Annotated in this window: 55 protein-coding genes and 3 pseudogenes (2 of these 58 only partly in view); 28 read left to right on the forward strand and 30 right to left on the reverse strand. The window is 69.4% G+C overall.

Translation table 11 applies throughout. The features are described from left to right. Together OG972_RS42930 and OG972_RS42935 are read right to left on the reverse strand one after the other, a co-directional pair. Positions 1-1,289, reverse strand: partial view of a cytosine permease gene (locus OG972_RS42930; protein WP_266991779.1) — the 5' portion only. 136 nt of this gene lie to the left of the window's left edge; 1,289 of the gene's 1,425 nt are visible here — the first part of the coding sequence; the start codon lies at positions 1,287-1,289; its stop codon lies beyond the left edge, outside the window. Between the two features lies 1 nt (position 1,290). Continuing rightward, complete coding sequence (locus OG972_RS42935) at positions 1,291-2,451, reverse strand: serine hydrolase (RefSeq protein ID WP_266991781.1); 1,161 nt, start codon at positions 2,449-2,451, stop codon at positions 1,291-1,293. Positions 2,452-2,534: 83 nt separating this feature from the next. On the opposite strand from OG972_RS42935, the gene OG972_RS42940 reads away from it, so the two are divergent. Next, positions 2,535-3,431, forward strand: coding sequence for a LysR family transcriptional regulator (locus tag OG972_RS42940; RefSeq protein WP_266991782.1), 897 nt, complete (start codon positions 2,535-2,537; stop codon positions 3,429-3,431). 163 nt (positions 3,432-3,594) lie between these two features. On the opposite strand, the pseudogene OG972_RS42945 reads toward OG972_RS42940, so the two are convergent. Beyond that, a pseudogene (locus OG972_RS42945) lies at positions 3,595-3,983 on the reverse strand (integrase); the annotation flags it as partial. Positions 3,984-4,380: 397 nt separating this feature from the next. Between OG972_RS42945 and OG972_RS42950 the strand changes: the two are divergent. Next, entirely contained in the window at positions 4,381-5,004 is a 624-nt protein-coding gene (locus OG972_RS42950) for a hypothetical protein (RefSeq protein WP_266991783.1), read from the forward strand. Between the two features lie 614 nt (positions 5,005-5,618). Here OG972_RS42950 and OG972_RS42955 read toward each other — a convergent pair. The 6 genes from OG972_RS42955 to OG972_RS42980 form a co-directional block, all read right to left on the reverse strand. Continuing rightward, positions 5,619-6,374, reverse strand: a complete 756-nt coding sequence (locus OG972_RS42955; RefSeq protein WP_266991784.1) for a nicotinamide mononucleotide transporter family protein — start codon at positions 6,372-6,374, stop codon at positions 5,619-5,621. Positions 6,375-6,490: 116 nt separating this feature from the next. Beyond that, positions 6,491-6,949, reverse strand: coding sequence for a riboflavin kinase (locus tag OG972_RS42960; protein ID WP_266991786.1), 459 nt, complete (start codon positions 6,947-6,949; stop codon positions 6,491-6,493). After that, a complete protein-coding gene (locus OG972_RS42965; protein ID WP_266991788.1) occupies positions 6,942-7,466 on the reverse strand; it encodes a flavin reductase family protein in 525 nt (174 codons plus the stop codon). Before OG972_RS42965 ends, OG972_RS42960 begins: the two co-directional genes overlap by 8 nt. A gap of 34 nt (positions 7,467-7,500) precedes the next feature. Next, complete coding sequence (locus tag OG972_RS42970) at positions 7,501-8,847, reverse strand: NtaA/DmoA family FMN-dependent monooxygenase (protein ID WP_266991790.1); 1,347 nt, start codon at positions 8,845-8,847, stop codon at positions 7,501-7,503. A 40-nt stretch (positions 8,848-8,887) separates the two neighbouring features. Then, positions 8,888-9,247: a PfkB family carbohydrate kinase gene (locus tag OG972_RS42975; RefSeq protein WP_266992970.1), complete on the reverse strand. Its 360-nt coding sequence runs from the start codon at positions 9,245-9,247 to the stop codon at positions 8,888-8,890. Next, positions 9,160-9,798 carry a PfkB family carbohydrate kinase gene (locus OG972_RS42980; protein WP_266991792.1) on the reverse strand — a complete coding sequence of 213 codons (639 nt, stop codon included), beginning with the start codon at positions 9,796-9,798 and terminating at the stop codon, positions 9,160-9,162. The genes OG972_RS42975 and OG972_RS42980 overlap by 88 nt, the downstream gene beginning before the upstream one ends. Before the next feature lie 129 nt (positions 9,799-9,927). On the opposite strand from OG972_RS42980, the gene OG972_RS42985 reads away from it, so the two are divergent. Together OG972_RS42985 and OG972_RS42990 are read left to right on the forward strand one after the other, a co-directional pair. Then, positions 9,928-10,914: a LacI family DNA-binding transcriptional regulator gene (locus OG972_RS42985; RefSeq protein ID WP_266991793.1), complete on the forward strand. Its 987-nt coding sequence runs from the start codon at positions 9,928-9,930 to the stop codon at positions 10,912-10,914. Positions 10,915-11,675: 761 nt separating this feature from the next. Continuing rightward, complete coding sequence (locus OG972_RS42990) at positions 11,676-12,749, forward strand: TauD/TfdA family dioxygenase (protein WP_266991795.1); 1,074 nt, start codon at positions 11,676-11,678, stop codon at positions 12,747-12,749. Positions 12,750-12,977: 228 nt separating this feature from the next. Here the strand turns inward: OG972_RS42990 and OG972_RS42995 are convergent, their stop codons facing one another. The 5 genes from OG972_RS42995 to OG972_RS43015 form a co-directional block, all read right to left on the reverse strand. Further along, positions 12,978-13,259, reverse strand: a complete 282-nt coding sequence (locus OG972_RS42995) for a hypothetical protein (RefSeq protein WP_266991797.1) — start codon at positions 13,257-13,259, stop codon at positions 12,978-12,980. Positions 13,260-13,429: 170 nt separating this feature from the next. Continuing rightward, a complete protein-coding gene (locus OG972_RS43000; RefSeq protein ID WP_266991799.1) occupies positions 13,430-14,593 on the reverse strand; it encodes a hypothetical protein in 1,164 nt (387 codons plus the stop codon). Beyond that, positions 14,590-15,801, reverse strand: coding sequence for a Dabb family protein (locus OG972_RS43005; RefSeq protein WP_266991801.1), 1,212 nt, complete (start codon positions 15,799-15,801; stop codon positions 14,590-14,592). The genes OG972_RS43000 and OG972_RS43005 overlap by 4 nt, the downstream gene beginning before the upstream one ends. Positions 15,802-15,822: 21 nt before the next feature. Next, a complete protein-coding gene (locus OG972_RS43010; protein WP_266991803.1) occupies positions 15,823-16,347 on the reverse strand; it encodes an aromatic-ring-hydroxylating dioxygenase subunit beta in 525 nt (174 codons plus the stop codon). Then, complete coding sequence (locus tag OG972_RS43015; RefSeq protein WP_266991805.1) at positions 16,344-17,696, reverse strand: aromatic ring-hydroxylating dioxygenase subunit alpha; 1,353 nt, start codon at positions 17,694-17,696, stop codon at positions 16,344-16,346. The genes OG972_RS43010 and OG972_RS43015 overlap by 4 nt, the downstream gene beginning before the upstream one ends. Before the next feature lie 206 nt (positions 17,697-17,902). On the opposite strand from OG972_RS43015, the gene fdxA (OG972_RS43020) reads away from it, so the two are divergent. The 3 genes from fdxA (OG972_RS43020) (at position 17,903) to OG972_RS43030 (ending at position 20,148) form a co-directional block, all read left to right on the forward strand. Further along, positions 17,903-18,217, forward strand: a complete 315-nt coding sequence (gene fdxA, locus OG972_RS43020; RefSeq protein ID WP_266992972.1) for a ferredoxin — start codon at positions 17,903-17,905, stop codon at positions 18,215-18,217. After that, on the forward strand, positions 18,214-19,212 hold the full coding sequence (locus tag OG972_RS43025; RefSeq protein ID WP_266991807.1) for an NAD(P)/FAD-dependent oxidoreductase: 999 nt from the start codon (positions 18,214-18,216) through the stop codon (positions 19,210-19,212). Before fdxA (OG972_RS43020) ends, OG972_RS43025 begins: the two co-directional genes overlap by 4 nt. Positions 19,213-19,362: 150 nt before the next feature. Beyond that, positions 19,363-20,148, forward strand: a complete 786-nt coding sequence (locus tag OG972_RS43030) for an IclR family transcriptional regulator (protein WP_266991808.1) — start codon at positions 19,363-19,365, stop codon at positions 20,146-20,148. A 77-nt stretch (positions 20,149-20,225) separates the two neighbouring features. On the opposite strand, the gene OG972_RS43035 is transcribed toward OG972_RS43030, so the two are convergent. From OG972_RS43035 to OG972_RS43050, 4 genes are read right to left on the reverse strand one after another with little or no spacing between them, the layout of a single operon-like run. Then, positions 20,226-20,582: a cupin domain-containing protein gene (locus OG972_RS43035; protein ID WP_266991810.1), complete on the reverse strand. Its 357-nt coding sequence runs from the start codon at positions 20,580-20,582 to the stop codon at positions 20,226-20,228. After that, a complete protein-coding gene (locus tag OG972_RS43040; RefSeq protein ID WP_266991812.1) occupies positions 20,579-21,352 on the reverse strand; it encodes an HpcH/HpaI aldolase/citrate lyase family protein in 774 nt (257 codons plus the stop codon). The genes OG972_RS43035 and OG972_RS43040 overlap by 4 nt, the downstream gene beginning before the upstream one ends. Positions 21,353-21,380: 28 nt before the next feature. After that, the gene (locus OG972_RS43045; RefSeq protein WP_266991813.1) at positions 21,381-22,544 is read right to left on the reverse strand and encodes an amidohydrolase family protein; all 1,164 of its coding nucleotides are present in this window, start codon (positions 22,542-22,544) and stop codon (positions 21,381-21,383) included. A gap of 27 nt (positions 22,545-22,571) precedes the next feature. After that, a complete protein-coding gene (locus OG972_RS43050; protein ID WP_266991815.1) occupies positions 22,572-23,432 on the reverse strand; it encodes a fumarylacetoacetate hydrolase family protein in 861 nt (286 codons plus the stop codon). A 339-nt stretch (positions 23,433-23,771) separates the two neighbouring features. On the opposite strand from OG972_RS43050, the gene OG972_RS43055 reads away from it, so the two are divergent. The 5 genes from OG972_RS43055 to fdxA (OG972_RS43075) all read left to right on the forward strand — a co-directional run bounded on the left by OG972_RS43055 (position 23,772) and on the right by fdxA (OG972_RS43075) (position 28,363). After that, a complete protein-coding gene (locus tag OG972_RS43055; RefSeq protein ID WP_266991817.1) occupies positions 23,772-24,824 on the forward strand; it encodes a zinc-binding dehydrogenase in 1,053 nt (350 codons plus the stop codon). After that, positions 24,821-25,942 carry a methyltransferase gene (locus OG972_RS43060; RefSeq protein ID WP_266991819.1) on the forward strand — a complete coding sequence of 374 codons (1,122 nt, stop codon included), beginning with the start codon at positions 24,821-24,823 and terminating at the stop codon, positions 25,940-25,942. Before OG972_RS43055 ends, OG972_RS43060 begins: the two co-directional genes overlap by 4 nt. Beyond that, the gene (locus OG972_RS43065; protein ID WP_266991821.1) at positions 25,939-27,342 is read left to right on the forward strand and encodes an amidohydrolase family protein; all 1,404 of its coding nucleotides are present in this window, start codon (positions 25,939-25,941) and stop codon (positions 27,340-27,342) included. The genes OG972_RS43060 and OG972_RS43065 overlap by 4 nt, the downstream gene beginning before the upstream one ends. Positions 27,343-27,420: 78 nt before the next feature. Further along, positions 27,421-27,888: a VOC family protein gene (locus OG972_RS43070; protein WP_266991823.1), complete on the forward strand. Its 468-nt coding sequence runs from the start codon at positions 27,421-27,423 to the stop codon at positions 27,886-27,888. 160 nt (positions 27,889-28,048) lie between these two features. Beyond that, positions 28,049-28,363 (forward strand): ferredoxin, encoded by a 315-nt coding sequence (gene fdxA / locus OG972_RS43075; protein WP_266992974.1) that lies wholly within the window; start codon positions 28,049-28,051, stop codon positions 28,361-28,363. Positions 28,364-28,463: 100 nt separating this feature from the next. On the opposite strand, the gene OG972_RS43080 is transcribed toward fdxA (OG972_RS43075), so the two are convergent. The 8 genes from OG972_RS43080 to OG972_RS43115 form a co-directional block, all read right to left on the reverse strand. Continuing rightward, entirely contained in the window at positions 28,464-28,847 is a 384-nt protein-coding gene (locus OG972_RS43080) for a nuclear transport factor 2 family protein (protein WP_266991825.1), read from the reverse strand. Between the two features lie 41 nt (positions 28,848-28,888). Beyond that, positions 28,889-29,803 carry an ABC transporter permease gene (locus OG972_RS43085; RefSeq protein WP_266991827.1) on the reverse strand — a complete coding sequence of 305 codons (915 nt, stop codon included), beginning with the start codon at positions 29,801-29,803 and terminating at the stop codon, positions 28,889-28,891. Next, the gene (locus tag OG972_RS43090) at positions 29,800-30,978 is read right to left on the reverse strand and encodes an ABC transporter permease (RefSeq protein WP_266991829.1); all 1,179 of its coding nucleotides are present in this window, start codon (positions 30,976-30,978) and stop codon (positions 29,800-29,802) included. The genes OG972_RS43085 and OG972_RS43090 overlap by 4 nt, the downstream gene beginning before the upstream one ends. Continuing rightward, positions 30,975-32,531: an ABC transporter ATP-binding protein gene (locus OG972_RS43095; RefSeq protein WP_266991831.1), complete on the reverse strand. Its 1,557-nt coding sequence runs from the start codon at positions 32,529-32,531 to the stop codon at positions 30,975-30,977. Before OG972_RS43095 ends, OG972_RS43090 begins: the two co-directional genes overlap by 4 nt. Positions 32,532-32,560: 29 nt before the next feature. After that, entirely contained in the window at positions 32,561-33,661 is a 1,101-nt protein-coding gene (locus tag OG972_RS43100; RefSeq protein ID WP_266991833.1) for a BMP family ABC transporter substrate-binding protein, read from the reverse strand. Between the two features lie 251 nt (positions 33,662-33,912). Next, positions 33,913-35,292 carry an amidohydrolase family protein gene (locus tag OG972_RS43105; RefSeq protein ID WP_266991835.1) on the reverse strand — a complete coding sequence of 460 codons (1,380 nt, stop codon included), beginning with the start codon at positions 35,290-35,292 and terminating at the stop codon, positions 33,913-33,915. Continuing rightward, positions 35,289-35,600 carry a hypothetical protein gene (locus OG972_RS43110; protein WP_266991836.1) on the reverse strand — a complete coding sequence of 104 codons (312 nt, stop codon included), beginning with the start codon at positions 35,598-35,600 and terminating at the stop codon, positions 35,289-35,291. Before OG972_RS43110 ends, OG972_RS43105 begins: the two co-directional genes overlap by 4 nt. 501 nt (positions 35,601-36,101) lie before the next feature. Next, the gene (locus OG972_RS43115) at positions 36,102-37,550 is read right to left on the reverse strand and encodes an aldehyde dehydrogenase (RefSeq protein ID WP_266991838.1); all 1,449 of its coding nucleotides are present in this window, start codon (positions 37,548-37,550) and stop codon (positions 36,102-36,104) included. 73 nt (positions 37,551-37,623) lie between these two features. Between OG972_RS43115 and OG972_RS43120 the strand changes: the two genes are divergently transcribed. The 3 genes and pseudogenes from OG972_RS43120 to OG972_RS43130 form a co-directional block, all read left to right on the forward strand. Continuing rightward, positions 37,624-38,706 (forward strand): NAD(P)-dependent alcohol dehydrogenase, encoded by a 1,083-nt coding sequence (locus OG972_RS43120; RefSeq protein WP_266991840.1) that lies wholly within the window; start codon positions 37,624-37,626, stop codon positions 38,704-38,706. A 155-nt stretch (positions 38,707-38,861) separates the two neighbouring features. Further along, positions 38,862-41,081: a cytochrome P450 gene (locus tag OG972_RS43125; RefSeq protein ID WP_266991842.1), complete on the forward strand. Its 2,220-nt coding sequence runs from the start codon at positions 38,862-38,864 to the stop codon at positions 41,079-41,081. A 252-nt stretch (positions 41,082-41,333) separates the two neighbouring features. After that, positions 41,334-41,438 (forward strand): annotated as a pseudogene (locus tag OG972_RS43130) (IS5/IS1182 family transposase); the annotation flags it as partial. On the opposite strand, the gene OG972_RS43135 reads toward OG972_RS43130, so the two are convergent. After that, entirely contained in the window at positions 41,429-42,421 is a 993-nt protein-coding gene (locus tag OG972_RS43135; protein WP_266991844.1) for an alpha/beta fold hydrolase, read from the reverse strand. The pseudogene OG972_RS43130 and the gene OG972_RS43135 sit on opposite strands and share 10 nt — an antisense overlap. A 142-nt stretch (positions 42,422-42,563) precedes the next feature. Here OG972_RS43135 and OG972_RS43140 point away from each other — a divergent pair, with 142 nt between their 5' ends. The 6 genes from OG972_RS43140 to OG972_RS43165 all read left to right on the forward strand — a co-directional run bounded on the left by OG972_RS43140 (position 42,564) and on the right by OG972_RS43165 (position 48,446). Beyond that, complete coding sequence (locus OG972_RS43140) at positions 42,564-43,163, forward strand: helix-turn-helix transcriptional regulator (RefSeq protein WP_266991846.1); 600 nt, start codon at positions 42,564-42,566, stop codon at positions 43,161-43,163. Between the two features lie 74 nt (positions 43,164-43,237). Further along, complete coding sequence (locus tag OG972_RS43145; RefSeq protein WP_266991848.1) at positions 43,238-43,903, forward strand: IS6 family transposase; 666 nt, start codon at positions 43,238-43,240, stop codon at positions 43,901-43,903. A 668-nt stretch (positions 43,904-44,571) separates the two neighbouring features. Further along, the gene (locus OG972_RS43150) at positions 44,572-45,060 is read left to right on the forward strand and encodes a hypothetical protein (protein ID WP_266991850.1); all 489 of its coding nucleotides are present in this window, start codon (positions 44,572-44,574) and stop codon (positions 45,058-45,060) included. Positions 45,061-45,937: 877 nt separating this feature from the next. Next, positions 45,938-46,300, forward strand: coding sequence for a YciI family protein (locus OG972_RS43155; RefSeq protein ID WP_266991852.1), 363 nt, complete (start codon positions 45,938-45,940; stop codon positions 46,298-46,300). Continuing rightward, a complete protein-coding gene (locus tag OG972_RS43160; RefSeq protein ID WP_266991853.1) occupies positions 46,297-47,550 on the forward strand; it encodes an RNA polymerase sigma factor in 1,254 nt (417 codons plus the stop codon). Before OG972_RS43155 ends, OG972_RS43160 begins: the two co-directional genes overlap by 4 nt. Beyond that, complete coding sequence (locus tag OG972_RS43165) at positions 47,547-48,446, forward strand: alpha/beta fold hydrolase (RefSeq protein ID WP_266991855.1); 900 nt, start codon at positions 47,547-47,549, stop codon at positions 48,444-48,446. Before OG972_RS43160 ends, OG972_RS43165 begins: the two co-directional genes overlap by 4 nt. A gap of 71 nt (positions 48,447-48,517) precedes the next feature. Here OG972_RS43165 and OG972_RS43170 read toward each other — a convergent pair whose 3' ends face one another. Further along, positions 48,518-49,717 (reverse strand): transposase, encoded by a 1,200-nt coding sequence (locus tag OG972_RS43170; RefSeq protein WP_266991857.1) that lies wholly within the window; start codon positions 49,715-49,717, stop codon positions 48,518-48,520. Positions 49,718-49,766: 49 nt separating this feature from the next. Here OG972_RS43170 and tnpA point away from each other — a divergent pair, with 49 nt between their 5' ends. From tnpA to OG972_RS43180, 3 genes are all read left to right on the forward strand, one after another. Further along, on the forward strand, positions 49,767-50,195 hold the full coding sequence (tnpA, locus tag OG972_RS43175; protein WP_266991859.1) for an IS200/IS605 family transposase: 429 nt from the start codon (positions 49,767-49,769) through the stop codon (positions 50,193-50,195). A 524-nt stretch (positions 50,196-50,719) separates the two neighbouring features. Beyond that, entirely contained in the window at positions 50,720-50,920 is a 201-nt protein-coding gene (locus OG972_RS49720; protein WP_353961667.1) for a Tn3 family transposase, read from the forward strand. 153 nt (positions 50,921-51,073) lie between these two features. Beyond that, on the forward strand, positions 51,074-51,856 hold the full coding sequence (locus OG972_RS43180; RefSeq protein ID WP_266991861.1) for a tyrosine-type recombinase/integrase: 783 nt from the start codon (positions 51,074-51,076) through the stop codon (positions 51,854-51,856). On the opposite strand, the gene OG972_RS49725 is transcribed toward OG972_RS43180, so the two are convergent. Continuing rightward, positions 51,760-52,119 carry a transposase gene (locus OG972_RS49725; RefSeq protein WP_353961661.1) on the reverse strand — a complete coding sequence of 120 codons (360 nt, stop codon included), beginning with the start codon at positions 52,117-52,119 and terminating at the stop codon, positions 51,760-51,762. The two genes, OG972_RS43180 and OG972_RS49725, sit on opposite strands and share 97 nt — an antisense overlap. A gap of 32 nt (positions 52,120-52,151) precedes the next feature. Here OG972_RS49725 and OG972_RS43185 point away from each other — a divergent pair, with 32 nt between their 5' ends. From OG972_RS43185 to OG972_RS43195, 3 genes are read left to right on the forward strand one after another with little or no spacing between them, the layout of a single operon-like run. After that, positions 52,152-53,237, forward strand: a complete 1,086-nt coding sequence (locus OG972_RS43185; RefSeq protein WP_266991863.1) for a tyrosine-type recombinase/integrase — start codon at positions 52,152-52,154, stop codon at positions 53,235-53,237. A gap of 55 nt (positions 53,238-53,292) precedes the next feature. Next, on the forward strand, positions 53,293-53,721 hold the full coding sequence (locus OG972_RS43190; protein ID WP_266991865.1) for a protein-tyrosine phosphatase family protein: 429 nt from the start codon (positions 53,293-53,295) through the stop codon (positions 53,719-53,721). Between the two features lie 30 nt (positions 53,722-53,751). After that, positions 53,752-53,961, forward strand: coding sequence for a hypothetical protein (locus OG972_RS43195; RefSeq protein WP_266991867.1), 210 nt, complete (start codon positions 53,752-53,754; stop codon positions 53,959-53,961). 608 nt (positions 53,962-54,569) lie between these two features. Here the strand turns inward: OG972_RS43195 and OG972_RS43200 are convergent. Then, entirely contained in the window at positions 54,570-55,595 is a 1,026-nt protein-coding gene (locus OG972_RS43200) for a cytochrome P450 (RefSeq protein WP_266991869.1), read from the reverse strand. Between the two features lie 605 nt (positions 55,596-56,200). Between OG972_RS43200 and OG972_RS43205 the strand changes: the two are divergent. Next, positions 56,201-56,243: pseudogene (locus OG972_RS43205) on the forward strand (zinc ribbon domain-containing protein); its annotated part runs 185 nt beyond the window's last position; the annotation flags it as partial.

The following is a 56,243-nucleotide window of genomic DNA, read 5'->3' on the forward strand; positions in this document are numbered from 1 at the left end:
TCGGCGCCGCCCAGGTGGTCGACCAGCGGCCCGGTGTAGAGGCTGCTGCTGATGAAGGGGATCTGCGCCGCAATGGCAACCAGGTAGACAAGGACGGCCGGCCAGTTCACCAAGCCGTACTCGCCCCGAGGCCGGAAGAGCTCGCCGACGTCGTAGTGGCCGCGCCGTACGACGTAGTAGTCGGTGAGGTTGATGGCGGTCCACGGCACCAGCAGGTACAGCAGGAACAACGTGATGCTCTCGACAGTGCTCAGGATGTGGCCGCTTGCCATCAGAGTGGCTGCGATCGTGAGCGTGGCGCTCACCACGATGAAGACGGCGCGCACCAGCGGCGTCGCCGAGCCGTGGCCCTTGGCCGAGAAGGCGCTGATCGCAGTGAGGTACATGCCGTAGTAGCCGTACACGCCGGCAGGGACGATGCCGATGACGATGGCGAGCAGGATGGCCGAGCTCAGCGCCGGGATCTGCCGGCTGAGCATGCCGATGGCATCGTCGCCCACCGCCTCGGCGCTGATCGTGGCGGCGAACGCGCCGAGGATCATCACCCACGAGGAGCCGAGTGCCGAGCCGGCGTAGGTCCACAGGAACGTGGTCCGCGACGGGGTGTCCTCGGGGAGGTAGCGAGAGTAGTCCGAGACGTACGGCGCCCAGGTCAGCTGCCACGAGACGAAGATCGACATGACGAGCAGGACGGTGCCGAACGACGGAGCCGGGCCGCTCGGCAGGTGCTCCGGCAAGTGACAGGCCAACGCGATCGTGAGGGCGAGGAACAGCAGCCCCGAGACCACGCTGACCACCCGGGTCGACAGATGGATGACCTTGTACCCGACGATCGCGATGACCGCCGGGACCGCGCCCTGGATGATCACCGACCAGGTGAACGAGATGTGGGCCCAGTTCGCGAAGGCCTGCCCGGTGATGACGCCACCCTCGACGCCGAATCCGACGTACATGCACAGGACGATCACGACCGGCAGCAGCGTGCCGAGGAATCCGAACTGCGCACGGCTCTGGATCATCTGTGGCACGCCCAGACGGGGACCCTGGATCGAGTGGTAGGCCATGAACACGGCACCGACGAGGTTGCCGATCAGGATGGTGGCGACGGCCCAGGGAAGGTCGAGTCCGAGGGTGACCGCCAGGACGCCGGTGACGAACCCGGTGATCTGCACGTTGCTGGAGAACCAGACCGTGAACAGGTGCCACGGCTTGCCGTACCGCTCCTCGGGCGGGACGTAGTCGATCGAGTGCTGCTCGATCGACTCGCCGCGTGATCGGTTGCGGCCCATCTCATGCCTCCTGCGGGGTCAGGGCGGCCGCACGGGCGATGGCGCCCAGCGCGTCCAGGTGAGCAGGGGTGTCGGCGACCGGCTGGTCGGTGGCGGAGAACTTCGCGATGACGACGTCGGTCTGCGGGTCGAGCCAGAGGTACTGGCCGAAGATGCCGACACCGTAGAAGGACCCGTGGTCGTCGCCCGGGATCCACCACTGGTTCTTGTAGGTGCCACCCGCCGCCGAGTCGGACTCGGCCGTGGTCGCGAAGTGCCCTCCGCGGCGCGTCCGCGCGATCCAGTCAGCCGGCACCACCGGTGTGCCCTCACGCCAGCCATCGTCGAGAACCAGGCGCCCGAATCGCGCGAGATCGCGCAGTCGCATCCCCATCCCGGCACACGCATAGGGCGTTCCGTGGTCGTCGACCGTGACGAAGGCGTCGTCCTCGGCGCCGATCCACGACCAGAGATGTCGCCGCATCAGCTCGCCGTAGCCCGCGCCGCCGGCGCGTTCGAGCACCCACGCGAGGACGTCGGTAGTCCCCGAGCAGTACTGGAAGTCGGCGCCGTGCCGGCCGGCGCCGCGCAACTGGGCCAGGAACGGCCGGGTGCCGACCACGTCCTCGGGCTGCCGCGGCCGCCATCCGGCAGCGCGGTCGCCCGCGTGAACCTCGGCGGTGGGCTCCAGATACGACATGTCGTAGTACGGCGCCGCGGTCATGTCGAGCAGCTGCCCCACGGTGGCGCCGGCGTAGGAACCCGCCGCCAGCTCCGGGACGTACGTCGGGACGGTCGCCTCGAGGTCGAGGAGGTCGGTGGCGGCCAGCACCCCGGCCAGCATGCCGGCGAACGACTTCGAGATGGACATCACGATGTGGCGAGACGCGGAGGTGAACCCACCGAAGTAGCGCTCTCCGAGGATCGTGTCGCCGCGCAGCACGAGGATGCCGTCGGTGTGCGTGCGAGCGAGGAACTCCTCTGCGCTGATCGGCCGCCCATCGGGGCCCGGCACGGTCAGAAGGTCCCAGTCCAAGGGCTCACTCGCGGGCACCAGCATGCGTACCGGCGCCTCACCGCGAGCAATGGTCGTGCAGGGGACCACGTCCTCGACCCGGTGCAGACCGAGTCGGTGGTGAGGTGGGGTGAGCCAGTTGCCGGACGAGACGTCGGAGGAGGTCATGGAGGAGATGGTGATCCCGGCCGCCTACTCCTGTCCAAGACCTAATTACTACCCATCATGATGCCGTTTCGGCATGATGAGGCATGGAACTACGCCACCTCCGGTGCTTTCTGACTGTCGCGCAACTCGGTACTGTCACGGCCGCCGCCGAACAGCTGCACATCGCTCAGCCCGCGGTGTCCCGCCAGATCCAGCGCCTTGAGCGCGACCTCGGCGTCACGCTCTTCCGCCGCAACGGCCATCGGCTGTCCCTCACCGACGCGGGCCGCCACACGCTCGACGTGGCGCACGACCTGCTCACCCGGGCCGACCGGCTGACGACGGTCGCGGGACAGCTGGCCGACGGACAGCTGACCCGGATCTCCTGCGTGGCCGCCCCCACCACGCTGGACTACGTCCTCGCTCCGTTCGTCGCCACCCTCGACGACGACGACCCGTTCATCGCCGTCGTCTCGGTCCTCGGCGACGAGGTGCACGAGGCGGTCGCCGCCGGGCACGACTTCGGCATCGCCGCGAACGTGCCCCCCGCGGGCGGCCTTGCCTGGCAACGCCTCACCCGCGTGCCGCTCCACGCCTACGTCAACCCGGGCCACCCCTGGGCCCGCGACACCAGCGTCACGCTGGACGAGCTGATGGAGCAGCCTCTCCTCCTTCCGGGCCGAACGGACCCGACGCGCACCGTTCTCGACGCAGCTGTCATCGCGGCCCGACTCCGGTATCAACGCCACACCGAGGTCCCGTGGGAGCAGATGCGCCACGCCCTGGCGGCAGGGCGGCGTGGCGTCGCGATCGGGACCGAGTTGCCGCGGTTCGGCACCCGTCCCCTGCTCGTCCTCGACACCGATGGCGCTCCCGTCCAGCTCCCCATCCACGCATGCTGGAGCGCCGACCACTACGCGGCCACCGCGCTCGAGCAGTTGGCCACGCGACTCGGCAACTTCGCCGAGCAGGTCGTCCGCCCCGAGGCCGAAGCGATCTGAGGCGCAGGGAGCTGCCGGAAAATAACTTCGGGTTTCAGTCGGTCTTGCCGATGAGGTGCGGGCCGTGGGGAAGGCCACGGCGAGGCCGGCGAGTACCAGGCGGACTGCTGGGCATTCGGCTGCCCATCGGGCCAGCAGGTCCGGAGTGCAGGACTGGACGACCCCGGCGGTACCCCCACGAGCTGTTCTCCCGGGCCAGGCGCAGCACCAGGGCGCGAATCGAGCGGACGGTCGGCGGGCGCCGGCGACGCTTCGGCGCGCAGGTCGCGGCGTGGCTCCGCGTGAGCAGGTCGCGGTGCCAGCGCAAGATCGTCTCCGGGCGGACCAGCAGCAGGAGATGCCGCAGCTTCTCCCTCGGCAGGCGGCGGAGCAGACCGGCCAGGGTCACCCGGTCGGTGTCGGTCAACGTCGGCTTGCCGACCTGGCTTGCAGGACCAGTAACTGGTGCCGCAGGGCGAGGATCTCGATGTCCATGTCCCGGTCGCTCATCGGCAGAAGACGTAGCAAGGCGAAGGCGTTGGTGGCGGCGAGGTAGGCCAGGCGCAGCAGCACGAGAGATCGTGATGCCGTCCGCATTGGTCCGCGGGAAGACGATCAAAGGTCGGCGTGCGCGGCTCGCCGCTAGGCAATCAAGGCCGGGACCTGGGCGGATGATTTATCGGCACCTGCAGGGCCGCACGGCGGTTCAGCAGTGACGGCGCCCATCAGCCTCGTCGTTGCATGCCCCGCATCTGTTGTTCCTCACCCTGAAGGGAAGAGTGAGACTTCACTCGACTGGCACATCAGGGCTCTACTCGTGCGTACTATCTCTAGACACTGCTGCGCATTGCGGCAGTTGTGTCCTCTGGGTGGCCCAGTCAACACAGACGGGGCGCCTGCCTCCACCCGCTCGCGGACCGGGTTCGTGCTTTTCACAGCCGTACCCGCGAGCTGCAGAAAGGCCCATGACATGTCGGAAATTCAGGTCCACACCACAGGACTGGCGTCGCAGTACATCACCCAGGTGACGGGTGACCTTGAGCGCAACGTCAAGGAGCAGGAACGTATCAGTGGGGAAATCGAGCTCTTGCAGGAGCAGTTGGGTGCCCTGCAGCACGACCACTCCGTGCTGATGAGCATCCGGGAGGCGCTCGGCGGCGCGAGCCCTGCCGGCGAGGCAGATACCACGGCCGCGCCGACCGTGCCGCGCCAGGCCACGGCCGAACCCCAGCAGAGCAAGCCGAAGAAGGCGGCCGCCACGAGTGCAAAGGCGACGGCATCCAAGAAGAGCGCCTCCAAGGCCTCGTCCGCGAAGGCACCCAAGACAGACTCTAAGCCGACCCTCGTCAATCTGATCCGCGGTCACCTGGAGCAGCAGAGCGAGCCGCGTTCCGCCTCCGAAATCTCTGCCTCGCTCGCGCAGGCCTACCCTGACCGCGGCGTCAAGACCACCGTTGTGCGTACCACTCTCGAAGGGCTGGTCGCCAAGAGCCAGGCTCAGCGCACCAAGCAGGGCTCGTCCGTCTTCTACATCGCGACGGGCGACACGGAGCCTGCTGCCGTCGAGCCTCAGCAGGAGGCAGTGGCCGGCTGAGCGTTCTCGGGTGCGCCCATCTCACCGCCACCAGGGGGCGGTTCGATGGCGCCCCAGCCGGAACCTCGGCATGAAGGACCCAGCCGGGGTACGACGGTCCGGGAGTGGGACTCCCACGCCGTCGCCCGCATCCTCCCAACCGGCACCCGGGTCAAAGGGGGGCGAACCGGCAGAACACCAGGACGAGACACCGTGGCAGAGCTGCACGCCCGCCTGGTGGAGGTGTTGCAGGAGGTGAGGGTCTGGGCCGCCTGCGCCGCGGGTTCACCAGCAAGCTCCACCGGAACGCAGACGGCTGTTACCGCCCGCTGTCGCTAGTCGTCACCTCCTGGCCGCCTACGAGCGGCACTACAACGAACACCCCCCCGGGCCCGCAACCAACCACCTCCCGGAGCCGACCAGCAACCCACGACTGTGCACGAGCCCGAAATCCGCCGACTCCTGCGCACCCGCATCCTCGGCGGCGTTATCAACGAGTACCGCTACGCGGCTTGACCTGCAGCGACGGCTTTCCGAGCCCCACAGGGTGCAGCACAGCTCGGCGTGCGACGAGTCAGGCGCGATGCCCAGCCCAGGTGTGCCCGGGCTGGGCTCTCCACGACGGTGACCATCGGTCAATCGGCAGCTCCAGAGCCGCTCGCCGCTTCCGTGCCCGATCTGGGAGCGTACGTCCCCGTGGCCGATGGCGAGTCGTTCCGACCCTCCAGGACAACGGCCGGCTCAAGGGGCGAGGCGATCTCCTGGCCCTTGCTGCGGGAGGCCCAGTCGCGGATGCCGATGATGACCATGACGAAGAAGATCGCGTAGACGATCCCGGAGAAGTACAGCCCGGAGTGGATGGCGAGGGGCACCCCGACGAGGTCGACGGCCAGCCAGACGAACCAGAACTCCACGTACCGCCGGGCCTGGGTGTACATCGCCAGGATCGAGCCGACGAAGATCCAGGCGTCCGCGAGGACCATCCACCAGGGAGCGCCGGGGTAGAACGACGCGTCGGTCGTCTTGAGCAGGGCGCCGAACGCGAAGGTCCCGGCGGCCATGGCGGCGAGCAGTACGCTGCGCTCCCGCCAGGACGCCCATCGGACGTTGATCGTGCCCTCCATCTCCTTGCTGCGGCGCCACGTCGCCCAGCCCCACGACGCCGACGCTATGATCACAACCTGCCGAGCGGCGTTACCTCCGAGATCGACGTTCAGGCTCGCGATCAGCAGCAGAATCGAACCCAGGATCTGCACCGGCCAGGCAACCAGGAACCGTCGCAGCGCCAGCCAGACGGTTGCGAGCGCCAGGAGGTTGCCGAGGAAGTCGGACCAGTAGACGGGGAAGCCGAAGAAGCTGAACTGCTCGTTCAGCCACTGGAATGCACTCATTACTCACACCTTTGTTCATTCGGAGCAAGGCTGGGAGTGGGCTGTCGGCCCGAACCGGGGCCGGTGGTGACGCAGGGAGGTCGGCGCCGCGCGCCGAGTCCGTGCGCAGGGGTGCCTCAGGAGGAGGCGGTCCTTCGGTATGTGGCGAGCGCATCGTCGAGGACGCGCAGCGCGTGGTCCGAGGCGAGGAGTTCCTCGGACCGCAGGACATCCTGCCGGGCGGCGCGCACCAAGTCCTCGGGGGATGCGAACTTCACCGTGTCTCGGATCCGTGCCACGAACCACAGTCCGACGCGCTCACCGTAGAACTGGTCCGAGGTGTCATGGCAGTACACCTCGACGTGCACATCCGTGGTGTCGCAGAAGGTCGGGTTCGATCCGATGCTGATCGTGCCGTGGTGGACGACGCCGGTCGAGTGGCGTACCACCCAGCCGCTGTAGATCGCGGGTGGTGGCACCAGCGAGCCCGGGTCGGCCGCGACGTTCGCGGTGGGGAACCCGAGCCCGCGGCCCCGACCGGCACCGTGCACCACCGCGCCCGCGAGGTGCGCGGAGACCGTCAGGGGGTCACCCATGGGGGATGAGCTCGCGGAACTGGCTGGTGTGGAAGACGAGCGGCTCCACGCCGGTGAAGAGCTCGACCGTCAGCAACTCCATGAGCACGATCTCGTGATCGCCGCCGTCGTAGGTCGCGCTCACCCGGGCCGTCAGCCAGAGCGCGGCGTCCTCGATCACGACGGCGCCATCAGGCGTCGCCTGCCACGCGACGCCGTCGAAACGGTTGACCTCCCTGGACGCCAGACGTCGGCACAGCGCGCCCTGACCATGGCTGAGCACGCTCAGCCCCAGGACGGGTGCCCCCGTGAGGCGCGGCCAGGTGGTCGAGGTGCGGGCCACGCTGACCGCGGCCATGGGCGGTTGGAGCGAGATCGAGACGAACGAGCTCGCCGCGAACCCAACCGGCTCGTTCCCGAGCAGCGCGCCGATCGCGACGACTCCGGTCGGGTAGGCACCGAAGGCGCGTCGCAGCGTTGCCGCGTGCAGCTCCGCCGGTGCGGACGCCCCGGACGGGTTGTGGGCAGACGTGGCCATGGTCTTCGACATCCTCTCGTCGCGGGTTCTGTGCTCAGTGCCGGTGGCGGGCCGCGGGGTGGCTGGCCGGCAGCGCGCGGTCGGACGCTCCGGTGAGTCGTTCGCGCAGGCTCTCGCCCTGCGCGTACTCTCCGCGGAAGACCCCACGTGCCCGCAGGATCGGCAGGACCGACTCGATGAAGTCCGTCGTCGAGCTCGGCTGGATCATGGGGGACAGCAAGAAACCGTCGAGGTCGGCGCCTTCCGCGAGGGCGCAGATTTCGTCGGCGATCTCCTCGGCCGTGCCGACGACCGGCCGCGCTCCGACGCCGTGCTTGTGCCAGTCGGTGAGGACGTCGCCGACCGTCTTGCCGGCGAAGCGGGCCACCTGGGTCTGGGACAGCTCGGTGGACAGATCCGTCATGGGCGTCTCGGGCGCGTAGGACGAGAGATCGAGCCCGGTAAACATGGCGTAGCTGGCGACGGACGCCTCGGGCCGCTGGGCGTCAAGGATCCGCTGGTAGCGCCGCTCCGCATCGGACGTCGTGGCACCGACGACACAGGAGAACGCCGACATCACCTTCACCTCGTCGGCTCGACGGCCCGCCTTGACCGCCTCCTCGCGGATGGAGGCGGTGTGCCCGGCGAGCTGCTCGACCGAGCCGCTGCCCACGAACATGCACTCGCCGTGCCGGCCCCCGACCCGGCGGCCGGCGGGCGACGCCCCCGCCTGGAACAGAACGGGCGTGCCCTGCGGGGAACGCGCGGTGTTGCCATACCCCTCCGAGCGGAAGAACGGGCCCTTGTGGGTGACGAGGTGCACCTTGGCGGGGTCGGCGAACCTTCCGTCCTTGTCCTTCTCCAGCGCGTCCGGCTCCCAGGCACCCTCCCAGTACTTGTAGACGAGGTCGAGGAAGTCCTCGGCCATCCGGTAGCGGTCGTCATGGGCCACCATCTCCATGCCGAACGCCTTGACCGCGGTGTCGGCCGTGCCGGTCGTCACGATGTTCCAGCCGATCCGGCCGCCGGAGAGCTGGTCGAGCGTGGCGATGCGGCGCGCGAAAGCGTACGGGGGCTCCACGAGGACGGAGCCCGTCACGACGAGGCCCAGGTCGGTGGTGGTGGACAGCAGCGCGGACGCCACGACCATCGGGTCGAGCCTCGGGAGGTCGAGGGTCTCCTCCGTGGCGATGGGCGGGCGCGTGCCGTTGATCTCGGACCAGCCCCAGGCGTCGGCGAGGAACAGGAAGTCCAGCTTGGCGTCCTCGCAGATCGCGGCAAGTTCGCGCCAGTACTCCAGGGTGTCGAAGAGGTGCCGCCGGCTGTCGGGGTGACGCCAGGTGGCCGTGCCGCTCGCATTGGTCTGCGCGTTCTCGAACACGCCGATCTTGAGGTTCCTCATGTGTGGTTCTCCGTAGTGCTGGTGGGTAACCCTCAGGGGTTCAGGAAGCGGAAATGACCGCGGGTGGGTCGAGTTGGGCCGCGTACGGCATGGTGGTCTGGGCACCGAGGCCGGTGGCAGCGTGCGAGGCCGCGAGCACGGCGCGCTCGACCGCGGCAGGGAGGGCGGTGCCGCGTCCGAGCGCATCCGCCAGGGCACCGCAGAAGGTGTCGCCGGCACCCACGGTGTCGACGGCGTCCGCCGACGGCGCGGGGACGTGGACGGTGTGCGTGGCGTGCTCCTCCTTGCAGGAAGCGCCGTCCGCCCCGAGCGTCACCACGACGGCCCGGCACGGGAGCGCGGCGCGCTCCAACAGGGCTCGGGCCTCGTCGACGGTGGCGGGCCGGTCGGCGCCGTGAATCGAGGCGAGTTCGCCGAAGTTGGGGACGAGGACGTCGACGGCGACCAGTACCTGCGCGTCGATCGGGCGGGGGCGGGGGTCAGGACAACGACCCCTCCCTGCTCATGGGCGCGCAGGACCGCCCGCTCGACCACGTCGGCTGGGATCTCGTGCTGGACCAGGACGTCCTCTCCCGGTGACCGGACGAGTCGGGCCGGCAGGTCCTGGACGCTGAGGTCGGCGCCGGCGCCGGGGTTGACGACGATGGTGTTCTCGCCGGCGTCGTCGACGACCACCGTGGCGATTCCGGTCGCGGCCAGCCCGTTTGACCGCACGGCACCGACGTCCACGCCTTCGGACGCGAGCGCGTCGACGGACGCGTCCGCGCCGCCCCGGGCGACGAGACGCACCCGTGATCCGAGGCGGGCGGCGGCGACGTCCTGGTTCGCGCCCTTGCCGCCGACCCCCTCCACGAAGTGCCACGCGAGCACGGTCTCGCCGGGGTGCGGCAGGTTCTTGACGGTCAGGACGAAGTCGCGATTCACCGAACCAACGACGGTGATGAGCGACATGCGGACTCCTTGGGAGATCGATTTCCGATATGCTGGACCAGCTCACCCGCGCCGTCAAGTAGCCTCGTCCTGCCGGATTTTCCCGCTGCTCCGGCGCACCCGCTCCCCCCGACCGAGAGGGACACCCACGTGACAGCGCCCCGACTCATCGACGTGGCCGAGGCCGCCGGGGTCTCCCGCGCGACGGCATCACGGGTCCTCGCCGGCACGCCGCGCAACGTCGATCCCGAGCTCGCGCGCCGCGTCGAAGAGGCCGCGCACAGGCTCGGCTACCAGCCCAACCACTCCGCCCGGGCGCTGCGGACCGGCGCCACCGGGACCATCGGCGTGGTGGTCCCCACGCTCGCCAACCCCTACTTCGTCCAACTCGCCGATGCCATCGCGCAACAGGTGCGTGCCGCCGGCGGAACGCTCGTCATCTCCGACGCGGCGAACGACACCGCGGTCGAGGCCGAGCAGATCGACACCCTGCTCGCCGGCCGGGTGGACGGTCTGCTCGTCATCCCGGTGTCCGTCAACGCGTCCGGACCCGCTATCCGCGATGCCTCCAGACGGGGTCCGGTGGTCCTCTTCGACCGGTGGGCCAAGGGATCCGGCACGGTCGCCGTCACGCTCGACAACGCGTCCGCGGTGCGGCTCCTCCTCGATCACCTGGAGGGCATAGGGAGGCGACGGATCGCGCTCGTCGCCGATCAGGCGTCCTCCTCGGGTGCCGAACGGCTGGCGGCCTTCGTCGAGGCTCAAGGGCCTGAAGCCACCACCATCCTCCTGCCCAGTTTCACCACGGACGCCGGACGGACGGCGGGGCGTCGCATCATCGAGCAGCGCGACCGGGTCGACGCGGTCGTCTGCGGAGCCGACGTCCTTGCCGTGGGGCTCGTGAGCACGCTGCACCGCTCGTCGGTCGCCGTACCCCGGCAGATTGCCGTCACCGGGTTCGATGACACCGAGATGATCAAGCTCCTCGACCCGCCCATCACGTCCATCCGCCACCCGCTGTCAGCCATGGCGCAGCGCGCACTGACGCTCCTTCAGGCGCCCAGCCGGGAACGGACCGAGCGGGTCGAGCGGTTCCCTCCTGAGCTCATCGTCCGCGCCTCGACCGAAGAGACCTGACGGGCCGACATATCGCTGGAACGGGAAGTGAGTTGACCACTCGGACGCTACCGGCAGTTCGTTGACCCGGCTGCGGGCCGGCGCTCCCCTTGCGGCTCGCCCACCTCGCTGGTCAGAAGCCCGTCCTTTTCTGAGGGTCGCAAGCTGATGGGTCGTCACATGGTGTAAGTGCGTGACTGGCCGGTGGTCCGTTCACTTGGAATGGCCGCGGCTTGGTGCCGTCGACGCCGCCCGGGCTCTTTCGCCTCGGCAGATCGCCCCCTCCACCCGACCCCGGCCGTCTCGTCGCACTCGGCCACCTGCCGCGCGGGCACCTGCGGTCGGCCCGGCCCCATGTGCGCGCCGACGTTCTGCCGCAGCGCCCGGCCGCCGAGCCGCGTACGGCGGGGATGTCACCGTCCACTCAGCATGCCGCTTTGCAAGATGGCGTCTCGTATATTGACGAGCGCTCGGGCCTCCCCCTACCGTGGGGACACTTCTCGAAAGGACGGGACCAGCATGAGGCCAGTCGCTCTCATGGGCGCCTTGCTCGTGTCGTGCGTTGGCCGCCGGACCTTCGACCAACAGCTCAGCTACTCCCGGCCCCGGGAGGGACTGCGCCCCGGAACGGCTGCCGGCCAGCCACAGACTCCGTTCTGAGTCTTCTGAGTTCTCTGAGTGCCGTTCGTCGCCGCGCGATGAGCAGCCACCGCACACCGAAACGTCGTCCGTCGTGTCTTCGCCGACGGGCCTGTCATCACATCTTCGAGGAGTGCATCAGCATGACCTCCATTGTCGGCCGTGAGCCGATCTCCGGGCCGTCCGCCTGGCGCGGCGACGAGCTGTCCAAGTCCACGGAGTGGATCTACGTCCTCAGCGACGCCGAGCGCGCCGAGCTGGAAGACCTGGGCCGACGCTTCGTCGCCGACGACCCAGACCTGCGCACCGTCACCGCCGCCGACTACCCGTTCGACGCCTGTCGTGCCCTGAACGACGAGTGCGCCCGCCAGATGGACACCGGCCGGGGCTTCGTCCTGGTGCGCGGCCTGCGCACCAAGGAATACGGCGACGTCATGGCCGCGGCCATCTTCTTCGTCATGGGCCTGCACCTCGGTCGGCCGATCGGGCAGAACCAGCGCGGCGACCTGCTCGACCACGTGATCGCCACGTCGGACAAGACGTTGTCCGACGAGGGCGCCCTGCCCTCCCGTGTGCGGGACCGACTGCCGTTCCACTCGGACAGCTCCGACGTCGTCGCCCTCATGTGTCTGCGAGGTGCCAAGGAGGGCGGAGCCTCCAGCCTGGTCAGCGGCACCACGATCTACAACGAGTTGCTGCTCCGCCGACCGGACCTCGCCCCGCGGCTCTTCGACTCCTATCACTGGGATTGGCGGCGCCAGGACCCCGACTCCCCGGAGTTGACATACACCTCGCCGATCATCAGCTACGTCGACGGCGTTTTCAGCACCTACGCGGGCAGCTCGATGGTCTTCAGCGCCCAGCAGTACCCCGACGTACCGAAGCTGACGCCCGACCAGGTCGAGGCCATCAACCTCTTCGACGAGATCTCCCAGCACCACGGCCTGCCGATCGACATGGACTTCCAGCCCGGGGATGTGCAGTGGCTGCTCAACTACGCCGCGTTGCACTCGCGTACCGGCTACGTCGACCACCCGCACCCGGAACGCCGCCGGCACCTGCTGCGTCTGTGGCTCAAGCGTGATGTCGGCCGCCCGCTGACGCCCAGGTTCGGCAAGCACGTCGTGGAAATGGGTGAGCACACCGGACCACCGCTGGCCGGTGGCCGATTCCGCATCGCCGACGCCGTCACCGTGAACGACGACTGGGGAGTGTGACGTCGTGCCCTCTCGGTGACGGTCGGTCATGCTCGTCGCCGGTAAGACGGACTGCCAGTCGGTCAGGCACTGAGGCAAAGTCCTCGAACCATATGAACTCGGCCGTGACACCCACGCGCCGGAGCCGGCTCCGGCGCCGCCCTTCGGGCACTCTCTCCGCGACGAGCGCCGAGGGTGGGGGCGTAGTGTCGCCCGGCAGCGGAGAGCACGTCAGTCCGTGCCGTCGGCTCACGGTCGGTCTGGCCCGGGCGGGCTCAGCGTGCAGTGCCTCCCGAGCACGGGCATCGTGGAGACAACCAGCCCTAGGACGGGCGTGATCGCGGTGACGACGGTCCGGGGCGGCAGGTCGCGCTCCGGCACACTCTGCGGGGTGCCGTCCTTGGCGGTGCGGGTCATGGTGACGATCACCCGACGGGTACCGTGCACAAGCCCCGTGGCTCGGCGGATACCGGTCACCGCCTTGTTCGAGATCGCCCGGTTGGCGAGGTCTTCCCCTTCGGACAGGCCCACACCTCCCTGGGCGTCAGCGACCGGCGCCGTTCCCGCGGGAACCTCCCGGCGTGCCCATCGTCTCCGTGCGCCGGGTCCCGTCGACTTCCCGGTGTGGCGGGTGGCCCGCGCTGTCGACGAGCTCCCCGCACGGTTCGTCGGCAACCGCCGCCCGCGCCAGAATCTCCGGGCTACGCCGGCAGCTCTGTCAACAGCCGCCGATAGATGCGCGCATAGGCGGTCAGCTGCGCCAGCGACAGTTCATCGCAACGCGGATCATCGGCGGCCGGCTTCGCCTGCGGGCCGAGGCGCACGGTCTCGACGCCGCAGGCGCGCAGCACGACGCCGTCGGTCGATCCCGTCCAGCCGCTGACGGTCGGCGGCGGCGAGCCGAACTCGTCGAGCCAGGCCGCCCAGGCTGCCGTCACCACCGGGGCGTCGGTCGGCGTGGCCGCAGCCGACGCCACCGGCTCGGCCTCCACATCGACCGCGCAGTTCCGCAGCACCGACTCCGCGCACCGCATCCGCAACCAGTCGGCCAGCTCGGCCGCCAGCACCTTCGGCTCCACCTGGTCACCGGCTACGACGTACAGACCGATCCGCATCTGCGCCGGCAGGAGGTCCGGCTTGTCCGGCCAGCCGCTGTCGATCGCACCGATGCCACAGGCCCGGCCGGTCTGCCCGAGCCGCGGGTCGGCGGCCAGGTACGCCGTGCGCCAGCGGGCCAGCTCGTCCAGGATGACGCCGGCCGAGGCGACAACTCCCCCGGGCGGCGTGGCCGACTCCGCCGCCATCGCGGCCCCGGAGCGGCCGGTGACCCGGACGGTCAGGTAGAGCGCCCCGGGCTCGTGCCACAACAGCGTGGGAGGGCCGCACTTGGCCACGATCGCGGACCGCGGCAGCGGGTACGCGTCGATATATGCCTCCAGGCCGGTGATCCCACTGGCGCGGCGGTGTGTCCCGGAGCCGGCGAGCAGCAGCCGTCCGGCACCCGCTTCGGCGAAGGCGACCAGCGCGGCGGCCACCGGCCCGCGGGCGACCCCGAGCCCGAAGCCGGTCACCACGTCGCCGGCCACGCCGAGCGGACCGACCGGCGCGGCGTCGCCGGTGATGAGCCGGATGCCCGCGCCGTCGTGGTTCAGCGACGTGTCGAGGTGGGAGTACAGCAGTGGGCCGGCCCCATGTGTGGCGACCAGACTGCCGCCCTCGCGACCGTACTCCTGCACCTGCCACTCGATGTGCGGCCACCGGGCCGCGCACCAACTGCGCAACCGATGGGTCGCCGTCCGTTCCTGACCTCGTGGCGCGGGGGTCGTGTCGAGCAGCCGCAGGACATCCACCAACTGCTGTCTCAAAAGCGTCCCCAGTCGTCGGAGGCCGGACGCCACACGTCGATGTTGCGCGGGTCGGCCGGCATTCTGCGGGGCCGGTGAGTCTCGTGCTCCTCCGGTGTGAACACCCGATGCCGGTCGCACAGCTCGTATCGCGGGCCGAAGCGGGTGTCGTGCATGTAGAACGCGATCGACGTCGATGCCGAGTGGTTGACGATGTCGGAGGCGATCGGGGCACCCTTGTACAGCGCGCGGGCACGCATCCGCATGACATGGTCGAGGCTCTTCATCGCGAAGCACAGGTGCGCGACATAGTGCTCCGTGTTCTTCTGCACCGCGAGGCTGTGGTGGTAGCGGTCCTCGCAGCGGTAGAACGTGGTCGAGCCGACGATGTGGTCCGAGGGCAGGAACTTCAGGACGTTCTGGTAGAAGTCCAGCGTCTCCTCGAACTTCGGGGTGGCGATGAAGGGGTGCACCAGGTCGAGCGGCCGGATCTCGATGTGGGGTGGCTCGGCGTACTCCTGGAACTCGGTGAACAGCTCGACGACCAGGCCGTTGGGGTCCTTCACCGCGAAGCCGTTGTCGCACAGCGCCTTCTGCCGCTCCTGCAGTTCCAGGACCTCAAGGCCGGCGTCGAGAACGGCCTTGTGCAGTTGCTCCAGGACCTCCTCGCTCTCCACGCTGTAGCCGACGGCGGTCGTCCATCCGTCGGCGCGTTCGGGCGCGTGGATCAACTCGATCGCGTGGTGCTCGATGTCGGCGCGCAGGTAGGCGTGGTCGTCCGTGCGCTGCTCCAGTTGCAGACCGACGTGGTATTCGAGGAAGTCGATGGTGGCCTGCATGTCCGGAACCTCGATCCGGGCGTACTCCATGCCGTACGGGCCGTGCGGGCGGGTGCTCACCGGCGGTCTCCTTCCTGCCGTGAGCGGCGCCCGCTCGGCGAACTCGAACGAGGTGATGGCCTGCTGGGCGATGACCGGCCGCCAGCGAGTGCGCACGAAGTGTTCGTGCGACTCGCTGCCGAGATAGGCGAGCAGGTCGTCCTGGCTGTCGAAGTCGACGGCCATGGTGTGGGTGAAGGTCTGGTCGCGGGTGCTGATGTTCTCGCCGAGGACGAAGCCGCGCATGGCCGGGTACCGGTCCGGGAAGGTGCGCAGTTCGCCCAGCACGGACTCGCGCGTCGTCCGGTCGGTCCCCTCGGCGAAACGGAAGGACAAGGTGTGTCTGATCATCGGGTCACCGTCCGTCGCCGGTCAGAGGATGAAGCTGAGTCGGGCGCCCGCCGCGAGCGACTCGTGACCGAGGACGGAGCGCCGCAACCGGAAGCGGAGCCCGTCCTCGGTGGGCACCAGGAGGTGGTCGTACCACCCGACGTAGGCGTCGAAGTGCCCGTCGCGGGCGCGGTGCACCACGAAGGAGGCGGCCACCTTGAAGGAGTCCTCGGTGCCGTCGGAGAGCCGCACGTTGGACACCAGCCGGTGGGTGCGTGAGTGCGGGTTCTCGGCATGCGCCTTGCGGGACTTCAGGCGCTTGACCCGGGCGAGGAGCAGGTCCCAGTCATCGTCGACGAATGATCCGTTCTCGTGCGGCGACCAGCCGGGCCGGTAGTCGGTGGTCGGGATTTCGAAGCGGGCGCCGGGCTCGAAGAGGGCGAGCCAGCCGTCGTAGTCCCAGCGGTCGAGGATGTCGGCCTCGGTGTAGAGGAAGTCCTCCACGTCCTGCCGGGTGACGGTGCGTCCCGCACACCACACGGAGCTGCGGTTGCCGATCGTCGTCATCGCACGTCCCTCCCCATCAGGAAGGAAGCCGGACGCTCGCCGTGGATCTCGATGCCGTCGTCGAACCCTATGGCGTCGTTCCAGTGCCGCCAGAAGCCGCGCATCGCGCCTTCGTCGACCGACCGGCCCTGCGCTCCCTTGACCTCGTCGGCCATGCCGCGCGACATGTCACTGAAGTCCAGCTCGGGGATCCCGGTGCCCGCCGTGGCCTGGATGCCGCGCTGGACCGCCTCGTACGCCTCGATGTCGTCCGGTGTGGCGAGGCCGCCCGGGCCGACGAAGCTGACGACCGTCTTCATGCGCAGGGCGCGCGTCTCCGGGTCCTCGGCGCGAGGGACCAGTTGCCAGGCGCGCACATCGGTCTGGTCGGGGGCCACCGGCTCCAGTTGGCGGATCGACAGGCCCTCGATGTCGAACAGCAGCAGGTTCGGGAACACGAACAGGATGTGGCTCTCGTCGGCCACGTGGTGCGCCCGTTTCTCCCCCAGCCGCTGGGTCATCTCGGCCCGGTGGGCGTCGGTGCGGACCCGCTCGGCCTCGCCGAAGCGCGGTTCCCAGATCATGCTGATCCGCCCGCCGTGCCCGGTCAGGACCAGCAGACCGTGACCGTTGCCGAGGTTGTACGCGTACTGGTTGTCGTCGGTGACGGCATAGCCGCTCTCCCGCAGGTAGCCCACGAACGTGTTGTGGGTCGGTGCGAAGTGGTACCCGTCCATCGCGTTCTCGACGGCGAGCTTCCAGTTGCCGCGCACGCTGTAGAGCTGCGTGCCGGGCAGTGTGGTCATACCGCCGACGTGCTGCTGGTCGATCATCGTCAGGTAGTCGGCGGCGTCGCCGAGGTGTTCGAGCAGCGGCGGGACGTCGGGGTCGAAGGAGACGAAGACGAACCCCTCGTGGATCTCCAGGCGCGGCACGCCGCGCAGTCCCATGGAGGCCCGGAACTCGTCGCTCGACTCGTACGCGCCGGCGTCCGGGATGGCGGCGACCTCACCGTTGTTGCGGAACGTCCAGGCGTGGTAGAAGCACTGGAAGAGCCTGGTCGAGCCCTCGTTCTCGCGGCACAGCACGGTGCCGCGGTGCGGGCAGGAGTTAAGGAACGCGTGCACCTCGCCGGCTGTGTCCCGGCAGAAGATCAGCGGTCGACCGCCCAGAGTGCGGACCTTGAAGTCGTTGGGGTTGGGGATCTCGGTCTCGTGCCCGAGGTAGAGCCAGGTGTGCATCCACACCCAGCCGCGTTCCCTGGCGAACAGTTCCGGGCTCCGGTACGCCTCTCGGTTGACCCGGAAGGTGAGCTGGTCCCAGTCTTCGACGATCATCGTTGCTGGTGCGGTCCGGGGATTGCTTCCCATGGGGATTTTGCCTCTCACAAGTCCCGACCCGAGCGGCATTCCGTGAGACGCCGTCTCGTATGTCGCATTAGCCTCCCTCGGTGAACTCGACGGTGTCAAGCATCCGTCACACGGTTGACACCCCGACCTGACGCCGCCATCATCCAATTTCGCATTGAGATACACCGTCTCGCATTCTGCACGATCGTGTGAAGGGCGACAAGCGCGTGCCGTACGTCATCACCGACGCCTGCGTCGACGTCATGGACAAGTCCTGCATGGAAGAGTGCCCGGCAGACTGCATCTACGAGGGCGACCGGATGCTCTACATCCAGCCCGACGAATGCGTCGAGTGCGGGCGCTGCGAACCCGTCTGCCCGCAGATCTCCATCTACCACCACGAAGACCTGCCCGCGCACAACAAGCACTTCGAGCAGGTCAACGCCGAGTTCTTCACCCTCGGCACCCCACCCCTCGGCTCCCCCGGCGGAGCCCGCAAAACAGGCCGCGTCGGCCACGACCACCCCGAGGTGGCGGCGTGAGCGGCCACGCGGCCACGGACGCCGCCGCCGAGGTGTCCGTCGACCTGCTCATCGTGGGCGCCGGTCCGACCGGGCTGTACGGCGCGTACTACGCCGGTTTCCGCGGCATGAGCGTGGCGGTCGCCGACGCGCTGCCCGAGGTGGGCGGACAGATCGCCGCGCTCTATCCCGAGAAGCTCATCTACGACGTGGCCGGCTTCCCCGCCGTCCGCGGCCAGGAGCTGGTGGACCGGCTGGCCGAACAGGCCGACCAGTGGAACCCCACCTATCTGCTCGGACACGGGGTCACCGAGCTGGACGACACCGCCGAGGGCATCGTCGCCGCCACCGACACCGGTACGCGGATCACCGCGGGTGCGGTGCTCGTGTGCGGCGGGATCGGCAACTTCATCCCCCGCGAACTCCCGGTGGGCTCCGAGTACCTGGACCGGGGGCTGCGGTACTTCGTACCGCGTCTGGACGAACTCGGGGGACAGGACGTCGTGGTGGTCGGCGGCGGTGACTCCGCCCTCGACTGGGCGCTGTCCCTGGAACCCATCGCCGCGTCGGTGACGCTGGTGCACCGGCGTGCCCGGTTCCGGGCCCATGAACGTACTGTCGAGCAGGTTCACGCCTCCTCGGTGCGGGTCCTCACTCCCTACGAGGTCGAGAAGATCCACGGCGACGGCGCGGTGTCGGAGGTCGTGGTCGCCACCTCCGACGGCGACCGGATCACTCTGCCCGCCCAGACCGTGGTGGCCGCGCTCGGCTTCATCGCCGACCTCGGCCCTATCGAGCGGTGGGGACTGGAACTACGCCGTCGGCGCATCCTCGTCGACCGCACCATGCGGTCGAGCCGGGAGCGGGTGTACGCGGCCGGTGACATCGCCGACCACGACGGCAAGGTCACCCTCATCTCGATCGGTTTCGGCGAGGCGGCTCTCGCCGTCAACCACGTCGCCGCCCTGCTGGACCCGGCCCGTTCGATCACGCCCGGGCACTCCTCCGACGCGTGAGTCCGCGCACCGGACCACCGCCCGGGCACGCCGCGGCGCAGGGGCTCTCGCGCCCCCGCCGTTACACTCCCCCTTACCACTACTCTATTCAATACGGCGTTTCATTTAGTGTCTTATGGCAAGCCAAGTGCGATTGGGAGCGATACGTTCATGCCCACAAAGGCGCAGCGCGGCACCGGCGAACAGGACGGCCCGGACAGGACCGCCCCGACGATCCAGACGGTGCAGCGTGCGGCCCTGATCCTCGGATCGTTCACGGTCGGCAAGCCGCACATGAGCCTCAACGAGATCACCGCGCGTCTCGGGGCGAGCAAGGCGACCGCGCACCGCTACACGAAGGCGCTGCGGGCGGCGAATCTACTCCGGTACGACGAGCGCACCTCGCTGTACTCACTCGGTCCCCAGGTACTCACGCTCGCCTCGGCGGCGCGGGCCGGTCTGCCGATCGTGGCCGCCGCCGAGCCGTACATGAAGGATCTGGTCCGGCGTATCGACGAGACGATCGTACTGTCGGTCTGGGACGGTGAGTCGGCGACCGTGGTGCGCTCGGTGGACAACACCGACCACATGGTGCGCATCAGTGTCCGGGTCGGTTCGCGCCTGAACCTCACGTCCTCGGCACAGGGGCGCGTCTTCCTCGCGCTGCTGCCCCCGGAGCAGGTGCCGACCCTGCCGCGTTCCGTCCGCAACTCGCCCGAACTCAACGAGGAGCTGGAGGCCATCCGGCAGCACGGGCTGTCAGTCAACTCCCCCACGGTCAACGGAGTCCGCACCGTCGCGGCGCCGATCTTCGAGGGGGACAAGATCAGCGGGACGCTCGCGATCGTCGGCACCACGGCGACCGTGCCCGACGATGTCACGTCGCCGATGGCCCAGGCACTGCTGGAGACCGCCCGCGCGTTGTCGCAGCGGCTGGGCACCCCTGACAGCGGCTGACCGTCCTACGACGGCTGAAGGCCCACCGCGGTCCGCGGTGGGCCTTCAGCCATGGTCCGTGGCGGGCCGTCCGGCGCTCAGGGCAGCAGGTCGGCTCGCGGCGGGACGAAGAAGTCGATGTTCACGCAAGGGGCCTCGGTCGGCTCCACGTAGTGCTCGCTGCCTCGGGGAACGAGCAGGAACGAGCCGGCCCGCATGTCGTGCGCGACACCGTCCACGTAGTAGTTCGCGCGCCCCTCGGCGATATGGACCAGTTGGTCGAAGTCCTCGTGCCGGTGCGGGTTGAGTTCCATACCGACCTGCAGCTCGTGGTGGCAGATCATCACTTCGTCCGTCGCGTAGACGCGGCGACGTACCCCGGCCCGCACCTGGGTCGCCGGCAGCTCGTCCCAGCTGACGACGGTGTTGACCAGCGCTGCGTTGCGTGTGCTCATCGAGCTTCCTCTCCGGCGGTCGCCCGTAGGCCGGCCGCCAGCATCTGCAGGTCCGAACCGACCACGAGGTAGCCGGCGTCATCGAGGCCCAGGTCCGCCGCGGCGGCCCGGGTCGGCGCCCACCCTCCGAACGCCACCCCCGCGGAACGGGCGGCGCCGTTCACCCGGTTCACCGCGGCGCGCAGCACCGCCGGGTCCGTCGGCAGACCCAGGTCGACCGCGAGGTCGGTGCTGCCGACGAAACACACGTCGAGAGCGGCGACCAGCTCCGGCAGAGGGTCGGTCCGCGCGGTCTCGATCTGGCCCACGAGCACCGGCGGGTCGTCCTGCTCGGCGCGGAGAAACCCGCCCAGCGGGGCCGCACCGAACCGGGCGGCCCGGTTGGCAAGGCTCACGGAGCGGCGGCCGGCCGGAGCGAACCGAGTGGCCGCCACGAGTGCCTGCGCCTGGGTGACGCGGGTGAGCATGGACAACTGGATCCCGGCCGCCCCGGCCTCCAGGAGCCGGTTGACGGCGGCGGCGTCCACCTCGGGCACCCGGACCAGGGCCGCCAGTCCGCAGGCGTCCGCGTGGCGCACCAGGTCGACGGCGTTCCGCTCGCTGAGGGTGGAGTGTTCGAGGTCGACGACGATGAACGCGAACCCGGCCGTCGCGGCCAGTTCCACCACGTCGGGCGACGCCAGCTTGACGAAGGTGCCGACGGCGGGTTTCCCCGCCGTGAGGGCCGCTCGCAGTCGGCGCCGCAGCGGATGGGCGGAACCGGTGGTCATGAGAACCTCCCCTGGGCGTGCCAGTTGGTCAGGCCGACCGCAGACCTCGCCACGGCACGATGTCGACCTCGGCGCCACCGTGCAGCACCACGGTCGGCTCCAGGCGCGGCGCGAGAATCGTGTTGCCCGCGGCGTCGGGCAGAGTGACTTCGTCGGTCTCGGTGACGACGGTGACATCGGCCCGCCCGCCGACCTCCAGGCGCCCGTAGCCCTCGGTGTCGAGCCCGAGCAGTCGCGCGGGCTCGACGGTGGCCCGCCGGACGCACTCCTCCAGCGGCGCGCCGAGCGCAACCAGCTTGGAGATGCTGGTGAGCAGGTCGAACACCGGGCCGCGCCAGTTGCGCGCACTGGTGTCGGAGCTGAGCACATCGGGCAGGAATCCGTCGGCGATCGCCCGGCGCGCCACCTCGAAGCTGAGGTTGCTCCTGCCGTGGGCGGAGTCGAACAGCACGCCGCGCTCACGGGCCGCGGTGACGGCGGGCTGCACATGGTCACCGTCGAGGATTCCGTGCGGCTTGCCGGTGTAGCAGTGCGCCACGATGTCGCCGGGGCGCAGGTGGTCCAGGACGACGGGCAGCGGCTCCGCGGTCTCGCCGATGTGCAGCATCAGCGGCAGACCGGCCTGTTCGGCCAGCGCCACGGACTTCTTCAGCAGCGACTCCCAGTTCTCGCCGACGACGTCCTCGGAGAGACGGATCTTGAAGCCGCGCACGATGTCGGGGTGGGCCTCGGCGGTCGCGAGCGCGTCCTCGGGGACCAGGGTGTCGGGGTTCAGCAGCTCACCGAATCTGAAGTCGATCAGGCCGAGCACGGAGACGTTGAGGAAGTTGACGATGCGCAGCGGGTTGGGCTCGACCACCAGCTTGCGAAAGGCCGCGAAGGTCGAGGCGCCGGCCGTGCCGGCATCCGCCGCCGCGACCACGCCGCGGCGCAGATGGGCTTCCTCGGCGGGGGCGCCGACGGCGGAGACGTGCTGGAAGATATGGGTGTGGCCCTCGACGAGGCCCGGTAGCACGGTGGAGCCGGTGACGTCGATGGCGCGGGCCGCGTCGGCCGCCAGCCCCTCGCCGATCGCGGCGATACGGTCACCGGTGACCGCCACGTCGAGCCGGGCGTTCGTGGCCGATGCCGGGTCTATGACGGTGCCGCCGGTCAGGACGAGGTCGTAGGACGGCGCAGAGGAGTGGGACATCGGTTTCTGCTCCAGGGTGAGGGGCGGTCAGCCGACCTGTTCGATCGGCCGGTGGTCGCGCGGTGAGGCGTCCGAGGGACGCACGATGCGGGTGAGGAGGGGCAGCACACCGTCCACCTCGACTCGTACCTCGTCGCCGTCGGCGAGGAAGCACGCACGGTCCTGGCCGGTGCCGGCCGGGGTTCCGGTGAGGACGACATCGCCGGGTTCGAGCGCGGCGAACCACGACAGCCTGCTGAGCAGATCGGGGATCGGGAAGATCATCCCGGCGCTCGTGTCGTCCTGCAGAAGCTCGCCGTTGACCCAGGTCCGTACGCCGATGGCGTCGCGGTCCGCGAGATCGTCGGGAGTGCGCAGCGAGGGGCCGAGCGGTGTGAACCCCGGGTAGCTCTTGGCGAGGGCGGGGATGCCTGTGGTGCGCATGACATCACGGGCCGTCATGTCGTTTGCGGCGGTGATTCCGGCGACCGCGCGCCATACCTCCGACTCGCTCGCCTGGTACAGCCGGCGCCCCACGACGACCGCGATCTCCCCCTCGTAGTCGGGTTCGGTCGCGGCCCGCGGGATCACCACCTGAGCGCCGGGTGCCGACACGCCTGACGAGGCGGCCAGGTACAGGATCGGCTGCTCGGGCAGTCCCCGGCCGGTCCGGGCCGCCTTGGACACGTAGTTGAGTCCGACGCCCCACACCGCGCGGGGGCGGCCCAACAGTGCCGTAAGGGTGACCTCTTCGAGCGGGATGCGCCGACGCACCGGGCAGGAGGCCAGACAGCGCAGCGAGCCCTCCTGCTGAAGGACCGCCCTGACGTGCGGAAATGCAGTGTCCAGCAGGGCGGCAGCCCCGTCCTCGATCCGGCCCAGGCCGGCCTGCGTCGTCACTACCTGCATGACAGGCATCTTTCAATGCGAGATGGCATCATGTCAAGCGATACGCAAGTGCGGACTGAAGGCATGCGAGGACTCCTGTCCGGACAGCGTTGGACGAGGTGCCGGAGGTGCGCCGACCTGGACGGACGCCGGTACCGGGCTCGCCGGGTTCACGGCGACTTGGTGAGGAGCATTGACAACCCTCGACGGGCGCCATAGCGTTCCGGCCCACTTGGTCGATGGGCAACAAATCGGCCAGGGGGAGCGTTTTCGGCGCTCCGCGGAGACCGTTGCATGCCGACCAGGCGTGCAACGAGCTGGCCGGCGACAGAAGTCACACAGCCAGCGGAGGTCTCTCCCATGAAGGTTGTACTCCATCAGACACACGGCGGACCTGAGGTGCTCCAGGTCGCCGAGGCCCCGGTGCCCGAACCGGGACCGGACGAGGTGCTCGTACGCGTCGCGGCCTGCGGCCTCAACCACCTCGATGTCCTGCAACGACGCGGGCCCGGGCTGATCCCCGGCTTCAAACTGCCGCACGTGAGCGGCATGGACATCGCGGGCACCGTGGCGGCGGTCGGCCCGGCGGGCAACGGGCGGGCGGGCAAGGCGGCCACGCTCGCCGAGGGCACGCGCGTCGTGGTGAACCCGGCCGTGCCGTGCAATCGTTGCGAGAACTGCGCCGCCGGAAAGGACGGCGGATGCCCGAGCGCGGGTGTCATCGGCGCCACCCTGGCCGGCGGCTACGCCGAGTACGTTCTCGTCCCGGCGGCCAATGTGCACCACGTGCCGGACGAGGTCGATCTGGTCGACGCGGCCGTCGTGCCGACGATCTGGATGACGGCCTGGCACGCGCTCATCGAGATCGGCAAGGTCCGCCTCGGCGAGACGGTGCTGATCCACGCGGCGGGCAGCGGTGTCAGCACCGCGTTGATCCAGTTGGCCAAGGCCGGCGGTGCCCGCGTGGTCACCACGGTCAGCTCGGACGCGAAGACCGACTACGCACGCGGCCTGGGTGCCGACGTCGTGGTCAACTCGACGACCGGAGACGTCGTGGCGGCCGTGCGCGAGTTCACCGGCGGGCGGGGCGCCGACCTCGTACTCGATCACGTCGGCCCGGCCACGTGGAACACCGGCATCTACAGCCTCGCGCCGCGCGGGCGACTGGTGTTCCTCGGCAACACCACGGGCAACCGGGCCGAGTTCGACCTGGTCTACGCCTACCACTTCGGGCTGCGACTGCTCGGCTCGGACCCCTACGACCGCCGCGAGTTCGCCGCGATGCTCGACGCCTACTGGGCCTCGACGTTCCGTACCCCGGTCGACAGCGAGTTCCCGCTGACGGAGGCCGCGGCGGCACAGCAGCGGATGGAGTCGCGGCGGGCCACCGGCAAGATCGTGCTGCGCCCATGAACACGACGAGCGCCACCCCGGCCGGACCGGCTCCGGTATGGGACGTGATCAATGGTTTCACGTCCTACTGGGCGCTCTCGGCCGCGCTCGACCTCGGCCTGTTCGACGCCCTGGCGGAGCACGCCGATTCCGGGAAGGGCCTGGACGCCAAGCAGTTGGCGGCCTCGATCGGTGCGGCCGAGGACGCCCCGGTAACCGTGCTGGCCGAGACGCTCGTCGCACTCGACCTGCTCGCCGCCGTCGGGAGTCGCTTCCGGCTCACGCCCGTGGCCGAGCACTACCTGGTGTCGTCCGCGCCTGCCTCCATGGCCGCACTCGTACGGCACTCCCCCGGGCCGCCGGGAGCCTGGCCGGGCCTGGCCGAAACCATCCGCACCGGCGCACCCGAGCCCGCCGTGACAGCCCACCTGACCGCGCTGTACCCGGCGCTCGTGCGCGCCACCGGCCCGACCCAGGCCCGCGTGGCGAGCGCTGTCGCCGCCGAGTTGGAGCGCCGCGGGTGGTGGCCGAGGCAACCGACGGTCGTGGACCTCGGCTGCGGCTCGGGGGCGTGGCTGACCGCACTGCTGCGCACCCGGCCCAGCGGCACGGTGATCGCGGTCGACCGGCCGAACGTGCTGCCGATCGCCGAGCAGGCGGCCAGGGAGGTCGGCCTGCGTGATCATGTGATCACCGTCGCCGGCGACTATCTGGAGGCCGATCTCCCGGTCGCCGCCGCCGATGTCGTCGTCCTGGCACATGTGCTGCGCGCCGAACCGGCCGAGCGTGCCCGGCGGTTGCTCGCCCGCGCGGTCGAACTGGCCGGTGCGGACGGGGTGGTCGTGGTCGTCGACTACACGCGTCCCGATCCGGCCCGCACCCGACACGACGACAGCGGTGGCGAGGACCACGGTGACGACGGTGTCGGCGAGGACCGCGGCGCCGTCTGTGTCGCCGCGCGCCACGAACTGCTGCTGTCCCTGACGATGCTGGCCTCGACAGCGGGGCTCGGTGTCACGGTCGCGGACCTGCGCGCGTGGGCCGAAGCGGCCGACGCCGAGCTGGTCGACTCGTTCGAGCCGGTGCCGCGCCAGCACGTCCGCCTCATCCGCTCCCGCACCCCGGAGGCCACCTCGTGAATTCCCCGAACACCACGGCACCCGCCGACACCCTGATCGTCAACACCCACGTCGTGACCATGGACGACTCCCGCCGCGTGATCAGCGACGGAGCGGTCGCCATCCGGGGCGACCTGATCGTGGCCGTCGGCAAGACCGCCGACGTGACCGCCCAGTGGCACAGCGACACCGTCATCGCCGGTGAACGGTTCGTCGTCACCCCGGGGCTGATCAATACGCATGTGCACATCACCGGCGAACCGCTCACGCGCGGTTTCGTCCCGGACGACACCCCGTTCCTGGAGAACGTCTTCGAGTGGCTCACACCGATCCACACGTACTACACCGAGGAGGACGAGCACATCTCCGCCCAGCTCGCGGCGCTGGAGATGCTCAAGAGCGGCACCACCGCGTTCCTGGAGGCCGGCACGATCCGGTTCATCGACCCGGTCGTCGAGGCCCTCAGCGAGATCGGCATTCGCGCCCGCGTCGGACCGTGGGCGTGGGATCTGGTCCCCACGCCGGAGGTGCTGCGCATGTCGACCGCACAGGCGATCACGCGCCTCGAAGACTCGATGGACCGGTACGCCTCAGTGGCCGACGGCCGTATCCAGGCATGGCCCATCGTCATCGGCCACACCTGCTGCAGCGACGAACTGTGGCGGGCGGCGAAGGCCCTGTCGATCGAGTACGGCACCGGGTTCAGCTTCCACATGTCGCCGGCGGCGATGGACCCCGAGGGGTTCCTCGCGTCGTACGGACAACGGCCGATGGTGCACCTCGACAAGCTCGGCGTGCTGGGCAACAACGTGATCCTGACCCACGCCGTTCACGTCGACGACGACGAGGTCGCGCTGCTCGCCCGCACCGGGACGAGCGTGTCGCACTGCCCGACCACGGCGCTGAAGGTGTCGTACGGCGTGACCCAGATCGGCAAGTTCCCCGAGATGGTGGAAGCCGGTGTCAATGTAGCGATCGGCACCGACGGCAACAACGCCTCGAACTACCACGACCTGATGCGCGCGACCTACCTCGTCGCCGGTCTGTTCAAGGACGCCCGGCGTGACGCCACGATCTTCCCGGCCGAGGACGCGTTCGCGATGGCCACCCGCAACGGCGCCCGCGGACTCCAGGCCGAGCACGAGATCGGCTCGATCGAGACGGGCAAGAAGGCCGACCTGGTGCTGCACGACACCAACCGGCCGGAGTGGCGGCCACTGCACAACGTCGCCAACCAGCTCGTGTGGTCGGCCGACGGGCGGGGTGTGCACACCGTGTTCGTCGACGGGCGGCGCGTCGTCGACAACTACCGCTGCACGACGATCGACGAGGACGACCTCCTGCGCCGCGCCCAGACCGCCGGTGAGGGCATCGTGGCCCGCTCCGGCCTGCCCGACCGGGCCAAGTGGCCCACCGTCTGACCGCACGGCTGCGCGTCGCGGTCGCGCCGAACGAAACGAACGACACGAACGACACGAACGAATGAGGAGAGCAGAACCATGGCAGAACTGACCGAACCCCGCTGGACCCATGTCGCCATCCCGGTCAGCGACCTGGACCAATCGATCGAGTTCTACGAGCGCATCACCCCGTTGGTGCTGGTCACCAAGAACGACGACGACAACGGGCGCAGCGCCTGGCTGTCGAACAAGGGCCAGGTCGACTCGGCGTTCGTCCTTGTCCTCGCCGAGTTCTTTCCCGAGGTCGGGGCGCGCTTCGGCATCGAGCCGGGCAAGAAGGTGCCGACGCTGGCGCCGTTCGCGCACATCGGTATCGAACTGCCCCACCGCGAGGACGTGGACGAGGTCGCGGCGAAAGCGCGCGAGACGGGCAACCTGCGGTGGGAGCCGGTGGACATGGCCGCCCACATCGGGTACATCTGCGCCGTGAACGACCCCGACGGCAACACCATCGAGTTCTCGCACAACCAGAAGGTGTTCTCGACCATCCAGGAGCTGTGGGGCTGAGCATCAGCAGTTCTGGGGCCGAGCCGGGAACCGACCGCACGCTCCTCGGCCGCCCCGCTGGTCATCGGCGGTGGCGTCGGCGATCGGGTCGGCCGAGAGCCTGCGGTGCCGGCGCTGCCATCATCCTGTTCCGCACGATCGTGTGAAGGGCGACAAGCGCGTGCCGTACGTCATCACCGACGCCTGCGTCGACGTCATGGACAAGTCCTGCATGGAAGAGTGCCCGGCAGACTGCATCTACGAGGGCGACCGGATGCTCTACATCCAGCCCGACGAATGCGTCGAGTGCGGGCGCTGCGAACCCGTCTGCCCGCAGATCTCCATCTTCCACCACGAAGACCTGCCCGCGCACAACAAGCACTTCGAGCAGGTCAACGCCGAGTTCTTCACCCTCGGCACCCCACCCCTCGGCTCCCCCGGCGGAGCCCGCAAAACAGGCCGCGTCGGCCACGACCACCCCCACGTGGGAGCGTGACCGCCACGCGACCACGGACATCTCGGACCCCGGCCGCAGCAGTTGCGGGCCGGGGTCGCGGTGTGTGCGCCTGCCCTCGCCGGTGTCTTCCCGAGGGGTGTCACGCCAGTTGGCGCCGCACCTCGCCGCTGTCCCAGTAGTCCGTGCGGCGCGTGATGAGACCGCCCGCGACGGTGAACACGAAGACCCCGCGGACGCGCACGGGGCGGTCGCCGGCCGAGCGCATCCGGAACGTCATGACGTACGGCACCGCAGCCGACTCGCCGTCGACGAGGAGTCTCTCGGGCACATAGCGCAGGTCTGCGAAGTTCTCCAGGAACCCGGTCAGGGCCGCGCGGTACTCTGCGCGGCCCTTGCGGCTCCGGCCCATCGACGAGGTGTGTTCGTTGACGAAGTCCTCGGCCACACAGGCCGCCACGGCGTCGGCGTCGTGCGCGTTCAGCGCGGCCAGGTACGCCTCGACCGTGGCGCGGGTGTCGTTCACAGTCGGCCTCCCCGTTTCGCCCGCACGGCGTCCACGCGCCGTCAGGTCGAACCGCGCTGGAAGGGCCGGCCGAGTGCGGCGGGTTCTCGGTGCTGGGTGGCGAACAGCAGCATGGCGAGAAGCGCGAGCAGATACGGGGCCGCGACGAGGAGCTGGGCGTTGAGGGTGACACCGAGCGCGGGGAGCGCCAGGCGCATCGCGTCGGAGAGGCCGAACACCAGGCAGCCGAGCAGGGTACGGCCGAGCCGCCACGCCCCGAAGATCACCGCGGCGATGACGATGTACCCGCGTCCGGCGGTCATGTTCTGGTTGAACGATCCGACCTCGCCGACCGCGAGGTACGCGCCCCCGAGACCGGCGAGTGCGCCGCACCACAGCAGGGCCTGCCGGCGCCGCACACCGACCTTGATACCCGTGACATCGGCGGCCTGCGGGTTCTCCCCCACCGCCCGCAGCTCCAGGCCCCAGCGGCTGCGGTCCACCAGCCACCAGGTGAGCGGCACCAGCAGGATCAGCAGGTAGGCGGGCCAGCGTCCGGAGAACAGCGCCTGGCCGATGAGCGGGATGTCCTTCAGCAGGGGGATCGACAGCACCCCCACCTGGTGCGAGGCGAACTGCTGGGTGGTGATCAGGTAGCTGGTGAGCCCGAGCACCAGCGCGTTCAGCACGAGGCCGACGACGAAGGTGTTGATCTGGGCACGGTGGGAGAGGTTGCCGTGCACGAAGCCGATGACGAGGCCGGTCACCACGCCGACCGCGAGACCGGTGGTGGCGCTGCCGGTCGCACTCGCGGTGGCGATGGAGGTGAACGCGGCGCCGAGCATCATCGCCTCGACGGAGATGTTCATCGCTCCGGCGCGCTGGGCCAGGTACTCACCGCAGGCGGCGAACGCCAGCGGCACGGTCAGCCGGACACCGCTCGCCAGAATGGTCGTGGTGTTGTCCAGAACGCTCACACGGCCGCCTTCATCTTGGTCGGGACAGCGGGCAGGGGGAACGGCGTCGGCGGTGTGGCACCGCGCCGTCCGCGGAGGAGGCCGACGAGGAGGGGCGGTGCGACGAACGCGAGGACGAGCAGCGCCTTGACGATGTCGACGAGGTAGTACGGCACCCCGGTGGCCGAGAGGAAGTCCCCGCCCGCCCGCAGCACAGCGAACCCGAACGACACCGGTATCGCGATCAGGGGCCGGTTGCGTGCGACGAGCGCGACGAGCAGGCCGTCCCAGCCGACGTTGTCCGAGAGCCCGGCCTGCAGCCGGTTGGGGCTGACAGGGCTGGCCAGCAGCAACCCTCCCGCCAGCCCCGCGAAGGCGCCCGACAGTGCCAGGGTGAAGCCGCCGAGCGCCGCCACCCGGACTCCGGTGTGCTTGGCCGTCAGCGGATTCAGTCCCACCATGCGTACCCGGAAGCCCCACCGGCTGCGGCTCAGCACCAGCGCGACACCGACCGCGGCGACGAGCGCGAGGAACAGTCCCGCGTTCAACTGCATCGAGGGGTACTGCCCGAGGCCGCCGAGCAGGGCGTCGGCCGGCAGGGGGTTGGACTGCGCGTCGGCGATGCCCGAGGAGCCCTGGGCGCTCTCCTGGAGCCACGGGGTGCTGACCGCGAAGGTGACGAGCTGGATGGCGAGGAATGTCATCAGCAAGGTGCTCACCACGACGTTGACACCGCGGAAGCGGTACATCAGCGCGCTGAGCGCGGCCCAGAGGCCACCGCCGACCGCCGCGGCGGCCATCACCACGACCACCAGCATCGGGCCGGGCAGGGCCAGCCGCAGCCCGACCCAGGCGCCGAACAGACCGCCGATGAGCACCTGTCCTTCCTGTCCGATGTTGAAGGTGCCGGCGGAGGCACAGATGGCCGCGCCGACCGCCACCAGCAGCAGCGGCGCGGCGTTGAGCAGCGTCGTCGTCCAGCCGGTGGTGTTGGCCAGACTTCCGGTCCAGATGGCGGACAGCGAGGCACTCGGCGAGGCACCGGTCAGGGTGAGCAGGAGCGCGGACACGCCCAGGGCGACGGCGACGAGCACGATGGTGAGACTCGTGGTCAGCCAGCCGTCGCGGCCCGGTCGGAGATGGGCGAGGACGCGCCGGCCGAGATCGTCCGGCGCCATCGTCGGGGCGGCTCTCATGCTGCCTCACCGCCCACCAGCATGCCGAGGCGTTCGGGGGTCGCCTCGGAGACGGGGAGCGCTCCGCTGATCCGCCCCGAGGAGATCACCGCGATCCAGGATGCAAGGGCCATGACTTCCTCGAGTTCGGTGGAGATGAGCAGCACTCCGACGCCTTCGTCGGCCGCTCTGCGCAGCCGGGCGTACATGTCCTCGATGGCACCGACGTCAAGCCCGTGGGTGGGCTGCGCGGCCACCAGGACCCTGGTGTCGCCGGACAGTTCCCGGGCGAGGACGACCCGCTGCTGGTTGCCGCCGGAGAGGCTGCGCACCGGCGCGTCCAGCGACGGCGTGACGATGTTGAACTCGTCCGCGAGACGGCGGGCCCGGGCGAGCGTCGCGCGCCGCCGCAGCAGGAACCGGCCGCTGACCTCGTCCAACGACTTCATCGTCAGGTTCTCGGCGACGCTCATGTCAAGGACGACGCCGCTGTGGTGCCGGTCCTCCGGCACGATGCCGAGACCGGCCTTGGACAACGCGCCGGGCCGGGTGACGTCGACGCGGTTCCCGGCGACCTCGATGGTGCCTTCGGTCGGCGCGACCAGCCCGGCGAGGACATCGCCGAGGATGGACTGGCCGTTGCCCTCCACGCCGTAGAGGCCCACGATCTCACCCGCGCCCACGGTCAGATCGACGGAGCCGAGAACCTCGACCCCGCCCTGTACGACGGTGAGTCCGGCGAGGCGCAGCACGGCCTGCTGCCGGTCGTGCGCCCCGTCGTGGCCGGCGCGCGTCTGCTGCACCGGCAACAGGCCGAGGGCCGCGCCCTCCTCGCCCAGCGACACCTCACGGCCCACCATCTGCCGGGCGAGCAGTTGTGGAGTGGTGTCGGACGTGACCGCCCGGAAGGCGACACGGCCCTTGCGCAGGACCGTCACCCGGTCCGTGGCCTGGGCGATCTCGGCGAGTTTGTGGCTGATGAGGATGACGGCGCGGCCCTCGTTCGCCACCACGCGGTCGAGCACGGCGAACAGTTCCTGCGATTCGGCCTGGGTCAGCACCGAGGTCGGCTCGTCCAGAATCAGGATCTGCGGGTCGCGCCGCAGGCACTTGACCACCTCGACCCGCTGCCGCTCGCCGGCCGAGAGCGCGTCGACGCGCGCCTCGGGGTCGACGGGCAGCCCGTATCGCGCGGAGACCTCGGCGATGCCGTCGCAGACGGCCTGCTTGTTCACCTTGCCGGTGTCGCCCAGCGCCACGTTCTCCCACACGGTCAGGCCGTTGATGAGGCTGAAGTGCTGGTGCACCATGCCGATGCCCAGTTCGGCCGCTTCCTGCGGGCTGTCCAGCGCGACCTCCTCGCCGCGCACCAGGACGGTGCCGGTGTCGCGCCGGACCAGCCCGAGCAGGACCTTCATGAGGCTGGACTTGCCTGCCCCGTTCTCACCCAGGAGTCCGTGGATCTCGCCGGCCTCGACTCTGAGGTCCACGGCGTCGCAAGCCGTGACAGATCCGTAGGATTTGGTGATGCCGCGCAGTTCGAGGATCGGAACCGCTGAGGTCGTCGGTGTCATCGCTGATCTTCCTCGTGGGTGTCGGCACGTCAGCCGAGGCGCTTGACCTCGGCCGCAGGGTCGATCTCCTTGCTACCGATCTTCTTGATGAACTCCGCGAGTTGCTGGTCCTCGTCGCCCTGTCCGTCGCAGATCTTGACGGTCGGGTAGGGGTCGACGCCCAGTTGCCACACGCGTGTCGTGCCCATCTTCAGGTTGTGCCTGGCGAACTCCTCCAGCGCGGCGCGGAAGTAGTCGCCCGGGCTGAACATCACCGAGATGTCGAACTTGGGGCTGTTCGAGTCGCACCGGTCGGTGCCCGGGGTGAGGGTCAGCGCGCCGCCCGCGTTCGCGAGGTTCGCGGAGGCGTCGGTGGCGCCGCCGAGGTAGGGGTAGATGACCTTGACGCCCTGGCTGAGCTGCGCCTGGGTGGCCTCCTTGGCCTTCGCCGAGTCGTTGAAGTCGCCGGTGTAGGTGGTGGTCAGGGTGGCCTTCGGCACGACCTCCCGGATCCCGGCCAGGAAGGCCGTGGAGGCGGCGACGCTGAAGTCGGCCTTCAGCCCGGTGATGAACCCCGCCTTGGTGTGGCCGGCCGCCTTCATCTTCAGGCCCGTGGCGTAGCCGGCGACGAGCATGGACTGGTTGGGGTCGTCGGTGGACAGCACGATGCGCGGGGTCTGGTCGATGTTTCCCTGCATCGGCACATACCAGGCGGACTTGGCGCAGACCGGCTCCTCCGAGGCGGGGATGGCGGTCTTCAGCTCACTCGCGCCGAGCGCAACCAGGTCGACCTGCTGCTGACACAGCGCGCGTGCCGCGGTGAGCGCGTCGCTCGGGGGCACGCTGCCGCGCTTGACGACCGTCCAGCCCTTCTCCTTGGCGAAGGCGTCCGCCGAGTCGACGAAGCTCTGGTAGTAGCCGCGGTCGTTGATGTCGCCAGGGCTGAGGACACCGATGACGACTTTGCCGTCGCCGTTGACATCGGGCCCCTTGAGCCCGGAGCCGCTGCCGCTGTCGCTGCCGCCGCTCGCCCCAGGGGTGGCCTTGGGCGCCGTCGCCGCGTTGTCGGCGCAGGCGGACAGCGCGAGGGCACCCGCGAGGGCGAGGCCGGTCGCGGCCACACGGCGCCGGAGCATGCTGTGTGAAGTCATGTGCGTGGGTCCATTCACTGGGTGGCACCGCCCCGTCGGGGCGGTCATGGCGGCGGGGGGTGGCGGTGCGTCGGCGGGTTCGATGCCTCGGTGCGGCTCGGCACGGGAGACACGCTTGTGCGGGAAGGGGGTTCCTCGCTCGCGGCGACGCACCACGGAGGAGTCATCGGTGATGACGCGGGCGCGCTCGGCGCGCGGGTTGTGTGCTGCCGGGAAGCGGAATGTCTACGACGTTCAACGGTGGGCACCTTTCACCGGTCCGCGGCCGACTCCGTGGGCCAGGTCGGGCGGGGTGTGCGACCCGCGCGCCGCAGGAGGGCGGCGGAGCGGTCGGCGGCAGCGGCTGCGAGGGCGTCCGGATCAACGCCTGTCGGCCGCCGGTCACGGACGACCACGCGGCCGTCGACCAGCACATCACGAACGGTGCGCGACACATGGCCCCATACGAGCTGGCGGGCCAGATCGCCCCGGGGTGTCCAGGCGGGGTCTCTGGTGTCGAGTACGACGATGTCGGCCGCCTTGCCCACTTCCAGGGAGCCGATCCGGTCGCCCAGACCGATCGCCTCGGCGCCGTCGACCGTCGCGAGCGCGAACGCCTGCTCGGCGCGGATCGGGTCGGGCGGGTCACGGTCGCGTTCCAACGCGGCGAACAGGTAGGCGGCCAGGAGAATGTCCGGGGCATCGCCCGCGTTGTGCGCGTCGCAGCCCAGCGCCACCCGGCCGCCCCTCCGCACCAGTTCGGCGTGGCGCGAGGCGCGGGTGTACCCCTGGGCGAGCCGCAGATAGGCCCCCGGGCAGGAGGCGACCGAGGTGCCGGTCTCCAGGATCGCGTCGACCTCCGCGTCGTCGAGCCACACAGCGTGCCCCAGCAACAGACGCGGGCCGAGTACGCCCAGCTCACGGAAGTGGACCACCGGCCGACGCCCGCACCGCAGCGCGTATGCCTCGACGTCCGCGGGTCCCGGCGAGATGTGCCAGGTCAGCCCCAAGTCGAGCCGTTCGGCCAGGCTCGCGGCCCCGGTGAACAGTTCGTCGCTGGCCAGGTCGTGGCCGACGAGTGTCACCCACCCGGTGACCGGTCCGGTGACCGGCAGGGACCGGACGATGTCCTCCTGCCGGGCGAGCACCTCGTGCGCGGGCGCGCCGAGCGGCACGTCCTTGGCGTCCCAGCCCCAGCCGCCGACCCGTGCGCGGACACCCGCCGCGCCCAGACCGGCGGCGACGCGTTCGGGGTAGGCCACCGTGCCCGGCTCCAGCACCGTGGTGATGCCCCGGGACAAACACTCGACGGCGGTGATGGTCGCGGCCAGTTCGTCGTCGTCACCGTCGGCGTGGGCGTGCAGCGGGACGATCCAGTCGAAGATCGACTCCTGCGAGCCGATGCTGTCCGGGATCGTGCTGCGTACGAGGGGGTCGACGGTCGTGTGCTGGTGTGCGTCGATCAGGCCCGGGATGACGACACAGCCCGACGCGTCGATCTCCCGCGCTCCAGGGAAGCGGGCGCGCAGTTCCTCGGCCGTGCCGAGCGCGGCGATGCTGTTCTCCGACACGGCGACCGTGGCACCGGTGAGGACGCGCCGCGCGGAGTCCATCGTGACGACGTCGCCACCCACGATCAGCAGGTCGCTCATGGGTTGATCACGCCCTTGCCGATGGGTGAATGCGGGCGGTCGGCGCGGGCGGTGATCGACCGGGACCCGGGGTCTCGGACGACCGAGCCATCCGCAGCACCGGTCGACGCCTCCGATGCGCCGAAGTCCGTTCCCGGCACGTGCGCGGGACAGCGGCCAGGGGTCGGGCCCGCACCCTTGACCTGTGGCAGGGCCGGGCGGTTCGGCCCACGGTACGCGACGTCGACGAGGTCGCTCGGTCTGCGTTTCCGTTCCGGGACGTCCTGCGGGAACACCCCCTCGTACCCGCCGAATTCGGTCTGCACCATGGCTCGCACCGCGCAGCCTCCTCACCTTCACCCGTCTCGCATTGCGAGTCGGTGGAACGTATTGTGAGGTACTCTGCCGCCGCTGCCCGATGGTGTCAACGCTCCTGCACCACTTCTTCGCCTCGTCGGCGTTTCACTTCTTCACAACGCCGACAGCCCAGGTGGCGACGGGTGGAGGCCGGTGAAAAGACAGCCGTCGCCGGGCCGCGAGGCGGCTCGGCGACGAGTGAGATGCCGGTTCCGCGTCCGGCCGACAAGGAATGAGCGAGTGCCGTTTCAGCGCGAAGTCGTGAGCCGCTGTCAGTGCGGTACGGTGCCGCCCGGCGCCCACCCGCACGGATCACCCGGACCAAGGGTCGGTACACACCGTTGTCGTCCTCAGGCACGCGCGGACGGTGCCACGGTCCGCCGCCCGCGCGGCGGGTCAGTCACCGGTCCGGGTTCCGGACCGCTTGTCCGGCGCTCCGGCGGTGACCCCCGTCGCACCCGTCGCGTCCGGTCTCAGCGGGCCAGCAGCCGGATGGCCACGCCCTTCTCCTGGGTGTACTCGCGCAGCGCCGCGTACCCGCCGCCCCTGCTGAAGCCGCTGTCCTTCTGCATGTTGAACGGAAAGCCGATCACTCCGGCGTCGTGGAACTGATTGACCGCCACCTGCCCGGAGCGGACATCCTTCGCCAGCCGCAGCGCCCGCGAGATGTCGTTGGTCCAGACGCATGCCAGGAGACCGAAGTCGGTGGCGTTCATCAACTCTGTCGCCTCGGCGGTGTCGCGGAACGACTGGACGGCGAGAACCGGACCGAAGACCTCCTCGCGGGCGACGCGCATGCGCGTTTCCACGCGGTCGAACACGGCCGGCCGGACGAACCACCCCTCGTCGGCGGTTCCGCCACCGGTGACCAGCCGAGCCCCCTCGCGAGGTGCTTGCGCCAGAAAGCCGCTGACGCGGGCGAACTGCGCGGCACTGACCAACGGCCCCATGTCCGGGTCGGCCTCCCACGGCCCGGTCGTGACCGCGGCCATGGCGGCGGCGACCCGCTCCACCACCTCATCGTGCACCGACGCCTCCACGAGCAGCCGGGAACCGGCGTAGCAGTTCTGCCCCGCGTTCTCGGTGATGGAGGTGACGATCGCGGGGATCGCCGTGTCGAGGTCGGCGTCGGCGAAGAGCACGTTCGGCGACTTGCCGCCGAGTTCCAGCTTCACCGGGACGAGGTTCTGTGCTGCGGCCGCCATGATCGCCCGCCCGGTGGCGGTGGAGCCGACGAAGCTGATGTGGTCGACCCCCGGGTGCGAGGTGAGGGCGACGCCCGCCTCGGGGCCGAGGCCCGCCACGACGTTGATCACACCCGGCGGGAAACCGGCGCGGCGGGCGAGTTCGGCGAGTGCGAACGGGGCCAGCGGTGCGATCTCGGACGGCTTGAGGACGACGGTGTTGCCCGCGGCGAGCGCCGGCGCCACGTTCGCGGCGGTGAGCACGGCGGGGACGTTCCACGGGATGACGATGGCGCACACGCCGTACGGCTCGGGAACCGTGTAGCCCAGGTAGTCGGGACTGCGGGTCGGCAGCGTGACCCCGGTGAGCTTGTCGGCCGCGCCGGCGAAGTAGTCAATGATGCCGTGGGCAATGTAGATGTTCGTCCGGCCCCCGGACAGGGGTTTGCCGACGTCCTGTGCCTCGACGGCCGCGAGCGCCTCGATCTCGGCGATGATGAGGTCGGCCCAGCGCCGGATCAGCGCCCCGCGCTCGCTCGGGTTGGTCGCCGCCCAGGCGGGGAAGGCGCGGCGCGCCGCGGTGACCGCGTCGTCCACATCGGCGCGGCCCGCCCGGGCGACCTCGGTGATCACCTGTCGGGTGGCCGGATCGAGGACGTCCAGCGTGCCGCCGTCGCGGGCCGCCACCCACGTGCCGTCGATGAAGTGCTGGGAGGAAGGAAAGCCAATAGCCGCCATGAAGGGAGCATTGACCGGCCCTGTCACGCATGTCAATATGCAGTCTCGCTTTGTGAGGCGCTGAGGAGGCCCCGTGCGTGCCACCGCCGCTCTGCTGGAGCAGCCCGGACAGCCGTTCGTCCTGACCGAAGTGGACCTGGAAGATCCCCGCCCGGACGAGGTGCTCGTCCGCGTCGCCGCCGTCGGTGTCTGCGGTACGGACCTTGAGTTCGCCCGCTTCTTCCCCACGCCCGCGCTGCTCGGGCACGAAGGGGCGGGCATCGTCGAGAAGGTCGGCGCACAGGTCACCTCCGTATGTCCGGGCGACCACGTCGCCATGTCTTTCACATCGTGCGGTACCTGCGCCCTGTGCCTGACGGGCTCGCCCGCCTACTGCCGCAGCTTCGACGCGGTGAACTTCTCCGGCCGCCGGCCCGACGGCTCCACCGCGGTGACCCACGGGGGGCTGGAGGTCAACGCGCACTTCCTCGGTCAGTCCTCGTTCGCCGGCCATGTCGTCGCACCGGAGCGGGCGGTCGTCCGGATCGACCCGTCGTGGGACCTGCTGCGGGCCGGACCGTTCGGCTGCGGCTTCCAGACCGGAGCGGGCGGTGTGCTCAATGTGCTGCGGCCGCGCCCCGGCTCGTCGATCGCGGTCTTCGGGGTCGGGGCCGTCGGCGTGGCCGCCGTCATCGCCGCCTCGCTGAGCGGCTGCGAGGTCATCGCGGCCGTCGACGTGAACACGGCCAAGCTCGAAGCGGCGCGCGGCTTCGGAGCCACGCACTGCGTCGACTCCTCGGCCGAGGGGACCGCCGGGCAACTGGCCGACCTGGTGCCCGAGGGGTTCGACTTCGTGATCGACACGACTGGGCGCGAGGACGTCCTGCGCACCGCCGTGGAGGCTCTCGGGCCGCTCGGTCACGCCGGTGTCATCGGCGTCGGCCCCAGCGAGACGATGAGCTTCGACTGGCGCAGCATCCTCAACGGACGCACGGTCACCGGCATCGTCGCCGGGTCCAGCCTGCCGAGACTGTTCCTGCCGCAGTTGCTCGAACTCAACGCCAGGGGCCGGTTCCCGGTCGAGAAGATGATCACCTACTTCCCGTTCGAGCAGATCAACGAGGCCGTCGCAGCAGTCCGGTCCGGCTCGGTCGGCAAAGCCGTGCTGACCTTCTGAGCTGACCTTCTGAGCCGACCTTCTCGGCGTTCTACGAGACGTTGTCAGGCTCAGCGGCACGCCTTAGGGTGACCGACACCGATGAGGCTGCTGGCATCCGGTGGCGCGGCCGGACAACACCGCGCACAGTTCCGAGCACGTGGAGCGTGCCCACCATGTCCGCTGACTTCGACATCGCTTCCGACATCGACTTCGACCACCACTCCGACAAAGCCAACGCCGATCCGGTCGCCTACTACGCGGGCTTCCGTGAGAGCTGCCCGGTAGGCCGCTCGGCTGCCCATGGTGGCTTCCACTACACGACGCGGTACGCCGACGTGGCCCGTATCGCCCGCGACGACGCGACGTTCTCCTCAGCTCGCGGCGACCACGGCGGGCAGGGGGTCGGCATCGTCATCCCCAAAGGACCTGGGCTCGAACAGTATCCGATCGAGCTGGACCCGCCGCGTGCGACCGAGTACCGGGAACTGATCAACCCGCTGCTGACCCCGGAGGCGGTCGGCCAACTGGTTCCCATGATCGAGCGCCATGCCGCCCGCGTCCTGGACGACTTCATCGAGCTGGGCTCCTGCGATTTCGTCCGCGACCTCACCAACCCGCTGCCCGCCGCGGTCACCCTGGACTGGCTGGGTTTCCCCGAGGAGGACTGGGCAAAGCTGGCCGGGCCGATCCACGACATCTTCGCCGCACCGGCCGACAGCGAGCGCGCCGTGCGCGGGGCCGCGGGGCTGGCCCATATGGACCAGCGCATCCGCGAGTTGATCGCCGAGCGCCGCTCCGCACCACGGGCCGACGCGGTCAGCGCGCTCGTTGCCGGCCGACGCGCCGACGGCAGCGCGTTCGTCGAGGACGAACTGGTGTCGGTGATCGGCCTGCTCATCGCGGGCGGCGTCGACACCACCACCTCCCTGACCGGATCGACGCTCGTCCACCTCGCCCGCCACCCCGAGCAGCGCCGGCGGCTGATCGACTCCCCCGATCTGCTGGACAGCGCGACCGAGGAATTCCTCCGCGCGTTCGCCCCGTCGCAGTCGATGGCGCGCACGGTCACCAGGGAGGTCGAGGTCGGTGGCTGCCCGATGCACGCGGGCGACCGGGTGCTGATCCCATGGGTCGCCGCGAACCATGACCCCGCTGTGTTCCCCGACCCCACGCAGATACGCCTCGACCGAGACGCCAGCCGCCACCTCAGCTTCGGCATCGGATCGCACCGGTGCGCCGGCGCCCACCTCGCCCGGGCCATGTTCCGCGCGATGATGACGCAGGTCCTGACCAGGCTGCCCGACTACCGGGTGATCGAGGAGGGGCTCGTTCCCTACCCCACGCGCGGCAACCAGTCCGGCTGGGACGCGGTCCCGGCGGTCTTCGCGCCCGGTCCCCGGGCGGCAGCGACGGCAGGCACGGCCCGCGCGCTGAGCACGCCCACCCCGCTGCGGGTGACCGCGGTGCGTGCCGCGACCGAGGGCGTCGTCGCCGTCGACCTCGGCCTGCCGGACGGAGGTGAACTCCCCGCGTGGCGGCCCGGGGCGCACGTCGAGCTGCGTCTGCCCTCGGGCCGACTGCGTCAGTACTCGCTGTGCGGTGACCCCGCCGACGCCACGACCTGGCGCATCGGGGTCCTGCGCGAGCCCCAGGGGCGGGGCGGTTCGGCCGAACTCCACGAACTCGCCCGCCCCGGAGTCACGTTCGCGGTACGCGGGCCGCGCAACCACTTCCCGCTCGCCGAGGCGCCGTCCTACCTGTTCCTCGCCGGCGGCATCGGCATCACACCGATCCTCGCCATGGTCCGCGAGGCCGCGGCACGTGGCACGCCCTTCACCGTCGTGTACGGCGGACGGACCCGCTCGACCATGGCGTTCGCCGACGAACTCGCCGCCGTCGCCGGCGACGCGCTCACCCTGCTCCCGCAGGACGAGGCCGGGCTGCCGGACCTCCCCCGGCTGCTGGGCGGGCTGGACGCGGACACCGCCGTGTACGTATGCGGGCCGACACCGATGCTGGCGGCAGTCGAGCGCGAGTGCACCCTCCTGAATCTCACCGACCGGCTGCACCTGGAGCGCTTCACCGCAGGCGACGACCTCGAAACGACGTTCGACGCCACGGAGAACCGGACCTTCGAAGTCCAGCTCGCGCGCACCGGCGGCACGCTCACCGTACCGCCCGACCGCCGCCTCATCGAGGTCCTGCGCGATGCCGTGAGCGGCCTGTCCTACGACTGCGAGAAGGGATACTGCGGCGCCTGCGAGACCCGCGTCCTCGCCGGGACACCGGAGCACCGGGATTCCGTACTCAGCGACGAAGAACGCCTCGCCGGGCGCACCATGATGATCTGCGTCGGGCGCTGCCAGAGCGACCGACTCGTCCTGGACCTCTGACCCTGGCCGGCCGACGGACCACGTCCGTCGGCCGGCCCCCTGGCACCGGTCGACTCCCGCGGGGGCCGGCAGCAGGCGCGAGGTACCCCCGTCGACCCGCACTGCGGCCGAAGACACACGCCCAGAGCACCCTCGCGCTCTTCCCTCGGCGGCGTCGGCGACGCGCCGGCGGTAGCCGCACCGCGCCCAGCCACGCCCGCCCACCCGGGCTGCGGTCGTCGCAGCCGGCCGTGCGGAATACGAGACCCAACGTCCTGGCTGACCGGCTGCCGCCGCCCGCAGCGCCGCTACGAGCGCGAGGCCGAACACTTCCTCGCCTTCGTCGGCACAGCCAGTGGCCTCATCTGCTACCGCAGAGGGGACACCGCCGCGAGCCAGGAGGTCAGTAGCTGGTTGATCTCCTCGGGGCGTTCCTGCTGGAGCCAGTGGCCGCAGCCGTCCAGGATGTGGGAGGAGACCAGCGAGGGAAGCGTGGTCGGGTAGGCGTTGATCGCATCGGCCATCCAGGTCGTGGAGGCGTCCAGGGCGCCGCCGATGAACAGGGACGGCTGTATGAGGGGGGAGCCGCTGAAGTCGGAAAGGTCCTCCCAGTCGCGGTCCATATTCCGGTAGCGGTTGAGTGCTCCGGTCATGCCGGTGCGCTCGAATTCCCCGGCGTAGTGGTCGAGATCGGCTTCGGTGAGCCATGAGGGCAGCCGGTCCTTGGGGAACCGGTCGCGCAGCGTTCCGCCGCGGCTGACGAAGTGTGGGTCGGGCTCCCCCTGCGCCGGCATGGTGTCGGCGGACAGGGCCGCGTAGAAGCCCGCGAGCCAGCCCCGGACGTCGGGCTCGATCTCGGCCTCGGCCCGACCCGGCTCCTGAAAGTACGAGACGTAGAACTCCTGGTCCCCGCCCATCTGCGCGAAGACGTCGCTGGGGCGGGGGCCGCCGGGCGGGGCGTAGGGAACGCTCAACAGGCCCACCGCGCGGAAGACCTCGGGGTGGAGCAGGGCGGAGGTAGCCGCGATGTTCGAGCCCCAGTCGTGCCCGATGATCACCGCGGTTTCCTCGCCCAGGGCGTGCACCAGGGCGAGGTCGTCCTCCACGAAGGCGCGCATCCGGTACTCCTGCGGTGCGGACGGCTTGGAGGAACGGCCGTAGCCGCGCACGTCGGGTGCGACCGCCCGGTATCCCGCCGCCGCGAGCGCCGGGAGCTGGTGGCGCCAGGAGTACCAGGACTCGGGGAAGCCGTGGACGAGCAGGACCAGTGGCCCGGTGCCCTGCTCGACCAGGTGCAGCCGTCCGGCGGGGGCGTCAATGGTGCGGTGGCGCAGGTCCGCGGACGGTGCGGGCTGGTACATGGCTTCTCCTCGGGTTCCCAGATGGCGGCGGTACACATCGATCATGCGTTGCGGCGCCTGGGGACGCGACTAGCGTTGTCACTTTGGCAAACTTGCAGGACAGGGGCGATGTGCGTAGACGGCAAGAGAGGGACAAGGCGAAATGACGGATGACGACATCGCTGGTGTGCTGGCCGCCATGGGGCCGCGGCTGCGGGTCTCGCGTGAACGGCGCGGGGACACACTCACCGACGTGAGCCGCGCAACCGGCATCTCCCTCAGCACGCTGTCGCGGGTCGAGAACGGTCGACGCAAGCCGAACCTGGAACTGCTGCTACACCTGGCGAAGGCCTACGGCGTATCCCTGGACGAGCTGGCCGGCACCGCGCCCGCCACGGTGGAAAAACCGCACAGTCCGCCGCCCCAGCGTCCGGTGGACGACAAGGCGGTGTTGCCTCTGACCCACTACGTCGGGGGCGTGCATGCCCACAAGCACGTCCTGCCCGCAACCGACGACCAGCCGCCACGGCCACGCCAGGTGTCGCACGAAGGTTACGAATGGCTGTGCGTGCTCTCCGGACGGCTGTGGCTGGCGCTCGGCGAACACGACCTCGTCCTCACTGCTGGGGAAGTCGCCGAGTTCGACACCCGTACCCCTCACGGAGTCGCCAACGCCGGGCTCGGCGGACCGGTCGAATACCTGATCATGTTCGGGCCGCAGGGCGAACGCCTACGACACCGCGTCCAACCAACGGCCAACTGAGACAACGGCGTTGTCAAGTTCGGCCCGGGCCGTGGGATGATCTTGGTGTAGATCGTCGCGAGGCGAGGCTGCGGGTGGAGAGCGGGACGGCACCGTCGTACAGGGGTTACCGGTTTCCGCCCGAGGTAATCGGTCACGCTATGTGGCTGTATCACCGTTTCCCGCTCTCCTGTCGGGAGGTCGAGGAGCTCCTCCTGGAACGCGGCATCATGGTCTCCTACGAGACGGTCCGGGCCTGGTGCGCCTCGTTCGGCCCCGCCTACGCCACGCAGTTGCGCCGCCGGCAGCCGCGCCCCGGCGACAAATGGCATCTGGATGAGGTGTTCATAAAGGTCAACGGGAAGATGCGGTACCTGTGGCGCGCGGTCGACCAGGACGGCAACGTCCTCGACATTCTCGTCCAGGACCGCCGCGATACGGCCGCAGCCAGGCGCTTCCTCCGCAAGCTTCTCAAGGGCCTCGAGTACGTACCCCGCGTGGTCGTCACGGACAAGCTCCGCAGTTCGAAGTACTTGAACAACAGAGCCGAGAACAGTCATCAGCCCACGACGCAGCGCGAGCACGCTATAAAGGGCTTCCGCTCCAGCGGAGCGACCCAGAGGTTCCTTGCCGCCTTCAGCCGGATCTCCAGCCACTTCCGGCTCCGACGCCATCTGATCACAGCGAGTAACTCTCGCACCGAGATGGCCGAACGGTTCCGCATCTGGAAGACCGTCACGGGAGCCCTCACGACCGCCTGACCAGGATGCCCCCGGCCCGGCCGAACGCACCTCCAGCACACCTCAACTCGCCTGCCGGAACAGCAACTTGACAACACCCATGCGGCGGCCCCTGCGGTGAGGGAACCGCGGATGAGGGTTACCTCAGCCCTGCACACCGGACGCAGGTAAACGCCTCAATGGCTGGTACCGGGGCCTGGCCCCCGGTACCAGTCATTCACCGAGCCCCCGACCTAAGTGTCCGCTCACTTGTAGCCACTTGGATCGAGAGCCGGCTCTTGCTGATGTGCCGATGGTGCTCGCTCGGGATCCTGCGGCGGAGCACCGCTGACCGTGATCCGCCAGTACATCGAAGGGCAGAAGCGGCCTGCCTGACCATCCCCCCAGGCACAGCGAACTCCGGCGCTTCGCGCCTCCGGACCAAGGATGCGTTTCCCTCCCCGACTGAAGCCGGGGATACCCACACAAGATCAGGGATGGACGCATTCTGCATGCCCTCGCTGACACGCGATCGAACGAGCATCCGGCGTTCCGGGGACTGCCCGTCGCACGAGCCCCGATTCCGCGAGAGCCAACTCGTTTGAGAACAGCGCCCGACGCTGTTTCCAAAACACCTGGCAGCCTCACAGGCCAGAGCCCCACCAGCCGCCAACTCAGATGGGACAGGGCACGGAAGCTAGGCTCCGGCTATGTCGCCGCAACGCCAGTCCGCAAGTTCCTCTGACGAGCAGCTGTCGATCATCGACAGCTTGAGCGCACTGCCGTTCCCCGATGAGGAAGGCAGGCCCGGAATGGGCGGCCAGTGGGGCGGGCCCGGGTTTCACCTGGCCGCGCTGCGAGAGAGCCAGGACTTCTGGGAGGACCGGAGCAACGAGATCGTCGAGCCTGCCGAACGCGAGCTGGAAGCCGACCTCGCCGGTCTGGCTGCCGTCCTCACCGGACGCTGGGGTGCACCGGAAACGATTGATCTGTGGCCGTATCTCGGGTTCGACAACCCCGACCCTGACTTCAGGGCTCGTGAGCCGCTTGCCTTCCTATGCGGCGTCGCCGGCAACATGCGAGTGTGGCGGCTGCCGAACTCCGAGCGCTGGATCGGCCTGGCCCTTGGCCAGGCCGATCCAGAGTGGCCGTTCCAGCTGCTTGCCGCTGTCGGTGAAGCGGCCTCGCTTGTGCAGTGACGATACGTTCTTCCGGACTGGCGGGCGGCGGGTCCCATGCGGAGTCGAGGGGGAAACGTGTCAGGTGAGCGGCTTGATGCGGAGTGGGTCCGAACCTGGCAGGAGCATGCCGACGCGGCGCTCACGAAGCTGATGCAGTCATTCCTCACGATGCACGGCTTCCCGCCCGGCCAAAACGCCGTGACGCTTGCAACGGACGACAGCCATCGGGCGACGGACGCCCTCGTGGCGTCTCGTCTCAACACCCTCGACGGATTTGCTCAATTGATGGGTTGTGACGGCACTCGTCAGGGTGTCGTCTGCCGGGTCTGGACTGGGCAGTCGTGGAAAGTCGCTCGGTAGTCACCTCGTTCCAGTCGGCACCGGTGACCACGGGGCCCCATCGGCCTGCCTTCGCCACTTCGGTCAGAGTGTCAAGGACCGCCATGAAGGGGATCATGGCACTTGGTTCGGTCCTGTGACCAGCGGGTTCCTACTCAGCCTGCGGCCGCCTGCTCGGTGCGGGCTCGGGTGATGGCGAGTCGGTAGATCGTTCATGCTCACGCGCGGCGCCACGTTCGGTGGCTTGCGTCTTGATAGTGGCTGATGAGCTCTTCCGTGGTGCCTGTCTGCCGGGCGAGGAGGGCTCTCAGGGGCAGGGAGTTCCAGCGGGAGTTCTGTAGGACGGATGCCCTCGCCCGCTCGGGGCCCGGGGGCAGCGTCGGCGCAGAGCCAGGTTGTAGGTTGATCGCTTGCGTCACTCCGGTGTATGGGTTGGTCAACGGCGCGTGAAAAATCTCGAAGAAGGTTGTCGTCGGATGTCGAGGGCCCGTTTCCCGCTCCGACCAAGAGGTAATAGCGCGCCAGCGGGGCGCGCGGTATGGGGAGGGCACCCGAGATGAAGTACGTCGCGATGATCTACGGAAACCAGGCCAAGTGGGACTCCTTCCCGGCCGAGGCGTGGCCGGAGGCGATCGCCAAGCAGGAGGCGTTCAACAAGAAGTACCGCGAAAGCGGTGAACTGCTGGGCGCCTACGGCCTGGCGGACGCGGCCAACGCCCAGCTCGTGCGCCGCAAGGACGGCGCCCCGGCGGTCACCGACGGCCCGTACCTGGAGACCAAGGAGTACATCGCCAGCTTCTACATGCTGGACTGCGACACTCTGGAGCGGGCGCAGGAGATCGCCGCGGACATGCCGTTCGCCGATGTGGAGCCGGTAGAGCTGTGGCCGGTGCTGCACGAGTCCGCGGCGGACATGTGACCGCCGTACGCCATGCCGCCGAGGACCTGCTGCGCGAGCTGGCGCCGCAGGTCCTCGGCGCGCTCGTACGCCGCTACGGCATGTTCGACGCGTGCGAGGACGCGGTCCAGGAAGCGCTGCTGGCCGCCGCCCTGCAGTGGCCGGAGACGGGAGTGCCGGACAACCCCCAGGGCTGGCTGGTCACCGTCGCCGCCCGCAAGCTGGTCGACCAGATCCGCAGCGAGAGCGCGCGGCGCCGCCGCGAGGACGCCCTCGCCCTGGCCACCCCGCAAGCCGAGCTGCTGAGCCATGCCGCCAACGCCGTGCCCTCCACGGACCGGGACGACTCGCTGGCTCTGCTGTTCCTGTGCTGCCACCCCGCGCTGTCCCCGGCCAGCCGGATCGCGCTGACTCTCCGCGCGGTCGGCGGCCTGACCACAACGCAGATCGCCGTGGCCTTCCTGGTCCCCGAGGCAACCATGGCCCAACGCATCAGTCGCGCCAAGCAGACCATCAAGGCGTCCGGCACCTTACTGGCCATGCCGGAAGGGGCCGTCTTCGCCGAGCGGCTGGCAGAGGTGCGGCATGTGCTCTACCTCGTCTTCAACGAGGGCTACACCACCACCGGCAGCGCCGACCTGACCGCGCCGGAACTGTCCACCGAGGCAATCCGCATCACCCGGCTGCTGCACCGCCTGGTGCCCAACGACACCGAGACCGCCGGCCTCCTCGCGCTGATGCTGCTGACCGACGCTCGCCGCCCAGCCCGCACCGGCCTGTCCGGGGAACTGGTGCCGCTGGCCGAACAGGACCGCAGCCGGTGGGACCGCCAGCTCATCGCCGAGGGCGTCGGTCTGATCAGCCGGACCTTGCCCTGCGGCCAGGTCGGCCCTTACCAACTGCAGGCGGCCATCGCGGCCGTGCACGACGAGGCCGGGAACACCGACGCCACCGACTGGCCCCAGATTCTCGCCCTGTACGACCTCCTACAGCAGTTCGGACCGAACCCGATGGTCAGCCTCAACCGCGCCGTCGCCGTGGCCATGGTCCACGGCCCGACCGCCGGCCTCGACCTGCTGGCGGAGCTGGAGACCGACAAACGCCTGACTCGTCACCACCGGCTGCTCGCCACACGTGCCCACCTGCTGGAGCTGCTGGGCGAACGGGAGGTCGCTGTACGTTCCTATCGTGAGGCCGCTCGCCGCACCACCAGTGCCCCCGAGCGCCGCCATCTCACCGATCGCGCCCACCGACTGGAGAACCCGGCTTGACCTGGACCGAGCGGACCGTGGTACGCGACGGCGTCCGAATCTCCTGCCGAGAATGGCTCGCACCGGGAGCAGGACCGCCCGTCCTCCTGTTGCACGGATTGGCAGGGCACGCAGGCGAATGGGACACCGTCGCTCAGGACCTGAGTACCCGCCACCGGGTCATCGCCGTCGACCAGCGCGGCCACGGCGCCAGTGAACGCCACCCGCGCGATGTCTCCCGGGCTGCGTACGTCGGTGATGTCGTCGCTGTGGTTCATCAGCTCGAACTGCACCAGCCCGCCCTGGTCGGCCAATCGCTGGGTGGCCACACCGCCTTGCTCACAGCCGCCAGGCACCCTGACCTCATCCGCGCGATCGCCCTTGTCGAGGCCGGCCCAGGAGGCCCGAATCCGAAGGTCCAGGCAGAGATCGGTGGGTGGCTCGACTCCTGGCCCGTGCCGTTCCCCTCTCGTGAAGCCGCTGTCGCGTTCCATGGCGGTGGGCCGGTCGGTGAAGGCTGGGCCGCAGGTCTGGAGGAACGCGGCGACGGGTGGTGGCCTCGCTTCGACCCGGACGTGATGGTCGCTTCCCTGGCGGAAAACGCCCGGCGTTCCTTCTGGGACGAGTGGGCGCAAATCACGTGCCCGACCTTGGTCGTGCTGGCGCAGTCCGGCATCATCCCGCCTGAAGAGATCCGTGCCATGCTCGCCCGCCAACCGCAGACGGCGGCCGTCAGCATTCCCGGGACGGGACACGACCTGCACCTGGAACAACCCGCCGTCCTTCGCGAGCTGCTTCAGAAATTCCTCGAAGAGAACGCCGAGCGTCGCACCCACGGACAGACTGACCCGGACACCGCAGAGCCTGGCCGGAGTGTGTGGCGCAAGCTGGCCCCATCGCCCCGAGCCGGACCTTAGGGCTGACCGCCGCCGGAGTGGCTCCCCGTGTCGTGGTGACTCCTCCACCCCGTGAACGGGGTGGCTTCTCGCTATGCCGGTTGGGCTTCGCGACGGACCAGCCTGGCCCGTAGAACGTTCAGGGCGCCCACGGTGTCCGCGTGCGCGGTGTGGCCGCAGGCGACGCAGTGGAACGTCTCCTGTGTGGGCCGGTTCTCCTTGGTGGTATGCCCACACTGGGGGCATCGCCGGGAAGTGTTGCGGGGGTCCACGGCCATCACTTCCCGCCCGGCGCATTCTGCCTTGGCGTTCAGGATCGTCAGGAACACCCCCCATCCGGCATCGGCGATCGAGCGGTTCAGCCCGGCCTTCGCGGCGGCCCCGTTGGGCAGGAAGCTGCCCGGCTGGTCGGGGTCGGGCTTCGGTTCGGGGGCCTTGCTCATGGTGCGGATCTTGAGGTCTTCGTGCGCGATGAGGTCGTGTTCCCGCACGAGGCCGAGGGCGGTCTTGTGGGCGTGGTCGAGGCGCTGGCACCGCACCTTGCGGTGCAGACGTGCCACCGTCTCCACTGCCTTGCGGCGGCGCTTGCTTCCGCGCTTGCACCTGCTCAGTGCCTGCTGAGCTGCTTCGAGCTTCGCTGCGGCCTTTCGCCCGTGACGCGGGTTGGGCACGAACTCGCCGTTCGAGTCGGCGAGGAAGTTGGCAATGCCCAGGTCGATGCCGACCACGCTGCCGGTCGCGGGCAGCGGCTCGGGCCGGGGCCGCTCGGCGGTCAGGATCACATACCAGCGCTTGCCCTCACGCTTGACCGAGACGGTCTTGACATGGCCGACCACGGGCCGGTGCTGGTGCACCTTGACGTGCCCGACACCTTGCAGGCGCACACGCGTGACCGGGTCGTGCGCGGTGGCATCCCAACGGCAGCCGTCTCCGTCCCTGGGGAACTCCACCGTGTCGAACCAGTTGACCCCACGGAAGCGCGGATACCCCGGCGTCCGGCCGGCCTTGACCCGACGGAAGAACGCCTGCATCGCTTTGTCCAGCCGGCGCAAGGTGGCCTGCTGCGACGAGAACGACCAACGGCCCTGACGTTCCGGGTCGAAGGCCCGGATGTCCTTGAGCTGGGCGGACTGCTGCCCGTACCGGACCGTCGTCTTCGAGCTGTGCCGGTAGGCGTCGCGGCGTTCTTGCAACGCGCCGTTGTAGAGCGAGCAGTGATCGCGCAGCATCTCGCGAAGGGCCTGGTCCTGCCGGGCGGTGGGTCGCAGGAGGAACTTGTACGCACGGATCATTCAGCCCACCCCCTCCGACTCGAATCGAGCTTAACCGTAGCATTGGTTCATGTCACCACGTTGGGAACCAAACCCTGACGTACGGCGCGGCCGTCACGTCGTCCACCACCTCCACGCGCATTTGGTGTTCGTCACCAGGTACCGGCGGACCGTCTTCAACGACGAGATGCTGACACGCTGCGAAGAGATCATGCGAAAAGTCTGCGAGGACTTCGAGGCAGACCTGATCGAGTTCAACGGCGGAGAAGACCACGTGCACCTGCTCGTGCATTACCCGCCGAGGGTCGCCCTGTCGAACTTGGTCAACAGTTTGAAGGGCGTGTCCTCGCGCCGGCTGAGGCAGGAGTTCACCGGCCACGTCAACCAGGCCATCATGCACGGCCGCTTCTGGTCCGGCTCCTACTTCGCGGGGTCATGCGGCGGCACACCCCTCCACGTGGTCAAGGACTACATCGAGAACCAGAAGCGGCCCGACTGAGCGCAGCTCCGCGGGCGAGGCGTTCCGAAGCGAAACTGCGGCGCTCCGCGCCGCAGGGTTCAGGATCGGATTCCCTCCCCGCCTGAAGGCGGGGATTCCCTCCGAAGAAGAGGGATGGAGATCCTCGGGCACAGCCAGATCAGCATCACGATGGACGTGTACACGCACGTCGTCCAGGACACGTAGCGCGAGGCGATCAGTCACATGGACCGGCTGCTCAAGAGGCGGCCCGGCCGTGAGTGACCGCCGCCGATGATGAAGTAGATGTCAAAGGCCACCCAGTGACGTCACTGGGTGGCCTTTTCGCTGGTGCCCCCGGCAGGATTCGAACCTGCGACACCCGCTTCAGGTGCGAGGTGGGGCGAGTTGAGGTCTGACCTGCGGGATGTCGACTTCGGCGTCTGCTGGCTGTGGCCTCCGCCGGCAGCCGCAGTTCCCCGTGAGTCCCGCCCGATCTGGCGCGGTCGTGGCACGGACACCTTCTAATCCGTAGCTCTGGCCAGATCGGTCAGCGACGGTCATACCTGCCGCTAGGCACCAGGAATTGGAAGGGCCTGCCCTTCTACCGGCCCAGCAAGACCACCGAGTACGTGCACATCGACGCGCTGTTTGGGGAGCCGGGCAAGAACGTCATCGACTGGGATCTGATCGAGTCCCAGTTCCGGCACCTGATGCGGGTCGCCATCTCGTCAGGGAGGGGGCAATCTCCTCATCCACGCTGCTGAAGCGGATGCGTTCGGGGTCGCGGAAGTACGCCACCTGCACCGCGTTCCGCGAGGTCGGCCACGTGATCCGCACCGTGCAGCTATCAGTTACGTGGAATCTGACCGCAGTGGAGATCATCTCCCTGCGGTACGACCACGGACTGAGGAGATGTGTTGGGCACGCTGGTGCTGGAGGAGAAGTGGCCGGTGCTCGGCAGGCACGAGCAGGCGGCCGGGTGGTTGCAGGTGTGGAGCGACTTGGGCCGGGCGCCCCGAACGATCGACGCCTACGCCCGGGGGCTGGCCGAGTACCTGGAGATGTGCCAGCGGCAGAACGTCGACCCACTGACCGCCAATCGAGCACACATCGCCGTCTACGTACGGGAGTTGACCTCACGGCCGAGCCGCCGGGGTGCGAACGTGGTCTCGATCGACTCGGGCTCGGGCCTGGCCAACGCCACCATCCAGCAGCGCCTGGTGCCGGTCCGGCTGTTCTACGACTTCCTCATGGAGGACGGGCAGCGCGACTCCAACCCGGTCGGCCGCGGGCGCTATACGCCCGGCCGCCGACGCGGCGGGCATGAGCGCGGCCTCGTTCCGAGACTGACGAAGCTGCCGTGGATACCCACCGAGCAGCAGTGGATGGATGTCCTCGCGGTCGCCGCCGAGGAGCCGGTCCGCAACCGCGTGATGCTCGCGCTCGCCTACGACGCCGCGCTGCGTCGCGAGGAGCTGTGCTCGCTGCGTACCGACGATGTAGACCCGGCCCACCGAACCCTGCGGGTGCGGGCTGAGACGACCAAGAACCGGCTGGAGCGCGTCGTCCCGTACTCCGCGCCGACCGGCGTCCTATTGTCGGGCTACCTTGCGCACCGGGCAACGGTCAGCCGGGCACGCGGGCCGCTGTTCCTGTCGGAATCCCGACGCAACCACGCCCAGCCGCTGAGCCTGTGGTGAGGTTCCCCCGGCCTGCGGGAGATACTGATCAGCTGGTCAGGAGGGGTTGACGGCGTCCGCTCGGCCTGCCGGATCCAGCCGCGCAGGGCCTCGGGATGGACACCGAGGTCGATGGCGAGCTTCTTGATCTGCGGCTTGGGGTCCGCGGTGCGATACATACGCACTGCGCGGTCACGCAACTCGAGCGAGTATTTCCTGGGGGCAGCCATGGTCGATGTTCCTCTCATGAGTCCCATCTGACCCGCTGTCACTTCTTTCCGCATCTCGGGGGAACCTCAGCATCTGGGCGAAGCTGTTGTGGGCCGGGCTCAACGTCGATCCCGAGGACTTCCCGACCAACACCTACGGGCTGTGCTATCCGATCGAACTCATCCGCGCGGTCACCCTGACCTGGCTGTTCAGCGGCTTGCGCAGCGACGAGATAGCCCGCCTCCGCATGGGGTGCATCCGCTGGCAGCACGACGGTTTCCCCATCCCCGGTGATTCCGACGAGGTGCTGGCGTGGGACGCCGTCTGCTTGCTGGACGTCCCCACCCACAAGACCGGCACCTCGTTCACCAAGCCCGTTGATCCTCTGCTGGGCAAGGCGATCGAGGCATGGCAGGAACTCCGGCCGCAGCAGCCGAAGATGCTGGATCGCAAGACCGGCGAGCAGGTGGACTTCCTGTTCGCGCACCGGGCGAAACGCCTCGCGAAGACTTACATCAACACCGCGGTCATCCCCTCTCTCTGCCGGAAGGCCGGCGTCCCGACCGCCGATGTCCGGGGCAACATCACCAGCCACCGGGCCCGCTCCACGATCGCCAGCCAGCTCTACAACGCCAAGGAGCCGATGACGCTCTTCGAGCTGCAAGCCTGGCTTGGTCACCGGAGTCCGGAGTCCACCCAGCACTATGCCAAGATCACCCCCAGCACCCTCACGAAGGCATACACCGAGGCCGGCTACTTCGCCCGCAACGTCCGCACGGTCGAGGTCCTTCTGGACCGCGACGCCATCACCTCCGGGGCCGGGGCCAACGGTGAACCATGGCAGTACTACGATCTCGGTCACGGGCTGTGTTCCTACTCGTTCTTCGAACAGTGCCAGCACCGGATGGCCTGCGCCCGCTGCGACTTCTACACCCCCAAGGAATCGACGAGATCCCAACTCGTCGAAGCCAAGGCCAACTTGCAGCGCATGCTCGTGAGCATTCCGCTCACCGAAGAGGAACGCGCCGCCGTCGACGACGGCCAGAGCGCCCTCGACCGCCTTCTCGAGCGCCTCGCCGAGGTGGCCACCCCAGCCGGCCCGACCCCGAACGAGCTCCGCGCCGAACCCCGCAGACCCCTGCCGCTGACCGTCCGATCACCACCTGACCCCACCGACCGAAAGTGCTGCTGACATGCGACCCGCCCTCTTCACCGTCGACCTCCCTGGCCCGGGACGACTGAGCACCATGGCCAGACCCCGTGGCAATGACTGGCTTGAAGACGAGATGACCGCGCTGAAGAACTGCGGCGTCGACATCCTGGTCTGCGCGCTCACCGGACCCGAACTCGACGAACTCGGCCTCGCAGACGAACCTCGGACAGCCACAGCAGTCGGGCTGCAGTTCGTCGCCATACCCATCCCCGACCGCACCGTCCCCGACCTCACCACGATCCTGCCCACCCTGCACAGACTCGCCAAACAGCTACACGAAGGCGCACACGTCGTCACCCACTGCCGAGCCGGCATCGGACGCTCATCCCTCCTCGCCGCCGCACTCCTCATCCTCAACGGCGTCGATCCCGACACCTCCTGGCACCAGATCGAACGAGCTCGCGGGCTCGCCGTCCCAGACACCGCCGAGCAGCGAGAGTGGACGATGGAACTGCTCAAATAGGCCTGATGTTGACAAATCAGATTCCACAGAATGCTGCGTCATCTCTCGGATGCCCCGCTGCGGCGCCGGGTGACCGCCGCGACGAACAACGGCTACCACGCCATGGCCGTCTCCATGATCACCGGCCACGGCGACCCCGAGATGACCCAGCTGTTCCCGGCCACCGTCCCAGCCGAACGGGTCGCCCTCGTCGGCCTCCACGAGTGGACCGAGGACGCCTACCCGCACATCGCGGAATAGAGCCTGACCCCCTTCGGTCCCGACGACCTGCGCACCTCCACCCAGCCGCTGCTCGACTGGCTTGCCGCCACCGGCTGCTCCCGCCTCGCGCTTCACCTCGACGTCGACTCCGTCGACGCCCGCGAGGGCCTGCTCGGCCTCGGCAAGGTCCAAGGCGGCCTCACCGGCACCCAGGTCAACCGCATCGCCCACGACCTCACGCGGGCGGCCGACGTCGTGGGCACCACCGTCGCCGAGTTCTTCCCCCGCGACGTCGTCCACGTCCAGCAGGCCCTGCGCGGCTTCCCCCTCATCGGCGCCTGAACTCCGGTGAGCCGGAACAGCACACACCGGCACGGCCCCCACGCCCCTCGCGATTCTCATAAATGCGCCTGATCTTCGCTCTCATAACCTCTCGCACAACATCTTTCGCACAATGCCCCTCGCGATAGGTTCTGCGCCATACCGGAGCTCGCCGAACCGGCCGCCTCCGCCGAACAGTTCGACTGCCGCACCTGTGAAGCGCCCGCCGACGGCTACGACATGACGATGACCGCCGCCGTCCTCGACCACGGCGGCGCCGACGTGGCGGTCCTGGTCGCGGCCTGTCACTTAAAGCAGGACCGCCCTCAGCTGCGCAAGGTGGCACGCAGGCGCAAGCCGACAGTTGCGAGACCTTCGAAGGTGGTGACCTGGTAGCTGGGTTCCGGTCCGGGCGGCTCGCTCAAGTGGTAGCAGCGGGCGGTCTGCGCAGTCAGGAGCGTCAGCATCGCCATGGCCAGAGCGGCTCCCTCGCAGGCATGCGGCCCGGTACCGAAGGAGAGGAAGACCCCGGGTTTCGCCGGCGAGCCCGAATCATCGAGCCAGCGCTCGGGCTGGAACTGGTCCGGCTCGGAGTGTTCCCGTGCGTCGCGGTGGGCGGTGTAGGGGCAGACGAGAACGGTGGACCCGGCGTCGATGGTGTAGCCGGCGAGCTGAGTCTGTCGCGGGGCTCGCCGGGTCAGTAGCCAGCTCGGGGGGTGCAGTCGGAGCACCTCGCGTACCAGTGCCTGGGTGTATTGCAGGCAGTCGAGGTGGGTGCTGGTGGTCGCGGCCGGGTCCGCGGGCAGCAAGGCGGCTTCGGCCGCGACGCGGTCCGCTGCCTGGGGGTACCGGGCCAGGTGGAGCAGGATCCATCCGGCTGCCCGGGAAGGTGTCTCGAAGGTGGCGATGGTGATTCCGGGGAGAGTGTCGAGGATGGCCTCTTCCGGCAGTAGGCCGTAGCGGGCGGATGGCTGGAGCATCTGTCCCAGCACGTCGTCACCGAGCGGGCCCGATGAACGGCGCCGGCGGACGATGGGCCGCAAAGCGTTGGTGAAGGCGACTTGCTGCCGTGTGCGGAACCGCCGTGCCGGTGTGGGGATCCAGCGCGGCCATACCCAGCGTGAGGGGCGTACGAGCACCTCCCGGGCCACGAAGAGCTGTGAGGCAAAGGGCAGCAGGGTGGGAGCGTCTTCGGAGAAGAGGTAGCGCACGCCGATCTCTGCCAGTGCGTGCCGGACCGGGGGCAGAATCTCGACGTCCTGGCCCGTGGGCCACTGGTCAACAAATCGAGCGGTCCCGGGCGCTATCTCACCGATCCGGGCTGCAACCGCCTGCGGGCGTAGTCCGCGCATGCGGGCGGCGTGAGCGTGCGCACGCTCCTCAGACGTCGGTGCTCCGCTCGACCGCTTCAACGGCGGGAAGAGAGGCGAGGGTAGCTTGGGGAAGTCCTGCGCGCGGCGCAGGACCGCTTCACACGGCCCGGCCGCAGCGGCTACGTAGACACCCGGCTCCAGCTGCCAGACGTCCCCGCACTCGTCAGCGCCACGGCGCGCTAGTGCCAGCCGGTCGCGGCTCCAGGCCACGAAGCTGCCTTCGGGCAACCGCGGCGGCTCATTCATTGGGCCCATGAGATCGCCCCTGACTCTCGTACCTGTCCAGGCCGATATCGTCGGCAGCTTGGCCGAGAGCCGGCGGGCGCCCGGGGGCGCCCGCCGGCATTGCGGTCAGCCCCAATCGTCGCCGCCGTACGCACCCCAGTCGTGTTCCCCGTACGCACCGTAGTGGCGGGTGAAGGACAGCTTGCCGAGCAGCTTGGCGATCATGATGCACTCCTCTCGCCTGCCTTCAGTACCAAATTCCATAGTGCCATATATGGCACATATGCCATATATGGCATATTTAGAGCATCAGCCGCGCGCATGGATATAAGGCGCGTGCTTAACACCTCCGGTACAAGGCCCGGCGGGCCGGAGTACCGGTGATCGCGGTGGACGCCCGCT

Origin of the sequence: Streptomyces sp. NBC_01669, assembly GCF_026339735.1 — a bacterium.
Taxonomy (GTDB): domain Bacteria; phylum Actinomycetota; class Actinomycetes; order Streptomycetales; family Streptomycetaceae; genus Streptomyces; species Streptomyces yanii.

Coding starts and splice junctions, on each gene's coding strand:
- OG972_RS43040 (WP_266991812.1), bottom strand. CDS start 21,352: ATGACCACCGGTTCCGCCCATCCGCTGCGGCGCCGACTGCGAGCGGCC.
- OG972_RS43200 (WP_266991869.1), bottom strand. CDS start 55,595: ATGCGCGGACTACGCCCGCAGGCGGTTGCAGCCCGGATCGGTGAGATA.
- OG972_RS43030 (WP_266991808.1), top strand. CDS start 19,363: ATGCCCACAAAGGCGCAGCGCGGCACCGGCGAACAGGACGGCCCGGAC.
- OG972_RS43170 (WP_266991857.1), bottom strand. CDS start 49,717: ATGATCCGTGCGTACAAGTTCCTCCTGCGACCCACCGCCCGGCAGGAC.
- OG972_RS42935 (WP_266991781.1), bottom strand. CDS start 2,451: ATGACCTCCTCCGACGTCTCGTCCGGCAACTGGCTCACCCCACCTCAC.
- OG972_RS43010 (WP_266991803.1), bottom strand. CDS start 16,347: ATGACGACGATCGGCAACCGCAGCTCCGTGTGGTGTGCGGGACGCACC.
- OG972_RS49725 (WP_353961661.1), bottom strand. CDS start 52,119: ATGCGGAAAGAAGTGACAGCGGGTCAGATGGGACTCATGAGAGGAACA.
- OG972_RS43150 (WP_266991850.1), top strand. CDS start 44,572: ATGTCGCCGCAACGCCAGTCCGCAAGTTCCTCTGACGAGCAGCTGTCG.
- OG972_RS42940 (WP_266991782.1), top strand. CDS start 2,535: ATGGAACTACGCCACCTCCGGTGCTTTCTGACTGTCGCGCAACTCGGT.
- OG972_RS43100 (WP_266991833.1), bottom strand. CDS start 33,661: ATGACTTCACACAGCATGCTCCGGCGCCGTGTGGCCGCGACCGGCCTC.
- OG972_RS43035 (WP_266991810.1), bottom strand. CDS start 20,582: ATGAGCACACGCAACGCAGCGCTGGTCAACACCGTCGTCAGCTGGGAC.
- OG972_RS42950 (WP_266991783.1), top strand. CDS start 4,381: ATGTCGGAAATTCAGGTCCACACCACAGGACTGGCGTCGCAGTACATC.
- OG972_RS43060 (WP_266991819.1), top strand. CDS start 24,821: ATGAACACGACGAGCGCCACCCCGGCCGGACCGGCTCCGGTATGGGAC.
- OG972_RS43005 (WP_266991801.1), bottom strand. CDS start 15,801: ATGATCAGACACACCTTGTCCTTCCGTTTCGCCGAGGGGACCGACCGG.
- OG972_RS42965 (WP_266991788.1), bottom strand. CDS start 7,466: ATGGCCACGTCTGCCCACAACCCGTCCGGGGCGTCCGCACCGGCGGAG.
- OG972_RS43115 (WP_266991838.1), bottom strand. CDS start 37,550: ATGGCGGCTATTGGCTTTCCTTCCTCCCAGCACTTCATCGACGGCACG.
- OG972_RS43090 (WP_266991829.1), bottom strand. CDS start 30,978: ATGAGAGCCGCCCCGACGATGGCGCCGGACGATCTCGGCCGGCGCGTC.
- OG972_RS43015 (WP_266991805.1), bottom strand. CDS start 17,696: ATGGGAAGCAATCCCCGGACCGCACCAGCAACGATGATCGTCGAAGAC.
- OG972_RS43095 (WP_266991831.1), bottom strand. CDS start 32,531: ATGACACCGACGACCTCAGCGGTTCCGATCCTCGAACTGCGCGGCATC.
- OG972_RS43195 (WP_266991867.1), top strand. CDS start 53,752: ATGCTGCGTCATCTCTCGGATGCCCCGCTGCGGCGCCGGGTGACCGCC.
- OG972_RS43045 (WP_266991813.1), bottom strand. CDS start 22,544: ATGTCCCACTCCTCTGCGCCGTCCTACGACCTCGTCCTGACCGGCGGC.
- OG972_RS42970 (WP_266991790.1), bottom strand. CDS start 8,847: ATGAGGAACCTCAAGATCGGCGTGTTCGAGAACGCGCAGACCAATGCG.
- OG972_RS43055 (WP_266991817.1), top strand. CDS start 23,772: ATGAAGGTTGTACTCCATCAGACACACGGCGGACCTGAGGTGCTCCAG.
- OG972_RS43105 (WP_266991835.1), bottom strand. CDS start 35,292: ATGAGCGACCTGCTGATCGTGGGTGGCGACGTCGTCACGATGGACTCC.
- OG972_RS43050 (WP_266991815.1), bottom strand. CDS start 23,432: ATGCAGGTAGTGACGACGCAGGCCGGCCTGGGCCGGATCGAGGACGGG.
- OG972_RS43110 (WP_266991836.1), bottom strand. CDS start 35,600: ATGGTGCAGACCGAATTCGGCGGGTACGAGGGGGTGTTCCCGCAGGAC.
- OG972_RS43155 (WP_266991852.1), top strand. CDS start 45,938: ATGAAGTACGTCGCGATGATCTACGGAAACCAGGCCAAGTGGGACTCC.
- OG972_RS43070 (WP_266991823.1), top strand. CDS start 27,421: ATGGCAGAACTGACCGAACCCCGCTGGACCCATGTCGCCATCCCGGTC.
- OG972_RS42990 (WP_266991795.1), top strand. CDS start 11,676: ATGACCTCCATTGTCGGCCGTGAGCCGATCTCCGGGCCGTCCGCCTGG.
- OG972_RS42955 (WP_266991784.1), bottom strand. CDS start 6,374: ATGAGTGCATTCCAGTGGCTGAACGAGCAGTTCAGCTTCTTCGGCTTC.
- tnpA (WP_266991859.1), top strand. CDS start 49,767: ATGTCACCACGTTGGGAACCAAACCCTGACGTACGGCGCGGCCGTCAC.
- OG972_RS43125 (WP_266991842.1), top strand. CDS start 38,862: ATGTCCGCTGACTTCGACATCGCTTCCGACATCGACTTCGACCACCAC.
- OG972_RS42960 (WP_266991786.1), bottom strand. CDS start 6,949: ATGGGTGACCCCCTGACGGTCTCCGCGCACCTCGCGGGCGCGGTGGTG.
- OG972_RS42980 (WP_266991792.1), bottom strand. CDS start 9,798: ATGTCGCTCATCACCGTCGTTGGTTCGGTGAATCGCGACTTCGTCCTG.
- OG972_RS43190 (WP_266991865.1), top strand. CDS start 53,293: ATGGCCAGACCCCGTGGCAATGACTGGCTTGAAGACGAGATGACCGCG.
- OG972_RS43135 (WP_266991844.1), bottom strand. CDS start 42,421: ATGTACCAGCCCGCACCGTCCGCGGACCTGCGCCACCGCACCATTGAC.
- OG972_RS43140 (WP_266991846.1), top strand. CDS start 42,564: ATGACGGATGACGACATCGCTGGTGTGCTGGCCGCCATGGGGCCGCGG.